The 57671-nt window shown below is 45.7% G+C and carries 33 protein-coding genes and 4 pseudogenes (1 of these 37 running past the window's edge); 18 read left to right on the forward strand and 19 right to left on the reverse strand.

What is annotated here, in order from left to right; all coding sequences use genetic code 11:
* Nucleotides 1–149: 149 nt before the first annotated feature.
* Nucleotides 150–308, reverse strand: a complete 159-nt coding sequence (locus RIG66_RS17380; RefSeq protein ID WP_446380028.1) for a hypothetical protein — start codon at nt 306–308, stop codon at nt 150–152.
* A gap of 233 nt (nt 309–541) precedes the next feature.
* Nucleotides 542–2692 (reverse strand): PAS domain-containing protein, encoded by a 2151-nt coding sequence (locus RIG66_RS17385; RefSeq protein WP_446380029.1) that lies wholly within the window; start codon nt 2690–2692, stop codon nt 542–544.
* 761 nt (nt 2693–3453) lie between these two features.
* On the opposite strand from RIG66_RS17385, the gene RIG66_RS17390 reads away from it, so the two are divergent.
* Nucleotides 3454–3675 carry a hypothetical protein gene (locus RIG66_RS17390; RefSeq protein ID WP_446380061.1) on the forward strand — a complete coding sequence of 74 codons (222 nt, stop codon included), beginning with the start codon at nt 3454–3456 and terminating at the stop codon, nt 3673–3675.
* On the opposite strand, the pseudogene RIG66_RS17395 reads toward RIG66_RS17390, so the two are convergent.
* Nucleotides 3632–3727, reverse strand: a pseudogene (locus tag RIG66_RS17395) (DNA-binding response regulator); the annotation flags it as partial. The gene RIG66_RS17390 and the pseudogene RIG66_RS17395 sit on opposite strands and share 44 nt — an antisense overlap.
* Nucleotides 3728–3815: 88 nt before the next feature.
* Nucleotides 3816–4505 carry a response regulator transcription factor gene (locus tag RIG66_RS17400; RefSeq protein WP_446380030.1) on the reverse strand — a complete coding sequence of 230 codons (690 nt, stop codon included), beginning with the start codon at nt 4503–4505 and terminating at the stop codon, nt 3816–3818.
* Nucleotides 4506–4779: 274 nt separating this feature from the next.
* Between RIG66_RS17400 and RIG66_RS17405 the strand changes: the two genes are divergently transcribed.
* The 4 genes from RIG66_RS17405 to RIG66_RS17420 all read left to right on the forward strand — a co-directional run bounded on the left by RIG66_RS17405 (nt 4780) and on the right by RIG66_RS17420 (nt 12686).
* The gene (locus tag RIG66_RS17405) at nt 4780–6069 is read left to right on the forward strand and encodes a glucose-1-phosphate adenylyltransferase (RefSeq protein ID WP_446355117.1); all 1290 of its coding nucleotides are present in this window, start codon (nt 4780–4782) and stop codon (nt 6067–6069) included.
* A gap of 382 nt (nt 6070–6451) precedes the next feature.
* Nucleotides 6452–7501: a DnaJ C-terminal domain-containing protein gene (locus tag RIG66_RS17410; protein WP_446380031.1), complete on the forward strand. Its 1050-nt coding sequence runs from the start codon at nt 6452–6454 to the stop codon at nt 7499–7501.
* A gap of 732 nt (nt 7502–8233) precedes the next feature.
* Nucleotides 8234–12529: a GAF domain-containing protein gene (locus RIG66_RS17415; protein ID WP_446380032.1), complete on the forward strand. Its 4296-nt coding sequence runs from the start codon at nt 8234–8236 to the stop codon at nt 12527–12529.
* A complete protein-coding gene (locus tag RIG66_RS17420) occupies nt 12486–12686 on the forward strand; it encodes a hypothetical protein (protein ID WP_446380033.1) in 201 nt (66 codons plus the stop codon). The genes RIG66_RS17415 and RIG66_RS17420 overlap by 44 nt, the downstream gene beginning before the upstream one ends.
* Nucleotides 12687–12692: 6 nt before the next feature.
* Here RIG66_RS17420 and RIG66_RS17425 read toward each other — a convergent pair whose 3' ends face one another.
* The 4 genes from RIG66_RS17425 to RIG66_RS17440 form a co-directional block, all read right to left on the reverse strand.
* Nucleotides 12693–13229: a peroxiredoxin family protein gene (locus RIG66_RS17425; protein WP_446380034.1), complete on the reverse strand. Its 537-nt coding sequence runs from the start codon at nt 13227–13229 to the stop codon at nt 12693–12695.
* 144 nt (nt 13230–13373) lie between these two features.
* Entirely contained in the window at nt 13374–13967 is a 594-nt protein-coding gene (locus RIG66_RS17430) for a peroxiredoxin (RefSeq protein ID WP_446380035.1), read from the reverse strand.
* A gap of 950 nt (nt 13968–14917) precedes the next feature.
* Nucleotides 14918–15946 (reverse strand): CBASS cGAMP-activated phospholipase, encoded by a 1029-nt coding sequence (locus RIG66_RS17435; RefSeq protein ID WP_446380036.1) that lies wholly within the window; start codon nt 15944–15946, stop codon nt 14918–14920.
* Nucleotides 15947–16424: 478 nt separating this feature from the next.
* Nucleotides 16425–17552 carry a nucleotidyltransferase domain-containing protein gene (locus tag RIG66_RS17440; protein ID WP_446380037.1) on the reverse strand — a complete coding sequence of 376 codons (1128 nt, stop codon included), beginning with the start codon at nt 17550–17552 and terminating at the stop codon, nt 16425–16427.
* A gap of 748 nt (nt 17553–18300) precedes the next feature.
* Between RIG66_RS17440 and RIG66_RS17445 the strand changes: the two genes are divergently transcribed.
* The 7 genes and pseudogenes from RIG66_RS17445 (at nt 18301) to RIG66_RS17475 (ending at nt 35944) form a co-directional block, all read left to right on the forward strand.
* A complete protein-coding gene (locus RIG66_RS17445) occupies nt 18301–20430 on the forward strand; it encodes an amylo-alpha-1,6-glucosidase (protein ID WP_446380059.1) in 2130 nt (709 codons plus the stop codon).
* A 163-nt stretch (nt 20431–20593) separates the two neighbouring features.
* A pseudogene (locus RIG66_RS17450) lies at nt 20594–21586 on the forward strand (Rpn family recombination-promoting nuclease/putative transposase); the annotation flags it as partial.
* Between the two features lie 423 nt (nt 21587–22009).
* The gene (locus RIG66_RS17455) at nt 22010–23026 is read left to right on the forward strand and encodes a 2-hydroxyacid dehydrogenase (RefSeq protein WP_446380038.1); all 1017 of its coding nucleotides are present in this window, start codon (nt 22010–22012) and stop codon (nt 23024–23026) included.
* Between the two features lie 1001 nt (nt 23027–24027).
* Nucleotides 24028–24945, forward strand: coding sequence for a hypothetical protein (locus tag RIG66_RS17460; RefSeq protein WP_446380039.1), 918 nt, complete (start codon nt 24028–24030; stop codon nt 24943–24945).
* Entirely contained in the window at nt 24945–29171 is a 4227-nt protein-coding gene (locus RIG66_RS17465) for a hypothetical protein (RefSeq protein ID WP_446380040.1), read from the forward strand. The genes RIG66_RS17460 and RIG66_RS17465 overlap by 1 nt, the downstream gene beginning before the upstream one ends.
* A 3-nt stretch (nt 29172–29174) precedes the next feature.
* Nucleotides 29175–31451, forward strand: coding sequence for an OmpA family protein (locus RIG66_RS17470; protein WP_446380041.1), 2277 nt, complete (start codon nt 29175–29177; stop codon nt 31449–31451).
* A 152-nt stretch (nt 31452–31603) separates the two neighbouring features.
* Nucleotides 31604–35944 carry a DUF6923 family protein gene (locus tag RIG66_RS17475; protein WP_446380042.1) on the forward strand — a complete coding sequence of 1447 codons (4341 nt, stop codon included), beginning with the start codon at nt 31604–31606 and terminating at the stop codon, nt 35942–35944.
* A 121-nt stretch (nt 35945–36065) separates the two neighbouring features.
* Here the strand turns inward: RIG66_RS17475 and RIG66_RS17480 are convergent.
* The 6 genes and pseudogenes from RIG66_RS17480 to RIG66_RS17505 all read right to left on the reverse strand — a co-directional run bounded on the left by RIG66_RS17480 (nt 36066) and on the right by RIG66_RS17505 (nt 43930).
* Nucleotides 36066–36835, reverse strand: a pseudogene (locus tag RIG66_RS17480) (Uma2 family endonuclease).
* A gap of 84 nt (nt 36836–36919) precedes the next feature.
* The gene (locus RIG66_RS17485) at nt 36920–37744 is read right to left on the reverse strand and encodes a CheR family methyltransferase (RefSeq protein ID WP_446380043.1); all 825 of its coding nucleotides are present in this window, start codon (nt 37742–37744) and stop codon (nt 36920–36922) included.
* A 206-nt stretch (nt 37745–37950) separates the two neighbouring features.
* On the reverse strand, nt 37951–39003 hold the full coding sequence (locus tag RIG66_RS17490; protein ID WP_446380044.1) for a protein-glutamate methylesterase/protein-glutamine glutaminase: 1053 nt from the start codon (nt 39001–39003) through the stop codon (nt 37951–37953).
* Between the two features lie 302 nt (nt 39004–39305).
* Entirely contained in the window at nt 39306–41126 is a 1821-nt protein-coding gene (locus tag RIG66_RS17495) for a methyl-accepting chemotaxis protein (protein WP_446380045.1), read from the reverse strand.
* Nucleotides 41127–41191: 65 nt separating this feature from the next.
* Nucleotides 41192–41680, reverse strand: coding sequence for a chemotaxis protein CheW (locus RIG66_RS17500; RefSeq protein ID WP_446380046.1), 489 nt, complete (start codon nt 41678–41680; stop codon nt 41192–41194).
* Between the two features lie 60 nt (nt 41681–41740).
* Nucleotides 41741–43930, reverse strand: a complete 2190-nt coding sequence (locus RIG66_RS17505; protein WP_446380047.1) for a chemotaxis protein CheA — start codon at nt 43928–43930, stop codon at nt 41741–41743.
* A gap of 632 nt (nt 43931–44562) precedes the next feature.
* Between RIG66_RS17505 and RIG66_RS17510 the strand changes: the two genes are divergently transcribed.
* The 4 genes from RIG66_RS17510 to RIG66_RS17525 all read left to right on the forward strand — a co-directional run bounded on the left by RIG66_RS17510 (nt 44563) and on the right by RIG66_RS17525 (nt 52034).
* Nucleotides 44563–44937, forward strand: coding sequence for a response regulator (locus RIG66_RS17510; protein ID WP_446380048.1), 375 nt, complete (start codon nt 44563–44565; stop codon nt 44935–44937).
* The gene (locus tag RIG66_RS17515) at nt 44934–45539 is read left to right on the forward strand and encodes a chemotaxis protein CheC (protein ID WP_446380049.1); all 606 of its coding nucleotides are present in this window, start codon (nt 44934–44936) and stop codon (nt 45537–45539) included. The genes RIG66_RS17510 and RIG66_RS17515 overlap by 4 nt, the downstream gene beginning before the upstream one ends.
* 42 nt (nt 45540–45581) lie before the next feature.
* Nucleotides 45582–47150, forward strand: coding sequence for a PAS domain-containing sensor histidine kinase (locus RIG66_RS17520; protein WP_446380050.1), 1569 nt, complete (start codon nt 45582–45584; stop codon nt 47148–47150).
* Nucleotides 47151–47300: 150 nt separating this feature from the next.
* Nucleotides 47301–52034 (forward strand): PAS domain S-box protein, encoded by a 4734-nt coding sequence (locus RIG66_RS17525; RefSeq protein ID WP_446380051.1) that lies wholly within the window; start codon nt 47301–47303, stop codon nt 52032–52034.
* Between the two features lie 169 nt (nt 52035–52203).
* On the opposite strand, the gene RIG66_RS17530 is transcribed toward RIG66_RS17525, so the two are convergent.
* Nucleotides 52204–52935, reverse strand: coding sequence for a Uma2 family endonuclease (locus RIG66_RS17530; RefSeq protein ID WP_446380052.1), 732 nt, complete (start codon nt 52933–52935; stop codon nt 52204–52206).
* Nucleotides 52936–53240: 305 nt separating this feature from the next.
* Between RIG66_RS17530 and RIG66_RS17535 the strand changes: the two genes are divergently transcribed.
* The gene (locus RIG66_RS17535) at nt 53241–53468 is read left to right on the forward strand and encodes a riboflavin synthase subunit alpha (protein ID WP_446380053.1); all 228 of its coding nucleotides are present in this window, start codon (nt 53241–53243) and stop codon (nt 53466–53468) included.
* A gap of 56 nt (nt 53469–53524) precedes the next feature.
* Here RIG66_RS17535 and RIG66_RS17540 read toward each other — a convergent pair whose 3' ends face one another.
* Nucleotides 53525–54724 (reverse strand): site-2 protease family protein, encoded by a 1200-nt coding sequence (locus RIG66_RS17540; protein WP_446380060.1) that lies wholly within the window; start codon nt 54722–54724, stop codon nt 53525–53527.
* A 214-nt stretch (nt 54725–54938) separates the two neighbouring features.
* Nucleotides 54939–55217 carry a photosystem I reaction center subunit PsaK gene (psaK, locus tag RIG66_RS17545; RefSeq protein ID WP_446380054.1) on the reverse strand — a complete coding sequence of 93 codons (279 nt, stop codon included), beginning with the start codon at nt 55215–55217 and terminating at the stop codon, nt 54939–54941.
* Between the two features lie 124 nt (nt 55218–55341).
* On the opposite strand from psaK, the gene RIG66_RS17550 reads away from it, so the two are divergent.
* Nucleotides 55342–55968: a phosphoribosylanthranilate isomerase gene (locus tag RIG66_RS17550; protein WP_446380055.1), complete on the forward strand. Its 627-nt coding sequence runs from the start codon at nt 55342–55344 to the stop codon at nt 55966–55968.
* Between the two features lie 97 nt (nt 55969–56065).
* Here the strand turns inward: RIG66_RS17550 and RIG66_RS17555 are convergent.
* Nucleotides 56066–56227 (reverse strand): annotated as a pseudogene (locus RIG66_RS17555) (TIGR03032 family protein); the annotation flags it as partial.
* A gap of 331 nt (nt 56228–56558) precedes the next feature.
* Nucleotides 56559–57671: the 3' portion of a BamA/TamA family outer membrane protein gene (locus RIG66_RS17560; protein WP_446380056.1), read on the reverse strand. It continues 468 nt past the right edge of the window; 1113 of the gene's 1581 nt are visible here — the last part of the coding sequence; its start codon lies off the right edge, out of view; its stop codon occupies nt 56559–56561.

Below are 57671 nucleotides of genomic sequence, written 5' to 3' on the forward strand. Positions count from 1 at the left end.
ATCTGCATTTTTCTCGGTTTTTAGAGCAACTTGTAATTTTTCTTTTTGAGCGGGTTTCAAATAATTTTTGGCTGGCATATTTTTTTCGTTTTTCGGATTTCCTATTTTAATTATACCCTATTTAAATGCCGAACAGCTTAATACCCAATTTAAATGCATGACAGCTTATAACCGCCTTCTTCACCCACTGCCATAGTCGTAATTCTTGCTGTTCCTCCTGTCACTTGTGAATTGTCTTCACTTATAACGTCTTCCATGTTATCAAGATGTTCTAAGTCAGAAATGTCTAGTTCAAATGGATGTTTCATGATTTTCTGCTAACTCTAAATATTAGATAATCATATTTTTGCCATCAACACATGCCAATTTGGCAGTAAAATATTATAAATATACCTTTAGTAAACTTGACCAGATGATAATATTTGCGCCCTAGGGTCAGAGTATACAGCAAAAGCTTGGGACGATCATCTCTCTTCAGGATGGGCAACATCCCACAGCCTACACCCAGTCTCTTTATTCTTACAATGCATGACAGCCAACCTCAAGCGCCGATGGTTTGGCGTAACCATTGAATTTGACCCAATTGCTCCGTTTTATGGCTCAGTGTGATCGGGATTTCAATCACAAACTCTGTACCGATACCCACTTGAGAATTACAGGTAATTTTTCCTTTGTGTTTCTCAATAATTTGATAACTGACGGCTAATCCCAATCCTGTCCCTTGTCCGACAGGTTTTGTGGTGAAAAACGGTTCAAACAAATGCTCTTGCAAATGAGCAGGAATACCTAAACCATTATCGGAAATCCGAATAATCACAGTTGAGTTTAACTTAGCTATTTCCGTACTAATCCTAATCTGGGGTATAAAGGAATCATTCTGCTGGCTTTTTTCGTCTAACGCCTCAATCGCATTACCGAGAATATTGATAAACACTTGATTCAGTTGCCCCGGGTAACATTCTACTTTAGGTAACCTACTCAATTGTTTATTCACTTCAATAGCGGGTCTGTTAGGCTTTTTATTGAGGCGATTCTGTAAGAGTATCAAGGTACTCTCCAACCCCTGATGTAAATCAGTTGTCTTCATTTGGGCTTCATTCAGGTGCGAAAAATGCTGGAGCGATCGCACAATGTCTTGAACCCGAACAACACCCTCTCGAATCGAGTTGAGGGCTTTGGGAAAATCTGTCCTGAGAAAGTCAAGTTCAACCGCTTCCATTTGCTCTTGAATCGGGGCAACAGGGTGAGGATAATGCTGTTGATAGAGATCGATCAATTTGAGCAAATCATACCCATATTGATGGGCAAAACTAACATTTCCGGCAATAAAGCCAATGGGATTATTAATCTCATGGGCAATTCCCGCCACTAACTGTCCTAAGGATGCCATTTTTTTCGTTTGTACCAACTGCGCTTGGGTATTTTTAAGTTCACACAAGGCAAGTTCTAACTGATACGCTTTTTTCCGTTCCCGCGCTTCTGACTCTCGCAAAGCGTCCTCCGCTTGTCTGCGATCGCTAATATCCCGATGAGTCCCTGTCATCCTTACCGGGTTCCCTGCTTCATCCCACTCAAAGACTTTACCACGAGACAGAATCCACTTCCATTCTCCGGTTTTACATCGCATCCTAAATTCGACTTCATAGATAGGAATTAATCTATCTATATAAGCCTTTAATACGGCTTTCACTCTTGATAAATCCTCAGGATGCACCAATTGTTCAAACGCCTGAAAATTATCGTCGATTTCGTCTTCTGCATACCCCAGCATCGCTTTCCACTGCGGATTTAAATAAATATCTCCAGTGATTACTTGCCAGTCCCATAATCCCAAATCACTCCCAGATAACGCCATTTGCAATCGTTCTTCGGAAATGCGTAAGGCGGATTGGGTTAACATCTGTTCCGTAATATCATTTAGGGTTCCTGTGGTTCCCGAAACCGTACCATCGGCGGCAAAATTTATCCGCGCATGTACCTCCAACCAACGAATGTCCCCCGATTTCGTCAGGTAGCGTACCGTAGGGCGACAGGATTGTTGAACTCCAGTAATCAGCGCATCAAAGTTGTCTCGCCCCTTTTGCCAGTCATCCGGATGAATACCGTTTAAAAATGATGTACCGATACTTTCAGCGATTGAAAAGCCAGTAATTTCTGTCCAAGCCCGATTCAGAAATGTCCAATGTCCTTGGGTATCGGTTTGGAAAATGACTTCTTTGACATTATCGATAACCGACTGATATTTTTCATGATTCAACCGTTGGGATTCTTGGCGTTGCTGATTGTCAATAGCATGACGTAATGCCCGAACTAATCGGTAACTTTTGAGATTTTCTGTTACCTGATCATCCGGTGTCCCCGCTTGGATAACTTGCAGGGTTAAGGGTTCATCCTGGTTAGCCCTTAATCCGAGAATTGGCAGGGTTAAGCCCAACTGTTTTATCTGAGTAACCGTATCAAAAACGTGAGGATCAGCGTGGGACAAATGAACGACAAGAAGATCAAACGCTTCCTGACTTAATCGGGTTAGGGCTTGACAACTTTGCCTAACTTGTTGAATAATAAACGAATATCTAATTTCAGAACATAATCCTTCTCCCAATAGTTTTATCGTTTGGTAACCATCTTCGACGATGAGAACCTTCAGCGATATAGTGTTGGGGTTTTGGGTAGGGTCTAGCACCGATAACATAAGATTTGCCTAAGAACCTGTTTCTACTCAGTTTGACTGTTATTTAAAAGGGAAGATCAGGCTGTAGTAAATTAAACTGTGACAGTTTATAAACTGAACTACAGTTGTACACGCCTACTCTCGGTCTAATTTCTATTCAGAATGTTTTCAAAGCTCTGCCAATTTATTCAAATCCAGATAAAATTTCTAATTGACTCTCTCTAGATAGAACGTCAGTTCCATAATCGCAGTTAGGGATTAAAATTCGTCAAAAGTAGTCTGCCCAAAATTTATGTTCTGTAGCTATTGTTACTCTTTATCAGGAACTTCAGCCGACAATTTTGCTTACTGAAAAGGTACTCTAGAGAAAGCAAGACGACACCCACATAGTCGGTCGAGAGCCTAGTATCAGTGATTTGTGATCAGCAACCGTAAGTGCATCTATGAATGTTTACTGGGTTACGGCTTGTTACAGGGTCACTGCTTTTTACCGCACTATACTAGTTCTTCCCTTAGACCTTTTTAGACGTTTTTCCCTGAACTTGATCAAAGTTGTGACTTCATGATAGTTAGGGATTCGGTCATCAATTCATATTTTTAATATTAATTTAATTTATACTTAATATAAGTTAAAGATATAAAGTTCCTATTCGTTGTTCGTTGTCATTTACCGGGGGTAGTTGACTCCACAAACCGAGAGCGGTGGGAATCATCAAAAGGAAGAATGGGCTAGTGTAGCCGCTTTTTCGTAGAATAACTCCACAGTCTGATTTTAAGTGGTTATGAACAGAATTCATCAACTCTTTAAACTCGTTGTGATCGCGATCGCATTCACATTAGTTCCCCTAATTTATGCTCCATCCGCCTTAGCGCAAACCACACCCCCAATGGCTCAAGCCATTGTCACAAGCACCTCAGATCCCACCCAATTCATGGGAACCGTTAAATTTACCAAAACCCCAACCGGAATGCAAATTGTTGCAGATATTGATAATACTCTTTGACCGCCACTCGAACCCCCGGTTCATCATCGACCAGTAACAGTTGTGCTGACATCTATCACATCCATTTCTTCCACTTAAAACTTACCTTCTTGCGTTGCGCCACATACCGTGAAAACTTAGACCCAGCTACAGCACGAATTTTACTGGGTCAAGCCGTGTTCAAGAGCATAACGGACTAACTCGGTACGACTATTGGTGCCAGTTTTGCTGAACAAGCGACTGACATATTTCTCCACATTGCGGACACTGGTTTCCAGGCGGCGGGCAATTTCTTTATTCATCAGCCCTTGGGCAACCAAATCCAGAACACTTTGCTCTCGCGGCGTAAAGTCAATGCGGATGGGTGGGGGAGTTTGAGAAATATTACCCCGTTGAGCCAACATTTCCCGAATCGCAGTTAGCTCTTTTTCGATATTCCCTAAATCCGCTGTACCCGCCGTTTCCTGAGCAGTGGTAGCACGACGTTCCAGCAAATTCTCCACAATGGCGACTAATTCATCCGTATCAAATGGTTTAGACAAATAAGCATCACAACCTGCCTGATAGCCTTGAATCCGGTCTGTGGTCATGCCTCTAGCTGTGAGAAAGACCACTGGCAGTGATTTGAAACGAGGGTCTTCTCGCAGTTTCTTAAGAAACTGATACCCATCTACTTGAGGCATCATAATATCAGTGATTACAAGATCAGGTGTTTTTTGTTGCAACATTTGCCATGCATCATTGGCATTACTGGCAACATCGACAGTAAACCCTCCCACCTCTTCTAAATAGGCGGGGACTGATTCCCGAATCCCCGGTTCGTCATCGACCAGTAACAGTTGTGCTGACATCTCTCACTTCCTTTGCCATTCTTTATCCCAATGTAATGGAAATTTATAATAACGGCGTAGAACTCACAAGTTCAACCCCAGCGTTGAGGGGGACACCGGACTCAAATCATTACTCTAGTTGGGGTAGAAGTCTCTCTTCGTGCCTCTATTCCCGCCGTTTTTTGAGTTTTTCTTTCTTTGGAGAGAGTCAACTTTCTCCCTTACCCTCTTGAAAAGAGTTCCACACAAGCGGACACTAAGACTTGAGAGTCTATCGGCATTCCAGAGGTGTTTCGTGAAAAGAGTATTAGGTATCATTCTCGGAGGTGGCGCGGGCACCCGCCTTTATCCATTAACCAAGTTGCGGGCTAAACCGGCTGTTCCTTTGGCGGGTAAGTACCGCCTGATTGACATTCCGGTCAGTAACTGCATCAACTCCGAGATCTATCAAATTTACGTTCTTACCCAATTTAACTCAGCGTCCTTGAATCGGCACATTACCCGTGCCTATAACTTTGCTGGCTTTACCGACGGATTTGTTGAAGTTCTAGCTGCCCAGCAAACTGCTGAAAATCCTAGCTGGTTTCAGGGCACAGCAGACGCGGTTCGTCAATATTTGTGGCTCCTAGAGGAGTGTGATGTTGATGAATATATCATTCTGTCCGGTGACCATCTCTATCGGATGGACTATCGCCATTTCGTGGAACACCACCGTGAAACGAAAGCTGATATCACCCTTTCTGTGGTGCCTATCGGTGAAAAACTGGCAACCAGTTTTGGTTTGATGAAAATTGATCACACCGGCAGGGTAATTGATTTCAGTGAAAAGCCCAAAGGGGATGCGCTGAAGCAAATGCAGGTGGATACGACGGTTTTAGGGTTGAAACCCGATGAGGCAAAGGAAAAACCCTATATTGCCTCGATGGGAATTTACGTCTTTAGCAAAGAGGCGTTGATTAAGTTGTTGCAAGCCAACCCCGAACAAACCGATTTCGGTAAAGAAATCATCCCAGGGGCATCAGGAGATCATAACGTTCAAGCCTACTTGTTCAACGACTACTGGGAAGACATTGGTACCATTGAAGCGTTCTATGAGGCTAATCTAGCGTTAACTCGCCAACCCCAGCCACCGTTTAGTTTCTACGACAAAGAGGCACCGATTTATACTCGCGCCCGTTATTTGCCTCCGACTAAACTTTTGGATAGTCATGTGACGCAATCGATTGTGGGAGAAGGTTGTATTCTTAAAGATTGTCGTATCCATCACTCGGTATTGGGAGTTCGCTCTCGCATTGAAGCCGATTGTGTGATTGAAGACACTCTGATTATGGGATGTGACTTCTATGAACCCTTTGCCGAACGTCAATCCAACGTAGAGACGGGACGTGTACCCTTAGGGATTGGTGCAGGAACCACAGTTCGCCGTGCCATCATTGACAAAAATGCTCGCATTGGTCACGATGTTCAAATTGTGAACAAAGATCACGTCGAGGAAGCTGAACGTGAAAAACAAGGCTTTTTGATCCGCAATGGCATTGTCGTTGTCCTCAAAAATGCCGTAATTCCCGATGGAACGGTCATTTAGGTCTTGATTAATGACTAGGGAGATGAGGAAAAGAAAGTGTTAAGTTTACTCAGACTCGATCTGTTTGCTTCCTCATCTCTCTTGTCTCCCGAAACAGGATACCGGGAAATCCCCACTGTTTAGTTAACAGAAGCTACGCTAATTTAACGATTATTAGCCATCGACACTGAGTTAGGGTTATGCTTTATTAGGTTGAGGTAAGGCATGATGGGAAAAATGCCGATGCTTCTCTATTTGAAGCGTCAGGTGTGGAAATTGCGATCGCGTGAGTGAGAAAGATCCGAACTTAAACCCATGCTGGGGTTTGTTACTCTAGCTTTGAGGTAGAGACCTATTAGCCCAGTTTATCGATTAAATCCTTGGAGTAGAGGAGAAACCCTTCATGGCTGCAACTGACTTTAAAGACTACTATGCCGTCCTAGGAGTGAGCAAGACGGCTAGTGCGGATGAAATTAAAAAGAGTTTTCGACGTCTGGCGCGGAAATACCACCCAGACATGAACCCGGGTGACAAACAAGCCGAGGCTCGATTTAAAGAAGTGAATGAAGCCTACGAAGTCTTGTCTGACCCCGAAAAACGCAAGAAATACGATCAGTTTGGTCAGTACTGGAAGCAAGCCGGAGTTGGTGGATACCCTGGAACCGGGGGTGCTAATGTTGATTTCGGTAATTTTGATTTTGGTCAATACGGTAGTTTTGACGAGTTTATTAACGAACTTCTAGGGCGCTTTAATACAGCCGCTACAGGGACGCCAGGAGGGGCGGGAAGTCGTCGAACCTACACCTATCGCTCTACTCCAGGCGGTGCAACGGGTGCTGGCTTCAATGACTTTACCAGTGGCTTTGGTGGCTTTAATGATTTCGCTGGCTATGAAAGTGGCAAAGCAGCAGGAGCAGGAGCTGATCGGGAAGCTACAATTACATTGAGCTGGTCTGACGCCTTCCGGGGTACGCAAAAACGGATTAATTTGGGTAGTGAAATCATCGAAGTGCGAATTCCGCCCGGTGCTAAACCAGGAAGTCGGATTCGGGTTCGAGGTAAGGGTCAAGTGAGCCAATACAACCAGCAACGGGGTGATTTGTACTTAATTGTAGACCTGAAACCTCATGCCTTTTTCCAGTTCGAGGGTGATAACCTCTTGTGTGAAGTGCCAGTGGTGCCCGATGAGGCAGTCTTGGGTGCTACGATTGAGGTGCCGACTCCGGATGGTAAAGTGAGTGTCAATGTGCCAGCCGGGATTCGCTCAGGTCAATCATTACGGTTGCGCGGTAAAGGCTGGACTCAACCGAAAGGTGGACGCGGTGATCAACTGGTGCGGATTGTCATCGCTACACCAAAAGATATCACGTCAGTTGAGCGGGAGTACTATGAAAAAATCCGGGAAAGCCGTCATTTCGATCCCCGCAGCTATTTGTCTCAGGTACGTCTTTAGAGCGGTGTGGGGGGAGTTGTAAGGTTTGACCCCTCGCTTCGCTAACGTGAACATCTCCCCCATCTCCGGATTTTTACCAGACAATGGTAACTGTTTAGACAGATGTGATACAATGAAGAGTTTTAGGATACAGGACTGTCGGGTGCATCCCTTTGGGGCTTGGTAAAGATAAATAAACTTAACCGGATAGTAAATCAAAATACGTAACGGATTTATAACGTTTTTTAAACTTATTCATGGATTCCGTCACAGTAATGGGAATTTGTATTAGCTTATGATTAGATAGCCCAAAAACTGTATGCATTGTCATATCATGTCTAATTGAACCTGTGAATGAGAAACGGACGCAGGAATCTGGAGAGACGGAAACAAGCCGTGTTTTTTTATTGGCAAAGTTTGACATGATATAATCACCAAGTTCAGTGCGTCTGGGAAAAAGAAAAAGTAGAGATAAATAGCGAGCGATAACCAGGTAAGAAAAATCGCTGCGCTTTAGCTTCTCTGAAGACAGGGGAAAAGGGTTTCGGAGCTAGTCTGGAATTTGGCATGAGTGAAGGAGGCTAACTCTTGTCTGAATCTCCCATCAAAGTTAAATATTTTTTACAACCATTCTTCTAAAGGTGAAAAAATAAATAATAATTTGAGGGTTATGATCGAGAAAATGCCTCAATTGATCATCGAATTGGCATGAGTCAACTTATGAAAAGATTCGATTTAAAAAAGTCCCAATGGATGAACATTGCGAAAAAGAATTATCAGCCTGGAAAATTAACATGGACAGGCAGTAGTCCGGATCAACTAAAATGGATGCGGATATTGTATGAGACACTTCCCTGCATTTATTTCACCCTTAATTTTGATGGGGTGATTTTGGATGTAAGTCAGTTCGGTGCAGCCTATTTGGGGTATGATTTTTGGGAGTTAGTCCAAAAGCCAATTCATCGGCTTTTTGATCCAGAAAGCCAATGCCGATATCAAGCCCTATTGACTCATCTAAGCCAGCATCCGACTGAAATTCATCGCTGGGAAACTCGGTTAATTGCTAAAGATGGCAGGATGATCTGGCTTAAGGCAAAAACCCGTTTGCTGCCGATAACCGCCTCGAATTCGGTGATCAGTCTCGTTTGTGAAGAGATGACAGAGGCTAAATCCCCAGCGTCGCTCCCAACTCCCGATCGCAATCATGATGAAGCTGTTTTAATCACCAATGACAACGGTGATTTTACCTATATTTGTCCTAATATAACCTCTATTTTTGGTTATTCTTTGTCGGAAGTCCGCGCTCTGGGTAATATTACTCACCTGCTGGGCAACTTACCCTGGAATTGGCAAGCTTTAGCTGTCGCGGGAAATGTTCGTAATGTTGAAGTAGAAATTACCGATAAGACAGGCAACCCCCGTACTGTATTGGTTAATGTTAAGCCAGTTTCTATCCAGGGAGGAACAATACTTTATCGCTTGCGGGATAGCACGAATCGCCAGTTCGTTGCAGACAAGTGGCAACCTGAGGCTGATCGGTTAGCACCTAGCCTAGCCGATCCGACAACGGAACAACTAAGTAATAACAAGTACACCCAAGACATTCTGCAAGAGAGTGAAGCCCGATTCCGCACGATGGCAGATAATGCCCCTGTGCTGTTATGGATGTCCGGTACAGATGGGTTATGTACGTTTTTTAATCAGGGCTGGTTGCGGTTTACTGGACGCACTCTGGAACAAGAACTAGGTAATGGTTGGGCTGAGGGGGTGCATTCTGACGACTTATCATCTTGTTTAGAGACGTATCAGCAGGCGTTTAATGCTCGTCAAACCTTTCGGATGGAATATCGCTTGCGACGAGCAGATAAAGACTATCGCTGGATTTTAGATACAGGAACGCCTCGATTTACTCCTAGTGGTCAGTTTTTAGGGTATATCGGATCGTGCATCGATATTACCGATCGCAAGCAAACCGAAACAGCCGTGCAACAGCAATATCTGCGGGAGCGGTTAATTGGGGCGATCGCGCAACGGATTCACTATTCCTTAGACTTGGACGAGATTCTCAACACTACCGTCGCCGAAGTGCGGCAGATTTTGGGGTGCGATCGCGTGCTGGTGTTTCGCCTCTATAAAGATGGGAGTGGTGTCGTGGAAGTCGAATCCGTTGACGTGAACTGGAAGCCGATTTCCGGAACCGTGATCAACGATCGCTACTTTGCCGAAGACTATATCCACCTTTACCAAAAAGGGCGGGTTCAATCCGTCGAAGATATTTATAACGCTGGGTTAACCGACTGTCATATTGAATTACTCGCTCAATTCCAAGTTAGAGCCAACCTGGTTATCCCCATTGTCCATGAGGAACGCCTGTGGGGATTACTGGTGGCTCAACAATGCCAAACCCCCCGAAAATGGCAACCTTGGGAAATCGAATTGTTGCAAACGCTTTCCACCCATACAGCCATTGCCATTCAACAATCGGAACTTTATCAGCAAGCCCAAATTGAAATCCACCAACGCCAACAAGCAGAAGGAACACTGCGACAACAAGTTCAGCGAGAGCAGTTAGTCGGGGCGATTACTCAACACATCCGTCAATCGCTGAACTTAGAGGATATTCTCGAACGCACCGTGGCGGAGGTGCGACAAGTTCTGCAAACGGATCGGGTGATTATTTTGCGCTTTAATCCCGACTGGAGTGGTGAGGTGGTGGTTGAATCCGTCGATCCGCGCTGGTGTTCGATTTTAGGCAACCGCATATATGACCCCTGTTTTGAGAAAACCTATATCTCGCTCTACCAACAAGGTCGAGTCAGAACCCTGGATGATATCTATGCAGCTAATCTGAGCCAGTGTTATATTGACTTACTCGCCAAGTTCCAGGTAAGGGCTAACCTAGTTGTGCCAATTGTTCACAGTACCAAACCCCTACCTATCCCACAGTCCCAAGCCGATGTCAAAACACCCAGCCAAAGCCCAACCCGCTTATGGGGACTACTAATTGCCCATCACTGTAGCCAACCCCGGAACTGGCAATCCTTTGAGATTGACTTACTCGACGGGTTAGCCTCTCAGGTTGCTATTGCCATTCAACAAAGCCAACTCTACGAACAGGCAAAATCTCTGTTCTGGCGAGAGCGAGTCCTCAATCAAGTGACTCAAGCCATCCGGCGTTCATTGGATGTAACTACGGTTTTTGAGACAGCCGTCCAGGAGATTGGCGAACTCTTACCCGTGGATCGGGCGGAAATTGTCCAATATGTGCCAGAACGCCAGTGTTGGTTATCGGTGGCAGACTATCACCGCTCTCTAGAGGATAGCAGTACGCTGGGACAGGAAATTCCTGATCAAAATCATCCTTTGGCTGAACGACTCAAGCGATTAGAAATTATTCGCATCGAGGATACGAGTACATTTAACCAAGGTTTAGCTCAAGACTTTCCAGGAGCTTGGTTATGGGTTCCTTTACACTTTAATTCTCAGATATTAGGGAGTTTAACCTTAGGCAAAACCAATCATCCCGATTCCTGGCAAGACTCAGAGGTGGAATTAATCGTCGCCATTGCTGACCAAGTCGCGATCGCGATCGGTCAAAGTCAACTGTACCATCAGGCTCAGTATCACCTCAAACGAGAACAAGCGATCAATCACCTCACTCATGCGATTCGTTGTTCCCTCGACTTACAAACGATTTTTTCTACCGCCACTCAGGAAATTGAGAACCTTTTGCAAGTGGATCGCGCTCAAATTATCCAGTATGTGCCAGAACGCCAACTCTGGGTGAATGTAGCCGAGTCCTGTCGCGATGAATGTTTACCCAAAGCCTTGGGTGTAGAAATTCCCGATGAAAATAATCCTCTGGCTGAACGAATCAAACGCTTAGAAGTCGTGCGGATTAATGATACCCGCTGTTTTGTAGACGCAACTAATACAGCCATCGTGCAACAGTTTCCGGGGGCGTGGTTGTTGGTTCCCCTGCACTGTGGTAACTCGGTTTGGGGCGCTCTAGGGCTGATGATGGATAATCGAGCCTACAATTGGCAAGACGCCGAGGTGGAGTTGATTTGTACCATCGCCGATCAATTAGCGATCGCACTCCAACAAGCGGAACTCTACAAGCAAAGTCGCAAGGCGGAAGCCAAAGCATTAACCCACGCCCAACAGCTTGAGCAAACAGTTACCAAACTCCAGAAAACCCAAGCGCAGTTGGTGCAAAGTGAAAAAATGTCCAGTTTAGGGCAGTTAGTCGCGGGAGTTGCCCATGAAATCAATAATCCAGTTAACTTTATTTATGGTAATTTAGTCCATGCCAGTGACTATGCTACTGATCTTTTAGGGTTAATCGAACTCTATCAACAGCAATATCCCCAGATCACCCCCGAAATCCAGTCCGAAATGGACGCGATCGATCTGGAATTTTTGATAGAAGACTTGCCTAAACTTCTGGATTCGATGAAAGTCGGAGCAGAGCGGATTTGTGAAATTGTCTACTCCCTGCGGAATTTTTCTCGTATCGCTGAAGCGGAAATGAAAGCCGTAGATATTCATGAGGGCATTAATAGTACCCTGATGATTCTGCGAAACCGACTCAAAGCACGAGGCGAGAATCCGGGTATTCAAGTGATTAAAGAGTATGGTGAACTGCCCAAGGTTGAATGTTACGCCGGACAGATTAACCAAGTGTTTATGAATTTGTTAGTCAATGCCATTGATGCCATTGATGAGCAAAACAAAAAGCGGTCATTGGACGAACTTAAAGCCAACCCCAGCACAATTCGAGTGCAAACTGAAATTGTAGATAACCAAGAGGTCGCGATCCGAATTATTGATAATGGTTTCGGAATGACGGAGGAAGTTCAGCAACAACTATTTCATCCCTTCTTTACGACTAAACCTGTGGGGACAGGGACAGGTTTAGGATTATCGATTAGCTATCAAATCGTCGTCGAAAAACATGGGGGTCAGCTTTTCTGTCACAGTAATTTAGGACAGGGAACCGAGTTTGTACTCCAAATTCCAGTGCGTCAACATCTGGGGAAAGGATAGAAGGGGAGATGGGGAAGCGGGGGAAGCAGGGGGAGCTGGGGGAGCAGGGGAAGCTGGGGAAGCAGGGGAAGCTGGGGAAGATAGAGGAGTTTACTCAGAACGTTCCCTGTTAACTGTTAACTGTTCACTGTTCCCTGTTCCCTGTTCCCTGACATAAGACCAACTACTCAAGGTTTGAGAGTAGCTTCTCCATCTCAGCATTTGGCGATAAGAAAGAAAACAAATGTTTAAAGCGGAGTTTACCTTGTTTATCAATCAAAAACTGAGCAGGTAAAGGTGCTCCCAGTGCTTGACCGACTTGATAGGCTTGGAAGGTGCGACAACTTGGATCACTCAACAGGGGCATTTTTAACCCTAAATCCTTGATTACAGTTTTGCTTTGCTGAAAATCGGTACTCGTTATCATTAACACCTCTACCCCCTTCTGAGTAAATTGCTCGTATTGCTCATTCATCGCCTGAATATGGGGATAGCAAAGGGGGCAATATTGCTTTTCGGTAAAAATTCGGGTAAATGCCAGCAGAATCGGTTGCTGTTCTCGGTAACTGGATAATCTCACCTGACGATTATTCGTAATATCCGGTAGTTCAAAATCCGGAGTCACTTGTCCTAATCTCAAAGGATTGGTAGCCGGGATGGGAAAAAAATTACGCAGAAAACGCTCGTTGAATAAACCCCTAAAGTCAGTTGATGTTAGCATTGGCTGAATCTGATCCAACAACTTATTTTATAGTAAAAGGCAGATGGCAAATAGTTTTTTAATCTGTCTTAGCCTTTACAACAACAGCTATAACGGCAAAGGGCGCACGTCGGTGCGCCCCTACCGGGTATCTTTTAGTAAACCTTAAACGGCGGAGAAATAAACTTTGGACTTAACGGGATCAGGAACCATGGTTTTGTCACCGGGTTGCCAACCTTGAGGGCAAACTTCGTCTGGATGCGCTTGAACGTATTGAATCGCTTTCAGAGTCCGCAACACTTCATCTACATTCCGACCAAAAGAGAGGTTGTTGATGGTCGAATGCTGAATAATACCATCTTTGTCGATAATAAACAATCCCCGTAGGGCTACACCTGCATCGGGGTCAAGAACGTTATAAGCGGTACTGATTTCTTTCTTGATGTCAGAAACTAGAGGATAATTGAGATCACCCACACCACCACTCTTGCGATCGGTTTGAATCCAAGCGAGGTGAGAGAATTCACTGTCCACGGAGATGGCGAGAACTTGAGTCCCAACTTCTTTAAATTCACTAAAGCGATCGCTAAATGCGGTAATCTCTGTGGGACAGACAAAGGTGAAGTCTAGTGGATAGAAGAATATGACTACATATTGACCCCGGTAGTCGGACAGTTTGATGGTCTTAAATTCTTGATCGACGACCGCCGTCGCGCTGAAGTCAGGAGCAGGTTGACCAACTCGCAGACATCCTTCCATGAAATTATCCTCCTTGAGTGTTTTGGTGTATGCGTTCGCTGTATATTATCAGTCTTAGTCAATAAACACAGATTATTTACGAACTGTTACGACTATATCATAATCCATAGTCATAACGACTAGGACTTACTCACGGGTTTGGTTAATCCCAGGTGCTGTTTCAACATCGACTTCCGTGAAAAGGGTTCATCCCAAGTTATGCGATCGCCTCTTTGGGCGAACATTAGCTAGTTGTGCCTGCATCAACGAGAACAGGGTTTGCCTTACCAAGGCAGGTTAGGGTATTCTGTACCCTTGCCTTTTGGAATCAGCTAATGTCCTAACGTATCCCCGTAGTATATAGCGGTTCTCATGCTCATGATGTACAGCAACTTTTCCTTAATTAGTCTACAGTAATACGTTTGGAATTGAAAGTGTACATCACAACTGTGAGAAACGCTATATATAAGCCTTTGAACAATTGTGGTGAGAAATCCGGGATAAGGTGGTTGCCCATTTAATAGCTAAAATATTTCTTGTCGTAAATGTTCCAAAAACCTCCATCTTCTAATATTTTTCCTATATATAAATGGTCTTATTCTGTAATAAAATCAGTATAATTTTATAGCAAGTCTTTACAAGCAATAGCTGATTGATCACAATTTTGATTAGATGTCCAAAGACGGGCTAAGGGCAGTAAAATATCGGCTCTTCCGTACCTGTTATGCTAAATTGCCTCAGCACTAATCCACACAATCCGGTAGTGTCCCATCCAAACCGCGATCACATCCTTGACACCTAAATCATCCATTCAGCAATAACGCACTCCTTGCTTATGGATTATGGACAAATCCCTAACGTTTCCCCCACTAACTCTCTAAGCATTTCTTCACAACGTGCCGTCCGTGTCGCCAACAAATAAGCCCTCGATTTCCCGGAGCAGAACTTCCCACATTTGCTGCGCCCCATTACTAGAACGAAACAGCCCTGTTACTGAAACGTCCATAAAAGAACTGAGGTTCTTCTGGGATGTGCTGTAGCATTTCCCGGATTTTAGAGGTTCCGATAACCTCGCGCAACCTCGCGCTTGCTAGACCTTTAATGGTTGATTGCGCTGCTGGGGTTGCTACATCAAGCCCTAGATCGCGCTCTTGGGCTTTTGATTGGATCGAATCGATACGGACATAGCGTTCTCCCAACTTGTGCTGCAACATAAATTCCGTCATCTTCTGTTGTGAAGAAAGGATAACTGAAAGCAACCGTGTGTCATAGAACCAATCCAAGATACCCAGATTCCGTCTAATACTATGCGAAAAGGAAAATTGGGACGTTGTAGTTCCGATACTTAAAATAGAGACGTGTTCAGTAGGTATCCGGAAGAAATATTCTGCTTCATGAAGGGCGACAAAATCCGGCATATTGGCGCAGAGTCCACCATCAGTGAACAACTCGTTTCTCACCTGAGCTAATGGAAAAAATGTCGGAGCTGCCGACGTTGCCAAAGCAACATCATGAACAGTTTCACGATGATCTCGTTCAAACCGCTCATGATGTGGTGTTTTGAAGATCTGAGGTTGACCTTTAGTCAGATTGATTGCTGGGATAACGATTGGATGCTTTAAATCACCTAGCAATGTTAAAGGCTCGATAAAGTCTGTCAACGCCCTACGCAAACCATCATGCTTATACTTGGGAATAAAAAAAGCTCGTCCTAGATCGATGAGTTTACTGACCGTTGACTGCGGGGAAGACCGAGCCGAAAAAATACTCTGCCCATGCTTTTCAAAAGCACGTCGAATTGTTTCGGCAGGAACTTCCAAGGCTAAGCTAAGTGCAATGATGCCGCCAATTGAAGTTCCGGCTAGAAGGTCAAAACATTGTGCAATCGGCTTTCCAGCTTTTTCTTCAAGCTCACACAAAATAACGGCTTGGTAGAGTCCAAGGTATCCCCCACCACTGAGGGAAAGAATTTGAAAGTTGTTTGTTTTTGTCACTGCCATTGCCTATATATAGAACTAGTCAGATTTAAAGTGTTTGAGAAGGTAGCTTAGTGTTCGCTTCCTTCGCCTTTTCAAATCTGGATGTTCTCCACCTCCCATCCATTTACCAGTTATCTGCCAGATTTCGTAGTAGAAAAGCCAGAGTGAAGTCCAAGGAACTATCGTTTCAGAAACATACTTTTGCTGGCTCCATTCTCTTTTTTTAGGATGGTATAAACACAAACGCTTCCCGGGGTAGGTATGAGGTATAGCTTCACCGTTAGATCCATCAGCCAGATCTGGTTTTAGAACGTATACATGAGGCGCTCTATGGAGTCCGTGGGAAATTTTCACCCTGTAGCACCTACTTAGCTGACTGGGCTGGATATCTCCAATCCAAGTGACAATGTTTTTTCGCCACTGTAGATGGAAGTCAGGAAAGTGCTTTTTCATCATGACGATCTGCTCTAGCAGAGGGATAGGACGTTGGGGAAATTTCTTAGTTACCATAAAACGTGTTCTTGGGAATGTGAATAGCACCAGGCTGAGAAGTCAAAGTTCCACTTCCGGGTAAAATTCCAAGTTGACCTGTCCCCCGGATATTACCCACCTGTACTGCATCTTCGCGGATGACATCCCTGGTAGGTTGTTCATCGAACAGGGTTTCTAAAAGCCTGCTGATTTCTGGATACCCTTTAGCATTGCTTAACTCCAACCACAGTTTATTGAATTCCCCAATCCAGACCACAAATTTCTCATAAGCTTCGGCGTTCTTCCAACGTTCACCTAAATCTTCTCGAACCTTATTGGCTGGATTCAAAACCAGAAGTATACTCCCCTGATTTTGAGCAATGCTCTGTGCAATTCCATTTAAAATCCCGGCAACAGCCTCACCTACTGACTCTTGCCCCTGATAATGAATAGCGCACAATGTACCCAGGACAATACTGACAGGTGCTAGATCGAGCATATTCCTGAAGGCTACGTCCCTATGCCTCTTGAAAAGTTGAACCGCACACTTCAAGGCAGGTTTTTCTTCTAAAGATTCCTGAAGCGGCAAAGGTTCAGCAGAGTCCACCCGACGTGACTGTCTCGCTCTTTTATTGAACCACTTGATGTAATCTTTAGAGTTGCTGTCTTTCCAGCTCTTGGCTTTCTTGTCTGGGATGCGAATCTGTCCATACCCCAGTCCTTTATTCGAACAGGCTGGCACAATATCGAGATGAAAATTATGGGCATAGGTCAGTCGGATGCAGCGGTTGCCGCGCTCCATCCTTGCAGTATAGTCTTGGTGTTCCCTTATTCTGTACTCGAATTTAGAAACCAAGTCCTCAGGTGAAATTGTCCACCAGGGAATTGATAGCTCACAAATGAAGTCTAGGTCATACTCTTCTTTGCCTAACGGCTTGTTGGTAATACCCATTGCGAGGGAGCCTTGAGGGTAAATCTTTGGATGATAGGGAGCTAAGATCGATCCCTCGTGTTCAAGCCAATTGCCTACCGCTTCGTAATGTTGTCTTGCTAAATCATGCTGAGTTGGGGTGAGCTGCAATTTGCGACAGATGCCCTCTAGAATCCTGTCTAGTTCGCTGAGAAAGGTTGCGTCCGCTCTGAACATTGTAACCATTAAGGTTTAACTCCGTAGAAAAATAATATGCAGTAGCAATTTTAGTTCGGATAACCGAACCTCATAATTACGGCTCAGCTTCTAACCTGATTCTAACGAATCAGAGTCTTCCCTCATAATTCAAGTGAAGGTGCTACGCCACGCTTAAAATCAATCTAAAGCGAGTCTTCCGTACTTAGTGTGCTAAATTGTTAGTTTAATTAGTCCGAACATTGAACAGTAAGAGCTTTAGCCATTTCTTCCCATATTTCAAGTCATTTTGATAAGCTTAGGCGCTACAGTTCTTATGTGGTGAGCGTCATGAACTTTTGAAGCTGATAATTTAGCACACTAAGTCCGGAAAAACCGCAAATCGCTCAGTTCACCCATCAAGTCATTCACCAAACTGTGCTTCACCCTCGATACACCTTCTCTGAACCCATCTGGGTGCTGAAGGTGAAGAGACAATCTATATTGCATTGCTCAAGCATCCAGAGTAAAAAAGGCGATCGCTCATTGACAGCAGGAGCCGTAACCCAACTAGCAAAGATGATGGGATTGCCTATTGGCTCAGTTCTATCGTTCTTTACGTCAAATTAGGGTGAAACCTTAATTTTTTCTTGGGTAAATTGATATAAAACGATTATTCGCTGAACTATACTACTTCCAGTAACAGTATTGGGTTTCTTGGCTTGATAAGCCGTGTATAAGCGACGCGGAAAGTTCTGCGACAACTGGTTAGGTGTTCTGTTGGGAGAAAAACGTTGTGGTGCATTATCTGGATCGACGGGAATGGCTGCTCACGAATGGATTAGGCAGTTTTGCTAGTGGTACGGTATGTGATTCTCGTACTCGCACCTATCACGGCTGGTTGATTGCTGCACTCGATCCGCCCCGACAACGGACGTTATTATTCTCTCATTTGGATACCAGTCTGGAGATCGGGGGCAAGATTTGGGCGCTTTCGACCAATTTCTGGAATGGGGGTAAAACGATTGATCCGGTAGGCTATCAATTTTTGCGTTCTTTTGACACTGATCCTGTTCCTCACTGGGTTTGGGGATACCAGCAGTGGCAATTGACACGTCAACTGGTTATGCCTTACGGGTTAGTTGAAGATGAGGAAGGGTTTCGGGAAACACGCCAGTTTTGCCACCGGATTCTGATTCAGTATCGTTATCAAGGTAGTGAGGTGGCAACCTTAAGGTTACGTCCTTTGATTGCCGATCGCAACTTTCATCACCAGCAATTCGACGAAGAAAATTTACAATTCTCTCAATTAATTGGACATCAATGCCTTTACCTGCAAGCCATGCGCCAGAGTCAAGTGGGTACGCCTTGGCAATTGGGTTGGAGTGCAGGGGAGTATCAACCGGATGAATTGTGGTATTGGAATTACTACTATCCTGAAGAAAACCAGCGCGGGTTAGGCGATCGCGAAGATCTCTATAGTCCTGGCTATCTTACTATTTCTCTGGAACCGGGCGCAACAGTTACGTTGGAAGCGCGAGTTGGATGTCCTCAAGATACAGCAGCGCTCCAGTTAAATGCTCAAGTGTTTGAGGCGGCGGTGCAAGGGGAAAAAGAGCGACAAAATCAGTTAGTGGCTATAGCAGCAGGGGGAGCTGGGGGAGCAGGGGGAGCTGGGGGAGCTGGGGGAGCTGGGGGAGCTGGGGAAGCTGGGGGAGCAGGGGGAGCAGGGGAAGCTGGGGGAGCAGGGGAAGCTGGGGGAGATGAGTGGGAGAAGATTTGGCGTCAGTTACTCAAAGCTGGCGATCAATTTATTGCCTGGTGTGCCTCGATTAGTAGTCCAACGGTGATGGCTGGCTATCCCTGGTTTAATGATTGGGGGCGGGATACACTGATTGCTTTGCCCGGATTGGCATTAGCGACAGGACGTTTTACTTTAGCCAGGGGACTACTCAAAACCTTTGGCAATTATTGTCGCGATGGTTTAATTCCCAATACCTTTCCCGATGCAGAGAGTGACCCGATTTATAACAGTATTGATGCCTCTTTGTGGTGGTTGGAAACCCTAGGACTGTATTTGGAAATCACCCAAGATTGGGATTTTTTGATTGAGCAATATCCAACGGTGCGAAAAATCTACAAAGCTTATACGGCAGGTACTCGTTACAATATTCAAGTTGACGCCGTAGATGGACTGCTAACCTGGGACGCGCCGGATGTGGCGATTACGTGGATGGATGTAGTGCTGGATGGTCAACCGATTACACCTCGTCTGGGAAAAGTGATTGAAATTAATGCGCTTTGGTATTCAGCGTTGTGTTGGATTGGTAAATGGACTGAAAAAATGGCGACGGGGGCGGTTAAGGATCGGGTGCGTTTGTTGCACCATACTCAACATTATATCCAGCAAGCACAACAGGTAAAAACGTCATTGCAGCGGTTTTGGAATCCCGATAAAAAATACTTTTATGACACCATAGAACCCGATGATCACCGCAATTCTCAAATTCGCCCCAATGCGGTAGTGGCGCTGTCTCTGTATCATTGTGGTTTTGCAGAGAATCAAGCGCGACAGGCTTTGCAAGTAGCACGCGATCGCTTGTTAACTCCCTACGGTTTGCGAAGCCTTGATCCGGCTGACTCTGAGTACATTGGTTACTATAGCGGCGATCGCTGGCATCGGGATAGTGCTTACCACCAAGGAACCGTTTGGAGTTGGCTGATTGGACCATTTTGTCGGGCGTGGAAACGTTTCTACCCCACAGAACCGCTTCCCTTTGATTGGAAACCTTTGCTAGATCACCTTCAGCATCAAGCTTGTATTGGGTCTATTTCCGAGATTTTCGATGGAGACGAACCCCATCTCCCCCAAGGCGCGATCGCCCAAGCTTGGTCTGTGGCAGAATTAATTCGTTGCTTTAGGGAATAGGGAAGTAAGTCATTTGTCATTTGTCATTGGTCATTCGTCATTTGTCATTGGTCATTCGTCATTCGTCATTTGTCATTTGTAGGGGCGGGTTTAGGGACTTCATTCACTTTGTTCCCATTAACTGAACAACAAAACCCGCCCTAACCCCACCATTAACTCACTTATGACGCCAACTCCAACCGATTACGATAGCCCCTGGAAAGATGCCATAGAAAACTACTTTGAAGACTTCATCGCCTTCTTTTTACCTGAAGCGCAGCCAGAAATTGATTGGAGTCGAGGTTACGAATTTTTAGATAAAGAACTTCGACAAGTGGTGCGCGATGCTGAAGTAGGGCGGCGTTTAGCTGATAAGCTAGCCAAAGTTTACTTACTCACGGGTGAAGAAGCTTGGGTTTTAATCCACATTGAAGTTCAAAGTCAGGAAGAAACTAACTTTGCGGAACGGATGTTCGTTTACCATTACCGAATTTTTGACCGTTATAAGCGCAATGTTGCCAGTTTAGCGATTTTGGGAGATTAACGATCTACCTGGAGACCTAATCAGTATGGTTATCAGCTATGGGCAAGTGAGATTCAGTTTAACTTTCCCGTGGTGAAGTTGCTAGACTATTCCCAGAGGTGGTCAATCCTTGAGACTTCCCGCAATCCCTTTGCTACCGTCGTCATGGCGCATTTACAAGCCCAAGAAACCAGGAATAATAGAATTAGGCGGAAATCATTAAAACTGGCTCTAATTCGGGGATTGTACGAACGGGGCTATGAGCGAGAAGATATAATCAACTTATTCCATTTTATAGACTGGGTAATGAGCTTACCTCAAGAGTTGGAAAATGAATTTTGGACGGAATTAGGTCAGTACGAGGAGGAAAGGAGAATGCCTTATATTACCAGTGTTGAAAGGATTGGAATTCAAAAAGGTCGTCAAGAGGGTCGTCAAGAGGGTCGTCAAGAAGGTCGTCAAGAAGGTCGTCAAGAAGGTCGTCAAGAGGGAATCAGAGAAGGGCTGTTGGCAGGAATTGAATTGGGCTTAGGCTTGAAATTTGGTAGGGAAGGGTTAAACCTATTCCCGGAAATTTTGCTAATTCAGAATGTGGAAAACTTAAGGGCAATTCTTACAGGACTAAAAACCATAAATACTCTAGAGGAACTGCGTCCGTTGTGGCATAAGACGGAGGGAATACGGCAAGGACTATTAGAAGGTATAGAAATATGTTTAAGATTGAAGTTTGGCAGCGAACCGTTAGACATCTTAGCCGAAATCTCGGAAATTCAGGATGTGGAACAGTTACGAGCAATCCTAGCAGCGCTACCAGCCGTAAACACAATTGAGGAACTGCGTCAAGTTTATCAACCTAAGTAGCTCACAACGGTAATAAAATAAGCTACACCTGTAAGCTTTTCCCACCCCCCTGTCACCAATAATTTACTCTAAGCAAGATCCCAGAATTCTTGGAGAAGTCCGGGATCTGTCTGTGTAATATTTTTTAATCATAATATAGATATCATATAATACAATATAGACTTGCAGTCAGTTATTGGCTGTTTGTTTTTACTTTATATCAAACAATAAACACCCATGAAAGTCGCTGTTTTCAATGCCAAATCCTATGACCGAAATTTTCTAGAAACTGCCAACGCGAATTATAATCATGACCTCGTTTTTTTGGAACCCCGCCTGACTCAGGAAACCACCGCCTTAGCCGTCGGGTTTCCGGCGGTGTGCGTGTTTATCAACGATCAGCTTGATAAAACAACCTTGCGGGTGCTGGCTGCACAGGGGACGAAGCTGATTGCTACACGTTCTGCGGGGTTCAACCATATTGATTTAAATGCGGCGGCTGAGTTTGGCATAACTGTGGTGAGAGTTCCCGCCTATTCACCTTATGCTGTCGCTGAACATACCGTCGGACTCATTTTAACCCTTAACCGTAAAATTCATCGCGCTTATAACCGGGTGAGAGAAGGAAATTTTTCCCTGGATGGATTCATGGGATTTGATTTACATGGGCGAACGGTAGGGATTGTCGGTACGGGTAAAATTGGTTTCCTGGTTGCCCAGATTCTGCATGGATTTGGTTGTCAATTACTGGCGTATGATTTGTATCCGAATCCTGATTGTGAAGCCTTGGGGGTCAAGTATGTTGATCTCCAAGAACTCTTCGCGACTTCCGATATTATCTCTCTTCATTGTCCGTTAACGCCCCAAACCCGTCATCTGATCAATGCCCAATCATTGGTGCAAATGAAATCAGGCGTAATGCTGATTAACACCAGTCGCGGCGCACTTATTGATACGCAAGCCGTTATTGATGCGCTCAAGTCTCGAAAAATTGGCTATCTAGGTTTAGATGTTTACGAACAAGAATCTAACTTGTTCTTTGAAGATTTGTCTACGGAAGTGATAGAAGATGATGTTTTTCAACGACTACTAACCTTTCCTAACGTTTTGATTACAGGTCATCAAGCCTTTTTTACTGAAGATGCTTTGCAAAATATTGCTCAGACAACCTTATCTAACATTAGCGATGTCGAGTCGGGTCGCCCTTGTCCTAATGAGGTGAGCGCCCAGCGTGTTGTTGCAACTAAGTCTTGATAAACCGAAAGCGTTGAACCAGGAATCACCGTTAATGGTCAACCCAGACGTGTTATAGTACGTCCCTACAAAAATTAAACGACGAAAATTAAACGTTTTATGGTAAGTAGGTGGGGACAATTAAAGTTAACGGCGGAGAACTCACTCCCTTGAGAAGCGAGCTACGTCATTTGTAAGGGTTTGAGGAACATTCACAAAATTTAACATATTTCGATTTTACGGCTATAGACCCAAAGATAGAGAATGACAGCAATTTCTCATGGCTACTGTTATTACACAGGATTAGAAAGTGCTATATGCGCTCACAACTTGACTTGACCCTGTTCCTTGTTCCTTATTCAGTGACCGCTCAAAAGTCTATCAAAACTTTATGAAGTAAATTTTTCAACAAAATGACTTGTCAGGTCAGATGTCATAGGTTAGGATAGCTTATTCGGGCAGTTTACCCCGACCACAAAAAATTGCCAGACTTCAAGCTCTGGCAGGGTTGCGATATGGGTTATAACTCATTCATGGCTTTACTCTATCAGTAAAGTAATGGTTTATAATCGTGATTATCAGGGCATCTACACGACCTCTTGTCAGGTCATTGGTCATAGGCTACTATAATGAACTGCGAGAGCCTAAATTAACGGGTCTTAGCTATCAATCCATTGGAGCAGGGTTAACATGCTAGATGCTTTTTAGCGTTTAGAGGTTGAGTCAAAATCGATAACTTAATTGCTCCAACTGACTATTGATATTAACGCTAGAGTTCATTCATTCACATCAGTGAATATACTGAAACTCACAAATTCAACCAATTAAAGGGGAGCGACATAAAAAGGGATAAACATATTTTACGCTAATATACAGTGTCTTAAGCTCTTAGTTTCTTGTAAAAATCCCAAAAACAGTCAATCCAACTCACGGTCAATAGCAACGTTTGTCAGTCAATTGATGGACAAACAGGTTTCCTTTCTGTTGAACAATTCAATTCCATTTTGGGGTGCTACCTTCTGATGAAATCTTTAACGGCAACGTTAGGGGTCTATGATCGGTTCCTAACTACGCTTATTGCTGCATTATTCTTCACTGGGACTTCATCGGCTACTGCCCAAGAAATTAAAAATCAAGCTTCAGCGTCCGGTGATAATTTGCCAGGTTCAGGTGTTGTTAACTCTAACGAAACCTCTCTAGTGGCAGGTCAGGCGGCTCTAGAGCTGATTAAAACAGCCGATCGCGCTGCCGCAGAACCGGGAGATACGGTGGTGTACCGCCTCGCCCTGAGAAACAGCGGTGAAGCCCCTGCAAGTGATATTGTGGTGACGGATCGATCGCCCTTGGGTGTGCGATTTTTGCCGGAGTCACTGCAAGGTTCGATTACCACAGGCACTAATACAGAACCCGTAACATTACCCTCAGCAGAGCGGGATGGGCGCAATGTCGCGTTTACGTTTCCCCGCTTAGAACCCAATCAAACCCTCAATATTATCTATGCGGCGGTGATCACACCCGATGCGGTTCGGGGCGATGGTCGAAATGTTGCCCAAGAACGACGCAGTAATATCGCCAGCTTTTTGATGCGGATTCGACCGGGAATTTTATCCGATTGCGGCACCATCGTGGGGCGAGTGTTCGTGGATAAGAACTTTGATGGCGAACAGCAACCGGGAGAACCGGGAGTCCCGAATGCGGTGATTTACATGGATGATGGTAATCGGATTACCACGGATACCGATGGTTTGTTTTCATTAGCCAACGTTATCGCCGGAAATCGCAGTGGGACTCTGGATTTGAGCAGTTTGCCCGGATACAGCCTCGCTCCCAATCTCTATTTCATCGAAGGGAATAGTCAGTCTCGCTTGGTGCGACTTTCACCTGGAGGGATGGCGCGGATGAACTTTGCGGTGACACCGGCTTATGGGGAGGAGCAGTGATGAATAATACTCAGGATCAGAACCGTTGGGACGACTCGAGTCAAGCCAAACTACTGAGATTCACGCTTTATTTTTCGTTACTCAAAGGTATCGATGATTACGGTGTTCCCGGTAAAAGATGGTTGTCTTCGATATCTTTAGGGTTGCTGGTGATTTTGGTGGGGATTATTGGCATCATTCCGGTGGCGAAAGCCGATGAGGTGTCGCTAGAAGCAGAAACCGAGGGCTGGCAACTGGGGAAGGCAGAGGGCAGTGGTTCGACAGGCTCACCAATTGGGCAGAAGGCAGAAGGGATTGATACCAATGTTTTAAGCACCTCGAACTTACCTGATCCGCAGCACGAGTTAGCCATTCCCAGTGATGGGGTTCAGGAAGAATCCCAGTTGAGTGAAACACAAACGATAGAGCCTTCTCCCTCTAATCTTGTACCGTCTGAATCGGACAATTTCGCCAATACCCTGTCCGAAAGTATTGCCCAATCCCAGAGTAGTGAAGACTTTGGCAATATTGAACCTGCCCGGATGGAGTCGCCTTTAGCGCCTTTACCCAAGGTGATTCGGGATGAGGGAAATGAGGCACAGCAGAACCAATCTGTCGGGGCGGATTTGACGGATAACCTGTCTCAGGAAACCGATAACTTGACTCAACCCGCCCAGTTTGATCAATCTGTCGGGGCGGATTTAACGGATAACCTATCCCAGGAAACTGGGGAAGCAGAAACCGCCGAGTCGGAACTTGAAGCCTTCCAAGATGAATTCAGCCGCACGGCGCAACAAACCATTAATAATGGGTTGCAATTGGCTCCCGGTGAGATTCGCATTCTCAGTCCGGAACCCGGTACAATTGGCGATCGCACAACGGACTTGATGATTCAGTATCACAGCGATAGTCAGGTTCAGGTGACGATTAATCAACAACCTCTTTCTGCTCAAACCCGGACGACAATAGAACGGGATGAGACGCAAGCCATTGTTACCCAAATCTGGTATGGCGTCCCCCTCAAAAAAGGTGACAATACCATTACTGTTGCCCCAGATAACGGCACACCCGTTAGTCTAGAGCTTACCGTTGACCCTATAGCCGACCAAACCGACGTTCAAATTAGCCTCACCCCCGTCGGTGATCCGCGTGTTCCCGCTGATGCTCGCTCAACGATTACGATTGAAGGGAGTATCACCAGAGAAACCGGGGAACTGATTGAAGAAGATGCAGTTGTCACCCTCACCGCAGAAGCCGGGAAGTTTGTCGGCGCTGACTACGATGATGATCAACTCGGTTTTCAAGTGTTGGCGAAAAAAGGGCAATTTAGCGCCCGACTGCAATCCGGGTTAGACGCTCAAAAAGTGCGGATTCGGGCGGCGATTGAACGACTCGGTGTCCCCGACATCGAACAAATTACCCTAGAAGAGAGTACGCTGAGTGCTGCGATTCCCACCTTTTCCGAACCCATCCAAGCCTATACCCAAATCGAATTCGTCACCCACCTGCGCCCTTCCTTAGTCTCTGGGGTGATTAATTTGCGGATTGGGGAAGCGGGAACCAACTTTTGGGAAAGTCGCCGCGAGTTTCTCAATCCGGATTTGATTGATGATGGTCTAGAAGCTGACCTAGACAGTGCTATTTTTGCCACAGGTCGAATTGGGGAATGGTTATTCACGGGGGCATATAATAGCGATCGCCCGTTGAATGAAACCTGTGATGGGATTACCCGCCTATTTCGGGGACCCCAGTTCTGTGAGAACCAATACCCTGTGTATGGGGATAGTTCCACAGTAGACTATCTCACCCCCTCCAAAGACAGCGTATATCTACGCTTCGAGCGTTCCTCTCTGGTTCCTGGTGCAGAACCCGACTATGCGATGTGGGGGGATTATAATACCACCGAATTTACCCGTGCATCCCAGGAATTTACGGCTACAGCCAGGGCATTACACGGATTTAAAGGGAATTATAACCTGGGGAATCTGCAAGTTACTGCCCTATTTAGCCCCGATGTGGAAGGATTTCAACGGGATACCATTCTTCCTGATGGCACCAGTGGTTATTACTTCCTTTCTCGTCGCTTGCTGATTCCGGGAAGTGAAAATGTTTATATAGAAACCGAAGAACTGAATCGCCCCGGGACCGTGATCGAACGCAAAGCCCTCTATCGCGGTCCCGATTACGAAATTGATTATGACCGAGGCTCACTCCTGTTTCGGCGTCCGATGCGAGCCACAGAATTTGACCCTTTTGGTAATACCTTAGTGCGGCGAATTGTGGTGACTTATCAGTTTGAAGCGGATGACGACACTAATATCTATGGGGGACGGTTGCAATATAACTTCTCCCAAGATTTTCAACAAGAACGTTGGGTAGGAACCACCTATCTGCGGGAAAACCAAGGGTTACAAAACTTTGAACTTTATGGTGCGGACTTCTTAGTTTCCTTGGGGACGCAAGGACGGATTGTTGGCGAATATGGTCATTCCACGAATGAGTCTCCCTTCAGGGGATTGGTGACGGGAAATGCCTATCGGTTGGAAGCCGTCAGTGCCTTTTCAGATAGGATTCAAGGGCGGGCATATTACCGTTCCGTAGAAGAAGGGTTTGCCAATAACGCCACCACCAGTTTTACCCCCGGTCAAACTCGCTATGGCGCAAACGTAGCGGCACAATTGAGTGAAAATACTAATGTGCGAGTGAGTTTTGATCACGAAGATAACTTTGGTACCGCAGCGCGAGACCGCGATGTTGTCGAGTTTTTTGACCCCTTTAATGAGGATAATATCTTTAATCGAGCCAGTGAAGCTTTACCCGGTAGTCGGGTGGATAATAGTTTGACCACATTCCGGGCGGGGGTACAACAACAAATTGGCACATCTGACCTGAGTTTAGAATATGTCAACCGTTCACGGGAAGACAATTTGGGTGATACCTTTGATACGAATACCAGTCAATTGGTGTCTCGCCTGAATGTTCCCCTGAACGAGGTTTTCACCTTCCGGGCGCAAAACGAATTGAACCTGGATGATAGTGACCCCCTCTATCCCACCCGGACTACCGTGGGTTTAGATTGGGCGGTGGAACCGGGAGTAACGCTGCGACTGGCGCATCAGTTTTTCGATGGCGGACTCTTAGACGATAATTCGATTACCAGTCTGGAAACGATTACCCAATATCAGTTAGGTGAAAATACATCTATTTCCTCCCGATATTCGGTTATTGGTGGGATGAATGGCATGACTGGACAAGCGGCATTGGGACTTAAACACGGTATACTGCTAGCGCCGGGATTGCGGGTTAACTTGGGCTATGAACGCATTGCCGATGATATCTTTGAGTCTACCGCCGCAGGCGATCGCTTTTCTCAACCCTATGCTGTCGGTCAAAGTGCGGCGTCGTTGGGACTCACCGAACGTGATTCCTTTAGCGTTGGTGTGGAGTACACCGCCAATCCTGACTTTAAAGCCTCGGCGCGGTTGGAACATCGGGATAGTTCGGCTGGCGATAACACGGTAATTTCGGCGGCGGCGCTGGGTAAAGTTTCCCCCTCGTTAACCGCTTTGTTCCGTTACCAACAAGCGAGTGCAGCCAGTCAACTTTTAGAAGACTTAGATGATACATTGTCGGTCAAGTTGGGATTAGCCTACCGCAATCCGTTTGATGACCGTTTTAATGCCTTAATGCGATACGAATATCGCAAAAATCCGTCTACAATTCCGGATACATTACTCTTTGGCAGTGGCACAGGTTCCAATGATCACGTCTTCTCCGGTGAAGGGATTTATGCACCCAATTGGCGCTGGGAATTTTATGGGAAATTTGCCCTGCGTCGCAGTACCACCGATTTAGCTGACAATTTCAGCAATAGTAGCACCATTTATTTGGGACAGTCACGCATCACGTATCGATTGGGATACCGGATGGATTTAGCGGTAGAAGGGCGCTGGATTGGTCAACCCTCCGTCGATTTTGATGAATGGGGTTGGGCGCTAGAAACGGGGTACTATATCACTCCCGATTTACGAGTTGGGGTTGGCTATAGCTTCGGTAGCGTCGATGACCGAGATTTTACGGGGTATCGTTCCGAAGGGGGTCCTTATCTGAATGTCACCTTTAAAGTGAATGAACTCTTTGGTGGATTTGGACGGCAAAAAGTCGCCCCACCACCCCAGCAAGAGGAATCTCAAGTACAGCCCGTGGCGAATAATGAACCAACGGCAAATCCCACGAGTGAGGAGTGAGAAATGGTGTTAAATCAAAAAGATAGTTCAGAGTCATTTTTGCCCCGGCGACTAGAAGTCGCGGCTACACAAACAAAGTCCGCCTTCGCGGACTGGACGATAAAGGAGATAATCAACTCGGATGTCGTATTAGACGGACATACTATCACCCAGACAACGAACCAAGGACAACGGACAACGGACAAAAGACGGAGGAAAAAACTTCAATTTTCCTTGACCTTAGCGTTAGCAACTGTCTTAACATTGCCAACGTTAGCCACAGCCCAATCCCCGAATTTACGAGTGATTGTTAATAGCACTCAGGATAGTATTGCGCCCGATGAGTTTCTCACCTTACGGGAAGCGATTGAACTAACAAATGGTCAATTGACAGTTAATCAATTAAGTGATACCGAAAGAACGTTGGTTAGTTCCAGTGCTGAACAAGTCTCCCAAATTGAGTTTAATTTACCCCCGCAAGACACTACAATTTATCTGACTGAATTATTGCCCCCCTTGGCAAGTCCAGGACTCGTGGTGGATGGGACAACTCAACCGGGGTATGATCCGACAATCTCACCCACGGCGGAAATTGCGATTCCTCAACCCATTGTCACCATTACTCCGACACCCGGTCAGTCAATTTTGCGGGGATTAACCATTGTGGCAGATGGGGTCACGGTGCGAGGCTTAAGTATTTATGGGTTTAAAGCCGTAGACGAGACAACTTTAGCCACTCCTCCGGCGGATATTTTTATTTCCCATGCCTCACCGCCGCCGGATATTAGTCAGCAAGAAACCCCCAATTATCGGTTTCCTTTTTATCCTGAGAATGTTCCGCCAAAAGATGTGACCCTTGAGTTTAATTGGTTGGGAATTCCTCCGGATGGGGAAATGCCAGAAACCCGGTCAGCATTTGGGGTGTATGTGTTTAATAGTTTAGGCACAAGGGTTTACCGAAATCGGATTACTGACCATGATGGCAGTGCGATTATTACATCGGTTCAAGCGAATAATTTACAGGTGAGCGAAAATATTATTGTCGGGAATGGCATAGATGGAATGCCGGATGCGATTCGCTTGGAAGGGATAATTAATGACTCGGAAATTACCGGAAATTTAATTTGTGGCAATGATGGCAGTGGCGTGTATTTATTTAAACCGGAAGGGGCGGTACAAATTCGCGAAAACCAGATTATTTTTAATGGCAGACGCCTGCGACGGGCGGCGGTGTATTTGATGGGAAATAATCACCAAGTTAGGGAGAATCAAATCGCTTATCAACCGGGACCCGGTGTGGTGGTGACGGCGTATCCAGATAGCGATCGCAATGTGATTGAAACCAATCGATTTGCGGGGTTGGAAGGGTTAAGTATTGACCTGAACGCCCAGCAGCATGTGGAACCGATTCATTTCCAAGTCGGGGATGGTCATAATCCCCCCCGGACGACCAAGTACCAACGTCAGACTACAGGGAACAATGGGATAAATGCCCCTCAATTTGCCTCCGAAGAGTTGGTTCAGTTGGGGGATCAGCTAGAAGTATTGGGTCAAGCGGAACCCGGTTCCACGGTGGAACTCTATCGGGTGCGGGAAGCCGCCGAGAGTGTCTATGGTCCGTTGAGTGAACCGATTGGTAGTGCGATAACCGATGGGGAGGGTCAATTTAGCGTTACGCTGACGGGGTTACAGCCTGGAGAGACGATTAGTGCGATCGCGACTCACCCCCAAGACGGGACATCAGAACCCGCCCTGAATGCGGTAGTTAAGTCTTCAGATGGTACAATTCCGCCGAACCCAGAACCCTTACCCCCTGTGATTCCCCGATGTCTCACCCAAACGCCTCCTCCACCTCCCGCAGAATTCACGCCACCCGTTCAACAACCCTTGACGCTGCGGGTGCCTCGGAATGTGCATTTTGCCCTAGATCGTTCGGATATCTCGCCAGAGAGTGCGGCGGTATTGGATCAAGTGGCGGCGGTTCTCCAAGAGTATCCCTTCCTCACCATTGAACTACAAGGACACACTGACCCTCGCGCCAGTGTCGCCTACAACCAAGCCTTAGCCAGACGGCGGGCGTTATCGGTGCGGAATTATCTATTGCGTCAAGGAATCGATCCGGGACGAATGACGATTCGATCCTTCGGCGAAAGCCAGCGCCGGACAACGGGTAGCGGGGTGGTGGATTACGCACGCGATCGCCGGGTGGAAATTATTTTCCAGGATCTCAGAGGCTTGGAGATTATTTTTGAAGACCAAGAAACCGACTTACAAATTGAATCTCAAAGAGGTGACAGGTAATGATAATTTTAGTACGCCATTTGAGAGTCAATTGTCTACCCAGTGATACAAATGCTAAGACGTATCGTTTGACGCCTTAAGGAGTCTTGTACGTTATGGCTATTTTTGTGTCATTTACATTACCTATATTCTACTGTTGAAAAAAAGTGGTCATGAATAAATTTTGGGTTCATTTATTTGCACCGAAAAAAAAACGTGCTTTTTCTCGAAAAAAAAGCAAATATAATTCTTTAAAGCATCGCGTTAACCGATTTATCATTTTAACGATTACGGTAGCCTATTGGATAGCTAGTTTAGGTTACCCTAGTCCAGTCGTAGCCCAAACGCCTGGGAGTTTCATTTGTGATGGCACACTTTATATTAGTCAAGCCCGACAAGCACCAGATGATACGATATTAAATATATTGGATAGAAGCCCTGGTGTCTTTCAGCTAGTCGAACAAGGGGCTCGCCCTAATGTGAGATACAACGGAATGGGTTTCAACGTACAAGATAACTTTATTTATGGCATTGATCCAGACCAGGCATTGGCTCAAACAGTTTATCGAATTGGTCAAACTGGAGAAGCTGAAAACTTAGGACAACCAGTAGGTTTACCAACTCCAGCTGATGGTGGACGATTCTTTGCCGGTGATTTCAATGAAGATGGAACTTACTTTATTTATTCTGCTAGTCGAGGTGAACTCTATAGGTTGAATGTGACAACAACGCCTCCAACTGTCGTGGGTTCTGCTATCTCACTATCCACAGGTCCAGGTGTTGACTATGCGGACATTGCCTTTAACCCCACGAATGAACTTTTCTATGGTATTCGTACTGATAATAGAGAGCTATCTGAAATTAATCCAACGAATGGCAATGTCAGGGTTATCAGTACGGCACCAACACCCGGTGCAAATGAAAATCCTTTTGGAGCCGTTTTCTTTGATGCATTTGGTAACTTATTTGCCTATGAAAATGGCAACCCAAACACAGGACAAGAAGGGACTTTATATATCGTTGATGTTAATACTGGCGACTTCCAAGAACTTGGCAATGCTCAAGGAGTATCTAGAAATGATGGTGCGGCATGCGCCTTTGCACCACAACTGTTGAAAACTGTTGAACCCTCACCAGCTATGGCTGGAGACGTAGTAACCTATACCTATCGACTCGCTAACCGAACGGCTCTAGATCCCTTAGCAAATTTAACATTTGAAGACATAATGCCGAATGATGGGCGAACGTTTATCCCCGGTACTCCAGTCATTAGTCCGAATAATGTAGACGTAGACGATGTTAACATTAGTTCTGATAATCGAACGTTTACCATTACCGGATTAAGTATTCCCAATGGAACAATTGCCGAGATCACAGTTGACGTTCAGTTACCTGCAAATATCCCAGCAGGTCAAGTTTTAAACCAAGCTACAGTCGAAGGAATTCCAGTTGATTTTGGTGGACCTAATCTTCCATCTGACTTTCCCTTTACAGGAGGATTTCCTGACGAAACCCCATTGGACATTGTAGAAAGCCCTGCTATTGGTGTTGCTAAGGAGGTGGCGAATAATGTGGATAATGGGGATGGTACTCACACGGTTACGTATAACATTAAAGTCGATAACTTGGGCAATACGCCCCTAAACAATGTCTCTCTGACTGAAAACTTAGCAGATACCTTCAGTCAGGCTGAAGATTTTACCGTTGATGACATCAGTTTGGAAAGTGTTACGGATGGCAATTTAACGGTTAATCAAAATTTCAACGGCGAGGGCGACACGTCCTTACTCAATAACAGCCAAGCCCAAACTTTAGAAATCGATGGCACCGCCACGATTCAACTGGTGGTTACGGTTACCCCTGGTAATAACCTCGGTCCATTTGAAAATACGGTGGAAGCTACAGCAACCAGTCCCAGCGGAACTTCAGTCGATGACGAATCCGACAATGGGACAGAAACTGACCCCAACCCTGATGATGGCAATCCTGGTGGTGGACCAAACGAAGATGACCCTACTCCAGTTACATTCGGTGGTGGCGATAATCCTGCGATTGGTGTGGCGAAGAGTGTTGGTGCAACTACACCCTTAGGGGGAGGTCGCTTCCGTGTGACATATAACTTACTGGTCGAGAACCTAGGGGATGTCAGTTTGAGTAATGTGGAACTGGTGGAAGATCTCAACGACACCTTTGGCAGAGGCAATTTTACTGTCAGCCGTGTGACCAGTCCTACCTTGACAACAGACCCAAACTATGATGGAAGTAACAATATCAATCTGTTAGGGGCAGGCAACACTCTAGATGTAAGTGAAAGGGCAACGGTACAGTTAATTATTGAAGTCACGCCACCTGACCTGAACCAGGACTACGAAAACCAAGTTGAAGCCATTGGCACTCCACCAGACGGAACTCCGGTAAGCGACTTGTCAGATAATAATGTACCCACCGACGATCCCACTACTCTCCAGCCTGACCCTAATGGAAATAATCGTGCCGATGATCCTGGGGAAGATGAACCGACTCCCCTCAACTTTAGTGATCTTCCCGAAGACCCGGCGATTGGTGTTGCTAAGAACGTCGCGTCTATTTCCCGTGAAGGTGATACGTTCATCGTTACCTATGACATCGCTGTAGAGAATCTGGGAAATGTCACTTTGAGCAATGTGCAACTCACGGAAAATCTTAACGAGGTCTTTGAAAATTTAAATTTCTCTGTCAGTTCTTTAACCAGTCCCACCTTGACAGTCAACAATAACTACAACGGTGATACTGACATCAATTTGTTAACAGGGGACAACACGTTAGATGTGGGTGAAACCAACGATGTGCGGTTAGTCGTCAGGGTTTCCCAACCAGATCTCAGCCGTAACTACGAAAATCAAGTGGAAGGGACAGGTACATCACCAGATGGTAATTCCGTGAATGACTTGTCAGACAATGGTTTTCCCAGTGACCCAGATGGTGATGGTAATGCCAATGAGCCAGAGGAAAATGACCCGACTCCCATCAATTTCAATGAAGTCCCCGCGATTGGTGTTGCCAAAAATGCGATTTCCAACACACCCCTGGCGTCAGATCGCTTTCTCATTACCTATGAGTTGTTGGTCAAGAATGTGGGCAATGTTCCTCTGAGGGAGGTACAACTGGTAGAAAATCTCAATGACACATTTGGTGCAGGGAATTTCACCGTTGTCAATACAACTAGCCTCGACTTGACACTCAACCCAGACTATGACGGTAGCTCTAACATTAATCTGTTAGGGACGGGCAACAATTTGGATGTAGGAGAAACGGAAACGATGCAGTTAGTGGTGGATGTCACCCCACCCAATCTTAACCGTGACTATGAAAATCAAGTGCGAGCGACTGGTCTGTCTCCCAGTGGAACGTCAGTGGATGATTTTTCAGATGATGCAACCAATAACGGTATCCCCACTGATCCAGATAATATCAATGGTGATGGCAGTGCCAATGACCCTGAAGATGAGAATGATCCCACTACAGTCACCTTTACCAACACTCCCGAAAATCCGGGTATTGGTGTAGCGAAGAGCGTGGATACAGTGCAAGACAATGGTGATGGCACATTCACGATTCCTTACACTATTACTGTCGAAAATCTCGGCAATACCGAATTGACCGAGGTACAGGTGACAGAGAACCTATTTGGCAATAATCGGAGTACCTTTGCAGGAACTCAGAATGTTCAAATCGAGGAGCTTAGTGTCACCGGAGCGCTGAGTCAGGAGAATCCGAGTTTTGATGGCAACAACGACCAGAATCTGCTCTCTGGTACCGAAAGTCTACTTCCTGATCAAACGGCAACGATTACGTTAAATGTGACAGTGACTCCTGGTCGTAATTTTGGTCCCTTTGAAAACAGCGCTGTAGCGATAGGAAATCGTAATGGACGGATTGTGTCAGATGGTTCGATTCCAGGTACGAATCCTGACCCGAATGGTGATGGTAATCCCGGAAATGATAACCAACCTACAGTAGTTTCCTTTGGACAAGCGAACCTGCGTTTAGTCAAGCGGATAACGGAGGTGTTCAGAAATGGCGTTCCACTCAATGATGTAAATTTGGATCGCGTGGTCGATGACCAAAATGACCCCGATGATAACGTTGGTGGCTGGTCTGCACTTCCCAATGGACTGCTGGGAGTGTTCAACTTAGGCACAGAAGTATCACTCCAGAGTGGCGATGAAGTTGAGTACACGATTTATTTCTTGTCCGATGGTGGACCTGTGGTCAATGATGTTCAAATTTGTGACGCGATTCCAGCACAGACAACGTTTGTGCCAGATAGTATTGAGTTGAATGAAGAATCTCTGAGTGATAATGAAGATGAGGATGACGGAACTTTCTTCAGAATGTTAAGACCTGTCAATGATTATCCTGCTTGTCCCAATCCCGACAATCCCAATGGATCAGTGTTCGTTAATGTGGGAGATGTACCCAGTACAGCCCCGAATAACGTTGGGTTTGTCCGCTTCCGCGTCACCATTGATTAGATAAAGGCGGCGGGAGGATGTTAATCTCATCTGGATTAACATCCTCATGAAACGGCGCTTCTAAGGAGCTAAAGCGCCTACTACGAACGAACAGGTTGTGTCCCTACTGGCTCAATTGGTGTCAATCGAGTTCATCTGGATTAACTCCTAACTCCCGCAACCGCGCCGCCAATCGTTCGGCTCGTTCTTCGGCGAGGGAGCCCGTTGGTTTGCCGCGATCGCGTCTTCTTCAGGAAGGGGAATTAAGTCTCCTTGACTCGTAAACCAGCGCAACCACAACCGCTCAATTCCTTGATAACATCCCTGCCATAATCCTAAACTTAATCCCAACGGAGGAATCAGCAAACATCCATTGGTCAGTTCTGCCGATTCATAAGCACCAGCCACCCAACGAAATGCTTGCAGTTCATTGGTATAGCGACTAAAAATAAAATAATAAGGAACTCGCAGAATCTGTTCGTATACCTGCCACTTAGTCTGAGGTTTCCCCGCTTGACGAATGGTTCGACCCAAATCATCATCTTCTGTCCCTGGAGATAATAATTCCACCACCACAAACGGACTAACCAATTCTTGCCACAACACATAACTTAAACGCAGGTCATGACCTTCATAGAGTCGAGACACACCAACCACCGCAAACCAATCCGGGCGTTTGTACCAGTTGGGATGATGTAAATCATAATAGAGATTAATGTCAACACCCACAAAAATCTCCTCTGGATTCCAGTTAACTGGCTGAAACGTTTGTCGCAATAGGTGCGGCTGTAAGCTATGAAATTCGTCAGGCAATCCGGGTTCCTCCAAGTGTTCACTCGGTAAATCATACATCGTCGGTAAGGTGTGCCGAGGGGAAAGGGGTGGGTCAGTTTGAGCAGGAAGACGAACCATAGCTATTTTAGGGTTTAGAGTTTAGTACAGGTGATATCTGTAGAGACGCGACATTTCGTGTCCCTACTAGGCTAACGAAAATCCCTATAAACGCTGACGATAACACACCGCTTTATCGACTTGCACCCGTTCAAAGGAGTCATCTAAATTTAAGGTAGTTTCCCCACCCCCTAAAAATAAATAACCGTCCGGTGCGAGAATTGACCGGATTTTTTCTAATACGGCTTTTTTGACAGGTAAATCAAAATAAATCAAAACATTGCGTAAAAAAATAATATCAAATTTATGGAATTGGGTAAATGAATGGGTTACTAAATTAAGTTGCTGAAATCCAATGCGGCGGCGTATTTTATCACAAATTTGCCACTGGTTACCTAGATTTTGAAAGTATTTATTTAACAAGGACAGGGGAAGTCCCCGTGTCACTTCAAGCTGACTGTAGAGTCCGGCTTTGGCACGGTTGAGGATCTCATTGGAGAGATCGGTGGCAATTAATTGGAGTTTCCAGTTCGCCAGTTCGGGAAACTCTTCGTGTAGTAACATGGCAATGCTATAGGGTTCTTGACCACTCGAACAAGCCGCACACCAAATATTTAAGGTTCGTTGCGTTCGCCGTTTGGCTAGGAGTTCGGGCAGAATGACGTTGGCAAGGGCGTCAAAGGGATAGCGATCGCGGAAAAAGGAGGTCTCCGTCAGCAGCATTCCCTCAACCACCTGGACATGGCGTTGATTAAAGGGTTGCGTTTGCAGATTGGCAATCATGTCCCCTAGAGAACTAAATCCCATTTGCGTCGCCAGAGGGGTTAAGCGTAACTCGGCTAAATAGGCTTTATCTGCATCCAGAACCATGGCGGAATGATGGCGTACTAATTGGCGTAAATAGTTAAAATCTTGATGATGTATTGGCATTGTTTTAAGGTTTTATTGTTAGGTAGGGGCGGGTTTTACGATTAACGTTTTTGACCTCACAACAGATGTGACTAAACCCGCCCTGACTTAGGCGAAGAGGGCGACCCGAGTTAATTGAGTGGACTGGTGTTGTTCAATGTGAAAAGCGGGTCGCCCCTACAGGTTTCGTGATGCTATGTTCATTTGTGTGAATCTCTTAAGGAATTTCAACAAACCAGTTGGATAATTTCATCGGCGATTTGGTCTAGGGGTAAAATATTATTAGCTAAACCTGCTTGGGCGACAGATTTGGGCATTCCCCACACCACACTACTGGCTTCATCCTGAACCAGAATATGTCCCCCGGCGTCGCGGATATGGTGACATCCTTGCAAGCCATCTTGTCCCATACCCGTCAACACCACCGCGATCGCACTCCCTGGAAATGTCTTAGCAACGGATCGAAATAACACATCTACCGCCGGACGACAGGAATGTTCGGGAGGGGCTTGGTGTAAACTCAGGTGTACCGTTTTTCCCCGACGCACGACAATTCCATGGAAATCTCCCGGCGTAATCCACGCATGACCCGGACGCAGTTCAGCGCCCTCATAGCCCTCAGCGACAGAGATGTGACATTGATGGGTTAAGCGTTCGGCTAAACGTTTGCTAAATAGGGGAGGGATATGTTGCACGATGACAATGGGTAGGGGAAAATCGGCGGGAAATCGGGATAAAAGCGTGGCTAGTGCATTGGGTCCCCCCGTAGACACACCGATCGCCACAACTTGGGCTTTGGCGAGTTTCAGGGTAGGGGTTGGGCTGGGGAGGCGCGATCGCGCGATCGGTGTATTGTCAGATACGCCTAAACTATCGGCACAAAAGACTTTAATTTTAGGAATTAATTCGCGTTTTAAATAATCGGAAACTGCCTCACCTGTTCCCAATTTTGTTGGTTTAGTGACATAATCCTGAGCGCCGAGAGAAAGGGCTTCTAACGTGGCTGATGCGCCGCGTTCGGTGAAGGCACTAAACATAATCACGGGTAAATTTGGATAACTCTGACGAATAGCCGTTAATGTTTGCAAGCCATCCATTTCTGGCATCTCTAAATCTAGGATGATTAAGTCAGGGTGCAGGTGAGGAATTTTGGAGAGGGCAATTTGACCATTGGCGGCAATTCCAACTACATCTAAAAAAGGGTCTTGAGAGAGGATTTCACTGAGTTTTTGACGCACAATTACCGAGTCGTCAACGATAAGCAGGCGAATTTTACGCATTATGGTGCAGGGGAGATGGGGAAGCAGGGGAAGCAGGGGAAGCAGGGGGAGCAGGGGGAGCAGGGGGAGCAGTGAGATATCGACATTAGTATCTCCAAAGATGAAGCCTGATTAATATCCTTATGGACAGATAAAAACCCCTATCTTTGACCCTATCTGTGACGAGAAGAAATGGGCTAAAAGAGGTGCGGGGCGGGTTTAGTCACATTTAGGTGAGGTAAGAAACGATAGTCGTAAAACCATCCGTGTCACCAATAGTCGTAAAACCCGCCCCTACACAATCAAAACATCCCCTTCACTAATTAATACTTGAACTGATTCACCAGGGCTTGTAATTCCGACGCGAGTTCAGCAAGTTCCGCCGCCGATTTCAATGTGTTACTAGCGAGGGCGGTGGTTTTTTGAGCCGCGTCCGCGACATTGTTGATATTTTGGGGAATTTGGGAGGTACTTTGGGCGGCTTCGGCGACATTGCGAGCCATTTCATTCGTCGTAGCGGTTTGTTCTTCTACCGCACTGGCGATTGTGTTTTGGAAGTCGTTGATTTGATTAATAATTGTGGTAATTTGACTAATCGCTTCAACGGAACTTTTGGTGTCACCTTGAATCGCTTCGATTTTTTGGCTAATGTCTTCCGTCGCTTTAGCAGTTTGTTTCGCCAGTTCCTTCACTTCATTGGCAACAACGGCAAATCCTTTCCCCGCTTCCCCAGCCCGGGCGGCTTCAATTGTTGCATTAAGAGCCAGGAGATTAGTTTGTTGGGCAATGGAGGTAATTACCTTAATCACATTACCAATTTCTGCGCTACTTTGACCCAGTTTGGTAATCGTTTGGTTAGTGCTTTCGGTCATATTAACCGCCGTTGTTGCGACTCGCGCTGCATCAGCCGCACTTTTGGCAATTTCTTTAATACTGGCGCTCATTTCTTCTACCCCAGTCGCTACCACTTGAGCATTGCGGTTGACTTCTTCGGCATAAGCTGACGCAGTTTGGGCTTGTCCAGAGGTATGTACGGCGTTTTCATTGAGTTGTTGACTCACCAGGTTCATGTCTTCCGAAGCTTGAGCAACAGCGGTAGCAACGGAGGCAATTTTACCGACCGATTCGGTTAATTGGCTTGCCATGCGATTGACATTATCGGTCAGTTGTTTGAAGTCCCCTGTGGTTTTGGCAGTAACCTTTTGGGAGAGATCACCTTGAGCAATGGCTGAGGTTAATTGGGTAATATTTTCAACTTCTTCCTTGAGATTTGCCGCCATCTGGTTAATGTTTTCGGTTAAGTCTTTCCAGATTCCGGTAGCACTTTCCACAACAGCGCGACTACTCAGGTTTCCTTCGACACTAATTAAGCGGGCGACTCGGTTTTTCTCATTCGTATATGCCTCGATGTTATCCCGCAGCGTATTAATCGTGGTACTCAGGCTTAAGAGATCACCCTTTAACGGCTGATTGTCAATCTCTAGAGGCATTTTACAGGACAAATCACCAGCCGCGATCGCCTTCAGTGCATCCTGGGCGGCGAGGGTGGGTTGGGCGAGGGTGTGGATGATGGTATTAATCGCGGTGGTTGTTGTTGCCCATCCTCCTTTTAAATAGGGGGGTGGAGATACAGGTTCAGCCCCATATAACCAGCGCCCAGCATAATTTTCCCAATCCTTTAATACGGTGGTTTGCTGTTGGCGTCCCAGTCGTTCGGTGAGTTTACCCTCTTGAGTAACCTGTTTACTAACTCGGACAATTTCATGGATAACGGTTTGGTTAACCCCCATCCATTCATTGAAAACTTGAGCAATTTCACCCCAGCCGTTTTCCTCAGTGAGTCGGGCATTAAAGTTACCATCTCTGGCACTTTTTAGGGCTTGGAGGAGTTCAGAAAAATTTTCTGGGGATAACAGGATTCCCTCAATTTCATGATTTTGCTGGGAAACAGTCGGGGTGGCTTTTGGTTCAGATACCATGGTTTCACTGTGATGATGTTCATTGCTTCCATTAGTCTCTTGATTTTGGAAAAAGACCAAGCGTCCAGGTTTGCTGAGTTTATCGAGGTTCATGGCTTCTCCTAATTTGTGAATTCCTTTGAGATGGTCGAGGTTCATTATTTTTTGTCCTTTGTCATTGGTCATTCGTTAAGGAATGAGTTTGACGTTTCTGTATTCTTTAGCCCTTGACTTGCTGACGTACATAGTCTTTAATTCCGTAGCGTCGGCTTCAAAACGGTGAGTTCAACCACTTTTTCTGTATCGAGAATTAGCAGAAGTTGATCAGCAAGTTTATACGCACCACGAATTAATTGTCGTGCGTTTCCTCGTAAGGTTTCTGGGGATTTCTCAAAGCCATCATCGGAAATTTCTAACACTTCTCCCACATCATCGACTAGCAAACTAATCACCTCATCAGCCGTTCGCACAACCACATTGAGAGGGAGGTGTTCGCTATCTTCATCCAGTTGTGTTTCAATGGGTATCTTAGTGACATCCTGATCTAACTCCAGAAATTGACGTAAATCTACAGCCGGAACAATCTGACTCCGTAGGTTAATTAAACCCCGCACGGCTGGCGGTGCTAAGGGAACGGGGGTAATCGACTGATAGCGAATAACTTCTTGCACGTTTTCCACTTCTAGCCCTAAGAAGAAATGGTCGAGAAAAAAGGTACAAAATTGATGGAATTGAGCCATGATGAGGGAAGTATTTATAATGACATAAGAAGAATGACGAATGACGAATGACGAATGACATTAAATCGCTTCAATGTCCAAAATTTCGGTAACTTGACCCTGAATAACCGCGATCGCCTGCACCCCTGGACGAGTGGCTTCACCTGTGATACAAAGGTCTTCCATGACGATATCCACCATGCGTTGAACCATTAATCCAACTTGGCGTCCATTTTGACAAGCAACGACGACAACTTGCAGCGGATCAGCGTCTAATACGGCTGTTTTTGGATTAGCAGCGCTAAAGCGCTGACTACTAACAAAAGATACATTGGCAAAATTAACCAGGTAGAGAATTTGGTCGCGATACTGAATTACCTGGCGATCGCCCACTTGTTCGATCGCGGTTTTAGGAAATTCTTCTAAGCGCACTACCCGCGATAAAGGAATCGCCATGCGGCTATTATCCAAGGCTTCAAATAACAGTAACATTTGCACGGTTTCGATAGTGGATTGAGAGGACATTTCTTGCTGAATTAAGGCATTTTTTTGTTCATCTGAAAGCACCCCCGCCCGTGATGCTAGACTAAATACATCTAAAATTAATGCCACTTTTCCATCTCCTAAAATTGTGGCTCCGGCAAAACAAGGAGTTTCTTTTAGTAGTTTACCTAAGGGTTTAACGACAATTTCTTGAGTATCATTAATCGCATCAACGACTAAGCCAAACGTAAAATCATCGACTTGCAGAACCACGATATTCAGCATGGTTTCCGATTGCAAATGGGCGGGTTCCGGGTTCCATTCTGTGAGTTCAAGTTCCCGGTTTAAATACACCAGGGGTAATAATTTGCCCCGCAACCGATATACAGGGGCTTTGTGGACATATTCGATCCCGTGATCCGCTTGTTCTCCCTGCAAACGGACTAATTCTAAAAGGCTGGTTTGAGGAATCGCATAGCGATCGCCGCCACTGGTGACAATTAAGGCGGGAATAATTGCCAAGGTTAAGGGAATTTTTAGTTTAAATGTTGTTCCTAAGCCGAGTTGAGTGTGAACGTCTACCGTACCGCCAACCTTTTCTACATCGGTTTTTACTACATCCATTCCCACTCCCCGCCCGGATAAGCGCGTCACGCAGTTGGCGGTAGAAAAACCGGGAAGGAAGATTAAATTTAGGGCGTCGGTATCACTTAAGCGATTGGCTTGATTCGGCGTAATTAAGCCTAAACTTAACGCTTTTTGTTTGAGACGTTCTGAATCAATTCCCGCCCCATCATCCGAAATTTCAATGGTTACATACCCACTTTCATGGAAGGCTTGCAGACGTAATCGCCCGGTGGCGGATTTCCCCTGAGTTTGACGCATTTCTGGGGATTCAATCCCATGATCCACACAATTACGGAGTAGATGGGTTAATGGATCTTTAATCGCCTCAATAATCGTTTTATCCAGTTCCGTCTCTTCTCCCTCTATCTCCAATTGCACTTGTTTTTTTGTCGCGATCGCCACATCCCGAACCACCCTGGGAAACTTGCGCGTAATTGTACTAATCGGCTGCATTCGGGTTTTCATGACCCCTTCTTGCAACTCTGTTGTCAGTCGGTTTAATTGCTGGGAGGTGGTCACAAAGGCGGTTTCATCTTGCAGCGTGGAAAATTGTTTAATCTGATTGCGAACTAACACCAATTCCCCCACCAAATTCATCAACTTATCCAAAAGATTGATATCGACTCGGATTGACTGTACTGTATTTGGAGTTGTCAACGCCGACATCAACTCCTCGCGATCGCAGGGAAGTTTTGACCCTTCAGGATTTGTCGGGGCGGGTTTAGGGATTTCCTTTTGGCTATTAATGGTAACGTTGGTACAAAACCCGCCCTCATCTCCCGTATCTCTAGATTGCAGTTGAGTTAATGTCTGAATTAAGCCAGAATAGTTAACATCGCCTTCTTGTCCGATCGCTTCTATCTGGGCGCAGATTTGCTGCATGGCGTCTAAGAGTTGCAGCAAGCTGCTGGTAATCTCTGCATTTAGCTGCAATTGTCCATCTCGCAGACAACTGAGTAAATTTTCACCACTGTGGGTTAGGGCTTCTAGGGTGGGAAACGCCATGAAGCCGCAGTTTCCTTTAATTGTATGTAAGGAACGATAAATTCCTTCGAGTAAATCTTGATGGGTCGGATTTTTCTCTAATGTGACCAGATCCGTCTCAATCTGGCTAATATTCTCATAACTTTCTACCAAAAAGGCTTTGATGTCTTCATCCATGATGGTTGAGTAATGGCTTATATAGTGTTTTCATTTGAGATGTGAAACTCACGATAGTGGATAAAGGCAATAGCAGAAGAAAGATACGTCTGTGTTTCGCCACTAAACCGAGTCTATCGTGGCGCAGGGAACGCTGCTATCGGTGATACCACCCAACTTGAGAAGCCTAGATTAGAAAGATCCGTGATTTCACCGAATGACATTCTCGGACATGGATTAGACAATAAAAGACAAGGATGAAACAGTTTTGATGAGTAGGGGCGGGTTTCACCATTATCGTGTTTTTTCACCCTTATGTTACTAAACCCGCCCTGATCAACGGTGCAGATTCGTTGAGAGTTGGGTTTCGTACCTCAACCCAACCTACTTGCTAGACAATAAAAGACGAGGAGATACAGGATAAGGGATGAGGGCGAGTCGATAAACGTTATCGGTTTTCCTATGAACCGTAGTCCAGCGACTCGCCTTTACATTGGATACTTATCTATTCGTCATTCCCTTTTTTATAGGGAAAAAAAGAATTCTCTTACTCCCCTCTCTCCAGCTTGGGAGAGGGGCTGGGCGTGAGGGCTGTAGCTTACCTTTAACCAACTGTTTAACTGAAAAAACTGTAACCCAAATAGAGGAAAATTATGGCATTAATTCTAATCGTTGATGACGCCGCATTTACCCGACGGATGATCCGGAAAACCCTTGTCGCCGATGGACATGAAACCCTAGAAGCCACCAACGGACAAGAAGGATTGGACATGGCGATCGCACATCAACCTGACTGTATCTTAACCGATATGCTGATGCCCGTTATGGATGGCTTTCAACTCCTCGCCGCCTTGCGCGATCGCCAAATTAATACCCCCGTCATTGTGATCACCGCAGACATTCAAGAAAATGTGCGCCAGCGTTGTCGTGAGTTAGGCGGATCAGGCTTTATTAATAAACCCCCCAAAGAAGCCGAATTACGTCGCGTTATTGGTGAAATCTTAGCTTGTCCCCAGGAGACTGTATGAACTTAACTCCCGATCAAATTGATGCGATCCAAGAAATCGTTAATATTGGTGTAGGTCGGGCAGCTAGCGTCCTGAATGAAATGCTGGAAGCCCCGATTCGCCTCCAAGTTCCCTATATTAAAATTGGGTCGCCTCTGGATTTTCAATCTGAAATGGAAACTCGCCTCGGTGGGGAACAAGTCGCAGCGGTTCGCCAAGACTTCTCTGGATCATTTACGGGTTTAGCGGAGTTAGTTTTTCCCACCGATAGTGCTTCGATTCTCGCCGCTGTTCTCACGGGTGAAGAATTAGGAACCCCGGATTTAGACGCTGTTCGCATTGGTACGTTAAGTGAGATTGGCAATATCTTAATTAATAGTGTGATTGGGTCAATTAGTAACGTCCTCAATCAACGTCTCGATTATGCCATTCCCAGCTACATCGAGGATACTGTCGAAAACTTAATCAACGTTGGCGACAATCAGCAGGAGAATACCATCCTGTTAGCCCAAACCCAATTTTTTATCGAACAACTTCAGATTCGCGGTGATATTATCCTCGTCTTTGAAGTCGGTTCCTTCGATGTGTTGCTGGACGCGATCGCGATGCTAATCACTGTGTAATCTGAGTCATGTTCTTGAACAATAACGAATGACCAATGACCAATGACCAATGACCATTTAATCCGTCCATGCATGCATGAGATAGAAATCGCTGCTGAAAAATTTGGCATTCTTGACCAAATGCCTTTGGGTGTCTGTATTCTCCGATCCGATTTCGTGGTCTTATTCTGGAATCGCTGTTTGGAGGATTGGACACACCTATCCAGAGGTCAAGTTTTAGGTCACAAAATCAGTGACTATTTTGGGGATTTGAATCACCCCCGGTATGAAATGCGGCTTAAGTCCATCTTTTCCGGGGGACCTCCGACCATTTTTTCCGCCCAACTTCATCCTCATTTTATTCCCGCCTATTTACCCGATGGACAACGGCGAATTCAGCGTACCACTGTCACCGCCATACCCGCCTTAACCGAGGGAGACTACTACGCCCTTTTATCCATTCAAGATGTTACCGAACTCAGCCAACAAGTTCAAGACTATCGAAAAATGCGCGATCGCGCTTTAGCAGAAGTCCAAGAACGACAACGCGCTGAAGCGGCTTTACGTTCCCAAGAAGAACAATTACAAGCAGTTTTTGATGCAGTTCCTGGCTTTGTATCCTGGGTGAATTCGGATTTGCGATATCTGGGGGTTAATCGTCATCTTGCTGATACCTTTAGCTTGACTCCTGATCATTTTATTGGTCAAGATGTTGGCTTTATGAAAGCGAGTCCCAGCTTTGCTGACTTTATGCGTCAATTTATTGCCAGTCCCGAACCAGCCGCTAGTCAAGTGATTGAAGCTTACGTCAATGATACCACCCGGAGTTACTTAATTGTTGCCCAAAAATACCAACAAGGACATGCAGCGGTTTCGGTGGGAATTGATATTACCGATCGCAAGCAAGCGGAAGAAGAGGTTCGCAAAGCTTTAGCCAAAGAAAAAGAACTCAGCGAACTCAAATCCCGCTTTGTTACCATGACCTCTCATGAGTTTCGCACCCCCCTGACTACTATTTTAAGTTCGGCTGAATTACTCGAACATTATGGTCATAAATGGACACCGGATAAAAAGCTGACTCATATCCGTCGCATTCAAGGAACGGTTAAACATTTAGTCCAAGTTTTAGAAGATGTGACTCTGATTGGCAAAGCCGAAGCCGGAAAACTTCAGTTGCAGCCAGTTCCTCTGGATTTAGTTGAATTTTGCCACGGCTTGATTGAGGAGTTACAGTTGAGTTTAGGACAGCACCATTCTCTGGTATTTACCCATCAATGCCCTAACCTTAATGTCTGCATGGATGAGAAGCTGTTGCGGCATATTCTGACGAATTTAATCTCGAATGCGATTAAGTATTCTCCCAATTGTGGAATCGTTACCGTGAACCTCGTCTGTCAGGATTCATCCGCCATATTTCAAATTAAAGACCAAGGGATTGGGATTCCCTTGGCGGATCAAGAAAAACTCTTTGAGGCGTTTCATCGGGCGCAAAATGTGGGGAATATTTCGGGAACGGGATTGGGGTTGGCGATTGTTAAACGGGCGGTTGATTTACAAGGGGGTGAGATTACGGTAAACAGTCAAGTGGGAGAAGGAACTATGTTTACGGTTACATTGCCTTTATCGGTATAGATTGAATAATTTATTTATAAAATAATGAATTAGTTATCGGTGGGGAAGGGCGGGTTTTGCACAAACGATATCATCAATAGTGAAACAGACGTTCCTAAACCCGCCCCTACAATTGATTGATTACCTACTCTATTGCATTTTTTAATAAACATGGTGTTATCATCTCACGTAAACCACCCTGGAAATAATTCCGCGATCGCGACTGAAATCCAAACAGCGGCGCATCAATTTTATGTCCTGGATCAAGTCCCTATAGGCAACTGTGTCCTGCGATCAGATTTAGGGGTTTTATATTGGAATCGCTGCTTGGAAAACTGGACGCATATCTCCAAACAGGAAATCTTAGGTCAAAAAATTACCGATCATTTTCCCCACCTGAATCATCCCAAATATACCACCCGTCTCCAACAAATTTTTACTGGAGGACCCCCCACTGTCTTTTCCTCCCAACTACATGTCCACCTGATTCCTGCACCTTTAGCCGATGGAGGATTACGGATTCAGCATACCACCGTTACCGCCGTTCCTAGTGAAAAAGATGGCGAGTATTATGCCCTATTATCGATTCAAGATGTTACTGAACTCACTCAACAAGTTCATAACTATCGCACCATGAGAGATCGGGCGATCGCGGAAATTCAAGAACGCCTTCGTACCGAGAAAGAATTAGCCGACTATCGTAATCATTTAGAAGAACTGGTCGAAGAACGAACCGCTGCACTCCAGACAGCTAATGAACAATTAAGTGTCAGTCAAGCCAATTATCGTAGTATCTTTGAAAATGCAGTTGAGGGCATATTTCAACGTACCCCTGATGGCATCTATATTAGTGTTAACCCCGCCTTTGCCCAAATCCTAGGCTATGCTTCACCGAGTCATTTTTTGCAGTCCCTAAAAAATATTGAACAACAACTTTATGTTAATCCGGATGACCATAGACGTTTAACTAACTTAATCCAACAAAACCAAGCCGTCTCTAAATTTGAAACCCAGGTCTATCGCCAAGATGGACGGAAAATTTGGATTCGCAAAAATGCTCGTGCTGTCAGCGACGAATACGGAACCATTCTCTATTATGAAGGCTCAATTGAAGACATTACCGAAAGTAAACTAGCCGAAGAACGACTGCGAGAAAGTGAAGAACGCTTTCGCCTCTTAGCCGACACCGCCCCCGTATTAATTTGGTTAGCCGGAACCGATAGTAATTGTTACTTTTTCAATCAAACCTGGTTAGAATTTACCGGACGCACCTTAGACCAAGAAATAGGAGATGGCTGGACAGAAGGGGTTCATCCTGATGATTATCACTATTGTATCGAAACCTATTCCAACGCATTTAAAGCCCAAAAACGGTTTCGCATGGAATACCGTTTACGCCGACATGATGGCAACTATCGCTGGATTTTAGATACAGGCGTGCCTCGATTTACATCTACTGGTCACTTTGCCGGATATACTGGTTCCTGTATTGATATTACCGATCGCAAGCAGGTTGAAGAACGACTGCGGGAGAGTGAAGAGAATTATCGTTCAGTGATTGAAAGCGTTAAAGAAGTCATTTTCCAAACCGATGCAACGGGGGTATGGACATTCTTGAATCCCGCCTGGACAGAGATTACTGGCTTTACATTAGGGGAAAGCATTGGCACCAATTTCTTAGAGTATATTTATCCCGATGATCGCCAACGCAACGTAGACCTATTTCAACCCTTACTGGAACAAAAAAAAGACTATTGCCAGCATGAAGTCAGATATCTGACCAAAGATGGCGGATATCGCTGGATTGAAGTTCATGCCCAATTAACCTTTGCCCCCGATAATACAATCACTGGAACCTCTGGCACACTTCGCGATATTACTCACTACAAATGGGCAGATGCACAACTCAAAGCTAGCGAACAAAAGCTTCGCCAGGTGATTGATTTAGTTCCCCATTTCATCTTTGCTAAAAATAAAGACGGTCAGTTTATTTTAGTCAATCAAGCCGTCGCTGATACTTACGGAACTACCGTTGAAGCCTTACTGGATCAACCTGAAACAGAGGTTGCCCCATCAGTAGACGATGCCCATGAATATCGAGAAGCAGACTTGCACGTTATTAACAGTGGAGAAACTCTTTATATTCCCGAAGAAACGATTACCAATGCTAAAGGCGAAACTCGAATTCTGCAAACTACAAAAATACCCTTTTGTGTCGCTGACTCCGATGTTCCCGCCGTCTTAGGGGTATCCATTGATATTACCGATCGCAAGCAAGCCGAGATTGCGCTTCAGCAACAATTAATGCGAACCGTTCTGCTAAAGCAAATCACCCAAGAAATTCGCCGCAGTTTAAACACCAAAGAAATCTTTCAAACCACCGCCAGCCAAATTGGTCAAACCTTTGGCGTCAATCGCTGTATTATTCATACCTACCTGACGGAACCGACACCAGCCATTCCTTTGGTGGCAGAATATTTAGAAACAGGATATGAATCCATTCTCCAATTAGAAGTTCCTGTTCAGAGAAATCCGCATGTTCAACAGTTATTAAAACAAGACAAGGCAATCTCATCACCGGATGTGTATGCCGATCCATTGTTGTTAGGCTGTACCAAAATGTGTTGTCAGATTGGATTAAAATCGATGCTGGCAATTCGCACCTCCTATCAAGGGGAACCGAATGGGATTATTGGCTTGCATCAGTGTGATTCCTACCGCCATTGGTCAAGTCATGAAATTGAATTACTCGAAGCCGTTGCTGATCAAGTGGGGATTGCGATCGCCCAGGCGCATTTGTGGGAACAGGAAACCCGCCAACGTCAACAGTTAACCGAACAAAATGTAGCATTAGAAAAAGCCCGACAAACCGCCGAAGCCGCCACTCAAGCGAAAAGTGAATTCTTGGCAACCATGAGTCATGAAATTCGCACACCGATGAATGCCGTAATTGGCATGACCGGGTTACTTCTGGATACTGACTTGACCTCAGATCAGCGCTATTTTGCCGAAACCATTCGCAATAGTGGGGATGCCCTGCTAACGATTATTAACGATATTCTAGATTTCTCGAAAATTGAATCCGGGAAAATGGAGTTAGAAGAACAACCCTTTGAACTCCGCACCTGCATTGAGGAAGCCCTGGATCTGCTAACTACCAAAGCCGCCGAAAAAAATCTAGAATTAGCCTATTTAATTGACTCCCAAACCCCCAACTGGATTGCCGGAGATGTGACGCGGTTGCGTCAAATCTTAGTCAATTTAATTAGTAATGCGGTTAAATTTACGCCAACTGGAGAGGTTTTGGTTTCCGTAACCGCCCAGATTTTGGCAGATGAGGATGTAGAGACGTTGCATGCAACGTCTCTACATCCGGGCGGGTTTGGCGATCGCTATCAGTTACAATTTGCGGTCAAAGATACAGGAATTGGCATTCCCGCTGATCGGATTCATCGCCTGTTTAAATCCTTTAGCCAGGTTGATTCATCCACCTCTCGTCAATATGGAGGAACAGGATTAGGATTAGCCATTTGTAAACGCCTGTGCGAAATGATGGGAGGTCAAATGTGGGTAGAAAGTGGCGGATCAGTCGCCGGAAATCCGCCTGCGGGATGGATAGCCGCCGATAAAAGTTCTGGAGGTTCAACCTTTTACTTCACAATTTTGTCTGAATCCATCCCCGATTCAGCCGTAGTAGAACAACCAATCTGTGACACTCACCTAGCAGGAAAACGGCTATTAATTGTCGATGATAATACGACAAACTGCCAAATTTTAATCCGACAAGCCCAGTCTTGGGGGATGCTGTCACAAGCCACGGAATCGGGTCAAGAGGCGTTAGCATGGCTGTCTCAAGGGCAAGAATATGATATTGCCATTCTGGATATGCAAATGCCAGGAATGGATGGGATTACCTTGGGAGAACAAATCCGTCAACAGTTTAAAGGTAAAGAATTCCCCTTATTAATCTTATCGTCCATGGGTAAACCTGAGATTGCCTCTGGAGTCGTGGAAGCGAATTTTGCTGCCTTTTTAAGTAAGCCGATTAAGCAGTCGCAACTCTACAACTTGTTAACGCAAATCCTGAGTGGACAACCGACAAAAATCAAGCGATCGCCTGTAGGTTCACCCTCTCTTGATCCCACCTTGGCGCAACGAATCCCCCTGCGAATCTTAGTGGCGGAAGACAATAAAGTGAATCAACAATTAGCCTTGCAGTTATTGCAGCGCATGGGATATCGCGCCGATGTCGCCGGGAATGGATTGGAAGTAATTGAAGCCCTGCGCCGTCAGCCTTATGATGTCGTATTCATGGATGTACAAATGCCAGAAATGGATGGCTTAGACGCCACCCGCCATATTTGCCAGCAATGGTTACCCGCAAACCGCCCACGAATTATTGCCATGACAGCCAACGCCATGCAAGGCGATCGCGAAAAATGTTTGGAGGTAGGAATGGATGACTATATCAGCAAACCGATCCGCGTCAATGAATTAGTTCGGGTTCTATCTCAGAGTCAGCCGACAGAGGAACCGCCAGAACCCGCACCCCAAACTGAGTCAGCCCTTGACCCCCAAGTCTTACAAACCTTTCACGACATGATGGGCGAGAGTGCGACGGAAATGCTGCATCAATTAATTGATATTTATTTAGAAGATACCCCCGCCATGCTGGAAACGCTTAAAATAGCCCTGCAAGAGAATAATTTACCCACTTTGCAACACACGGCTCATACCTTAAAATCATCGAGTGCGGCATTAGGGGCAATTAAATTCTCCCAGCTTTGTCAAGACTTAGAAAATTTAAGCCAGTCTCAAGTGACAACAGGCTTATGTGAACTCGTTGCCCACATTGAATCTGAGTATCAACGAGTCAAGCAAGAGGTGATGAATTATAAGTTATAACCCATTGTATTGGCGTGGCACATCTTATTTGATGAATTAGAATTGTAGGGGCGCAAGGCTTGCGCCCAATTTAACCATCAATCTATTCCACAATTTTAGCTGTGTCAGTCCAGTAGGTTGGGAAAACGCAAGGAAACCCAACAAAATAGACCCCAAAGTTGGAAGATACTTAAAGAAAGTCTGGGTCAATTCCCTGTTCTCGTAACTTGGTACGCAAGTCAAATAGCTGCCGTTCTAATTGTTCAGCTCGCTGTCGTTCCTGTTCAGCTCGCTGTCGCTCCTGTTCAATGACATTCGCGGGAGCGGGCAAGCGGTTTCCCTCTTGGTCATACCAGTAGAGCCACTCCCTGGTGCATCCTTCATGAGTACCCTGTTCACAACCAATTCCTAGCCCAATTTCAGGCATCCACACTTTCGTCCCCTTTTGACGTACATAGATCCCATTCATCAGGCGATAAACCTCAAACGGGTCATGCTTATCGCGTTTCCAGTAGTCAGGATTGTAGATAGTGTAGTACAGCACACCCATCTCGGCATACTTGGTCATTTTCCCGTCGTACTCATCACCTGGCGTTTTCGAGACCACCTCTAACACCCACTGAGGAACAATGTCCTGTTCTTGCCAAAGGACGTAGCTCAGTCGAAGCTTGCCACCTGCTTTGAATCGCTCTACTCCTAAACTGAGAAAACCATCCGGCACAATCGCGTCAGCACCTGGAGAGTAATAGACCCCCATATTGATTCCTAAAAACCAGTCCATGCCCTCTGCCCATAGCCAAGCCAGAATTGCTCGTAACAGATTGGGAATCAGGTTTTGCAGTTCATTATCCACAGGAGTATCGTCAGAGTCGGGCAGTTCTTCAGCAGTGGGAAGATATTGCAATGGGTTGTACTGTATCATAGCGGCGCTCCTATCCCAGTAAATCAAGGCTAACTCAATGGAGGGTCAGGTTAAGAGAAGCAGGGGAAACAGAGGGAGCGGGGGGAGCAGGGGAAGCAGGGGAAGCGGGGGAAGCTGAGGGAGCAGGGGAAGCGGGGGGAAGCAGGGGAAGCTGAGGGAGCAGAGGGAGCTGAAGGTGATGAACCACCAATCTAGCCGTTCAGCCAATCGGCGTAGTTCTATTAAGAAGTTTTACGGAAGTCTTGACTGGGGGATGTAGTCGATAATCAAAATAACCATCACAAGCTGTATTGAGGCACTGTTCGATGATTATACCGTCCCTGCTGATTCTGGCGATCGCTCTCGTCGCGGTTTACATTCATACCCATGTCGCAGAGGAATTAGTGCAAGTAGGGGCAACAATCATTGCGTTACTTTGTCTGGTGTTGAATCTGATTTTAGCGCCACTTGCGATAAAACTGCTCATTGTCGGGTCTATTTTACTCACAGCAAAACGGGCTTCATTAGCACTTTTTAATTCCCTGCTCCAGTAATTCCTTCTCTGTCTGATTTTGCAGTTTCTAATATTAAGGTTTAAATGCCGAACAGCTTATGACGTTGTAGCTTTAGCGATCGCAGACAACTTTAACCAGGATGGATAACTCCCCTCTGCCTTAATCTGCTGGATTTGCTCCTGGGAAATCGGTAAATTGAGACGCCCTGCCACCGCCCGGACAATATCGCCTCGGTCAATAACACCCGCGATCGCGCCTGCGGGAGAAAGTACGGTTAGATGCTTTAGCTGACAAGTTTCCAGAGTATTAATTACGTCTATTAACGGAGTTTTCTCCTCAACTGTGGCAATTTCCGATAACGGGTGAACCAGACTCTCCAGGGACTCCATTTCCCAGCGACTGCGTTCGATTGTTTGTAAATCTTGAATCTTAACTAAACCGCGATAACGTCCCTCCGACGCGGCATAATACGGCTTATTCGTCTGAATATCTGCCAGAATGTACTCATCCGCAAAAGATCGTAAGCTCATGGTGGCATCCAGGACACGAAAATCGCGGGTCATGGCGTCGGAAGCGTGAAGCTGAAGTAAGGCTTCTTGTAAGATGGTCAGGCGATCATAAGCATTGGCATTGCGATACACAAAAGAGCCGATCAACGCCAACCACAGGATTGTCCATACTCCAGTTAACAAAGTCAGTCCTACGGATACCGCGATCGCTAAAGAGCCAATCAGTTTACCCCCCTGTGCTGCCCAACGCACCCCTTGCAAGCGATTCCCCGTCAGCTTCCAGATTGCCGCTTTGAGAACTTGTCCACCATCGAGGGGTAATCCGGGGATTAAATTAAACAGGGTTAATACAAGATTAATCCGTGCTAGATCCGCCGCCACCAGATATCCCAGATTGTCCGTAGGCAGTACCTGAGTTAACCCATAGAATAGACCAAACAGGCAGAGGCTAACCCCAGGACCTGCGATCGCGACTTGGAACGCATCCCCCGGCGTCTGAGATTCACGGTCAATCGCCGCCACGCCGCCAAAGATAAACAGGGTAATCGAATTGACTTTAATTCCCTGCGATTGCGCCACTAAACTATGCCCTAGTTCATGCAATAACACCGAAGCAAACAATAATAGCGCCATCACCAATCCCAGACTCCAGGCGGAAATTGACTGAAAACTCGGATCGAAAATCCCCGCCTTGAGTAAGGTCACCAAGGCTAAGATAAAAAGCCACGACGGGTCAATAAAGAAAGGTATTCCAAATAATGAGCCAATTCGCCAATTTGACTGTATCAAGGTTTTTGCTTCCTATGACGTTTACCTGGACTAGGGGTCAGTAAGTTAAGTTTTGCCTAGTTATGTATACTTATCTATACTTAAGTCTAGATATGACTGAGTTTTTGGAAACGGTTCAGTATTAGTATTCTACGATATCAGCTTTTAGATCCCCAGCTTCTTCAAGAAGTTGGGGATCTCAGAAGGGAAGAAGGGATCTCGAAATCCCGACTTAGAGTGCCCCGGCGTTACTCAGTCCCAAGATCACACCAGCGCCAACCAGGTGTCCCAAGCTAGCCGTTGCCAGCAGTTCGGTCACACCGAAACGCTTGAAAATAGCGGGTTTGGGCAGGGGTAAATCCGGTCCCACACCCGGATTTTGAATCGCGTAGTACCCTGCAAACAGTACCACCAAGTTGCAGATAATCATCACTAGCCCCACAGTGGGAGTCCAGCTAGGGGTTGAGGGTACAGACGATTGCACCGCCGCGAATAAGGTTGTGTTAAGCATTGTATATTCTCCTGATCTTGATAAACCGATACAAGTGAAAAAATAATAAAGAATTATCGGGATAAAATTCATAAAATGTTGTAATATTTAACAATTTGACCAAAAAACGAGAATGGGGCTATCAATGCGGGTTAAAATTTGTGGCATTACCAAACCAGAACAAGGACAAGCGATCGCGCAGAAGGGTGCAACCGCCCTGGGATTCGTATGTGTACCCGCTTCCCCCCGGTACGTCACCCCCAATCAAATCGGATTGATCGTAGACTCATTGACGATATCGATGGATACTATCGGCGTATTTGCCAACGCTTCCGTTGAAGAAATCTGCGCCACGGTTGCCCCAGCCAGATTGAACGCCATTCAACTTCATGGTAGTGAATCCCCCGGATTTTGCCGCCAATTGCGGCAATGTCTGCCTGAGATTGAATTGATCAAAGCGTTGAGGGTGAAAACCTCGGAAGATTTACAGTTAGGCGATCGCTATGTCAGTTGTGTCGATACCTTGTTACTCGATGCTTACCATCCCCAGATGCTAGGGGGTACCGGTAAGACACTTGACTGGGAAACCCTGGCTGAATTTAATCCCCCTTTACCCTGGTTTCTGGCTGGCGGCTTAACCCCAGAGAATATTGGCGAAGCGTTGAAACGATTGCACCCCGATGGGATTGATCTATCAAGTGGCGTTGAGCGATCGCCCGGAGATAAAGATTTGGATAAAGTGGCTTTACTATTCCAACAGATAGCCCTGTAGTGGCATAATCCCTGGGGCGTTGTTTTTTGTGCAAAGGGTTCAGAGTGATCGGGAGATTCTGGTAGAAGCTTGTCACTCACCACACTCAATCTTGGTATTGTCCCGTTGGCTGCACTCCAATAAAAAACACCTTCCCAGCTTGATAGGTGGTAAACGCCAGACTAACATGTTGTTCAGCTAACCAAGCCGTGAATTGCCGGGAACCTGTTATTTCAAGGGACGGGGCATTCCTAGAGGAGAATGGTGATTGATGCACCATGAGCGGTGTCTATAGGTAAATAACAATTGTTCTCTATAGAGAGAATAGTATTAATTGCTGCAAAGCAAAAAACTTCAGTCAAATCACATCTTCACTGAATCTTCACAAATAGAGATTTAATGTAACTCTTTATTGCTAAATATTACATTCATTTAACTCAGATTTGGCATCTAGAACTCTGAATGTCGAAACCGTGGGATCACCAGTGAATCTTGAATCAGGGCAGGTTTAGTCAAGTTATCCGTTTTTGCCAAATGTTATCAGTAAAACCCGCCCCTACACGATAATGTTTGACAAATTTGCCATTTTAGTATCTACATACCGTTTAACTTCAAAACCGTTCCCCTACGCCCAAATGCACCTGAGAATCCCCCTGATCATTTAAGCCAAAATCAACTTGTACTGGACCAAAGGGCGATCGCACTCTCACCCCAACCCCATAACCCAATCCACTCCCAGGCTTATCTCGCACCTCTCCCGGTTCCCCAGTAACCGTATCTCCTGAACCTAAATCTGTGGCATAATCCGCAAATATCCGACCCCCTAACCAAGTGAACACCGGAAACCGATATTCAGCCGTGGCTTGCAGGTAAGACCGACCTGCACCAACTTCCCCACTCTGATAGCCGCGCACGGAACTCCCTCCGCCGAGGCTAAAGGCTTCATAGGGAGGTAAATCCCCAATCACGGTTCCTCCCTGAAGATTAAACACCAAGGTTTGATCGCCAGTCGTGAACCCAAATAACTCCACCGGAACATACTGGGTATAACTTCCACTGAGACGATTAAAAATAATATCGGCTTCACCCACAGGAACCGACTGATCCATCCCGACTCTGACATTAGATCCTTGGCTGGGATAATCGGTATCATCTCGGTTATCTTGAACTGCGGATAGATTCACCGTCAATAAATCATCTTGACCGCGATCGCTTAAACTCAACGGATTGCCAAACTCATCCACAGGCTGCACCTGATCGGTAAACGCCTGATCCCGAATCGACACGCGCTGATAGGATAATCCTACCCCAGCCTGCCAATTCCCTCCCAGAGGGCGAAACAGTTCCCCACTTCCCCCCAAACGATGCACCCACGGGGTTTCCCCATTCGGCAAATCCACGTCGCGATCGCCGCCAATAAACACTTCCGATGGAGAACGCTGATTAAACACTGCCAAACTGTACCCCGTCCGCAACGGATCACCCGCAATCCACGGATCAGTAAAACTCACCTCAAATCCTAGGGTATCTTCGCCCCCTTCCAGTTCTAACGCCAAGTTCTGATTATTTCCGCTCAGATTCTCCTCCTCTAACCGCAACACCCCATAAATCCCTTTTGCCCGACTTGCACTGGGAAAAGCGGTGACATTAAACGATGAATCCTCCACCACATTCACAATCATGACAATTTGATTGGGTTGATTGGTCTGTTGGAGGCTGAGAGT

The sequence above is a fragment of the Coleofasciculus sp. E2-BRE-01 genome (assembly GCF_040221695.1).
Taxonomy (GTDB): Bacteria; Cyanobacteriota; Cyanobacteriia; order Cyanobacteriales; family Coleofasciculaceae; genus Coleofasciculus.

Coding starts and splice junctions, on each gene's coding strand:
- RIG66_RS17470 (WP_446380041.1), top strand. CDS start 29,175: ATGGTGTTAAATCAAAAAGATAGTTCAGAGTCATTTTTGCCCCGGCGA.
- psaK (WP_446380054.1), bottom strand. CDS start 55,217: ATGCTTAACACAACCTTATTCGCGGCGGTGCAATCGTCTGTACCCTCA.
- RIG66_RS17520 (WP_446380050.1), top strand. CDS start 45,582: ATGACCAATGACCATTTAATCCGTCCATGCATGCATGAGATAGAAATC.
- RIG66_RS17400 (WP_446380030.1), bottom strand. CDS start 4,505: ATGTCAGCACAACTGTTACTGGTCGATGACGAACCGGGGATTCGGGAA.
- RIG66_RS17460 (WP_446380039.1), top strand. CDS start 24,028: ATGAAATCTTTAACGGCAACGTTAGGGGTCTATGATCGGTTCCTAACT.
- RIG66_RS17515 (WP_446380049.1), top strand. CDS start 44,934: ATGAACTTAACTCCCGATCAAATTGATGCGATCCAAGAAATCGTTAAT.
- RIG66_RS17425 (WP_446380034.1), bottom strand. CDS start 13,229: ATGCTAACATCAACTGACTTTAGGGGTTTATTCAACGAGCGTTTTCTG.
- RIG66_RS17415 (WP_446380032.1), top strand. CDS start 8,234: ATGAACATTGCGAAAAAGAATTATCAGCCTGGAAAATTAACATGGACA.
- RIG66_RS17390 (WP_446380061.1), top strand. CDS start 3,454: ATGAACAGAATTCATCAACTCTTTAAACTCGTTGTGATCGCGATCGCA.
- RIG66_RS17430 (WP_446380035.1), bottom strand. CDS start 13,967: ATGGAAGGATGTCTGCGAGTTGGTCAACCTGCTCCTGACTTCAGCGCG.
- RIG66_RS17535 (WP_446380053.1), top strand. CDS start 53,241: ATGATTATACCGTCCCTGCTGATTCTGGCGATCGCTCTCGTCGCGGTT.
- RIG66_RS17490 (WP_446380044.1), bottom strand. CDS start 39,003: ATGCGTAAAATTCGCCTGCTTATCGTTGACGACTCGGTAATTGTGCGT.
- RIG66_RS17435 (WP_446380036.1), bottom strand. CDS start 15,946: ATGGCAGTGACAAAAACAAACAACTTTCAAATTCTTTCCCTCAGTGGT.
- RIG66_RS17500 (WP_446380046.1), bottom strand. CDS start 41,680: ATGGCTCAATTCCATCAATTTTGTACCTTTTTTCTCGACCATTTCTTC.
- RIG66_RS17505 (WP_446380047.1), bottom strand. CDS start 43,930: ATGGATGAAGACATCAAAGCCTTTTTGGTAGAAAGTTATGAGAATATT.
- RIG66_RS17485 (WP_446380043.1), bottom strand. CDS start 37,744: ATGCCAATACATCATCAAGATTTTAACTATTTACGCCAATTAGTACGC.
- RIG66_RS17530 (WP_446380052.1), bottom strand. CDS start 52,935: ATGATACAGTACAACCCATTGCAATATCTTCCCACTGCTGAAGAACTG.
- RIG66_RS17465 (WP_446380040.1), top strand. CDS start 24,945: ATGAATAATACTCAGGATCAGAACCGTTGGGACGACTCGAGTCAAGCC.
- RIG66_RS17475 (WP_446380042.1), top strand. CDS start 31,604: ATGAATAAATTTTGGGTTCATTTATTTGCACCGAAAAAAAAACGTGCT.
- RIG66_RS17550 (WP_446380055.1), top strand. CDS start 55,342: ATGCGGGTTAAAATTTGTGGCATTACCAAACCAGAACAAGGACAAGCG.
- RIG66_RS17525 (WP_446380051.1), top strand. CDS start 47,301: ATGGTGTTATCATCTCACGTAAACCACCCTGGAAATAATTCCGCGATC.
- RIG66_RS17455 (WP_446380038.1), top strand. CDS start 22,010: ATGAAAGTCGCTGTTTTCAATGCCAAATCCTATGACCGAAATTTTCTA.
- RIG66_RS17510 (WP_446380048.1), top strand. CDS start 44,563: ATGGCATTAATTCTAATCGTTGATGACGCCGCATTTACCCGACGGATG.
- RIG66_RS17495 (WP_446380045.1), bottom strand. CDS start 41,126: ATGACCAATGACAAAGGACAAAAAATAATGAACCTCGACCATCTCAAA.
- RIG66_RS17385 (WP_446380029.1), bottom strand. CDS start 2,692: ATGTTATCGGTGCTAGACCCTACCCAAAACCCCAACACTATATCGCTG.
- RIG66_RS17380 (WP_446380028.1), bottom strand. CDS start 308: ATGAAACATCCATTTGAACTAGACATTTCTGACTTAGAACATCTTGAT.
- RIG66_RS17440 (WP_446380037.1), bottom strand. CDS start 17,552: ATGGTTACAATGTTCAGAGCGGACGCAACCTTTCTCAGCGAACTAGAC.
- RIG66_RS17410 (WP_446380031.1), top strand. CDS start 6,452: ATGGCTGCAACTGACTTTAAAGACTACTATGCCGTCCTAGGAGTGAGC.